The sequence below is a fragment of the Hyphomonadaceae bacterium ML37 genome (genome assembly GCA_027627685.1).
GTDB lineage: Bacteria > Pseudomonadota > Alphaproteobacteria > Caulobacterales > Maricaulaceae > Oceanicaulis.
In genome coordinates this window covers 2307843-2364346 of the sequence record CP091241.1, presented here as the reverse complement: position 1 = coordinate 2364346, position 56504 = coordinate 2307843, and the positions used below count along the sequence as shown (strand labels likewise).

At 66.9% G+C, this 56504-nt stretch carries 55 protein-coding genes, 1 tRNA gene, 1 other RNA gene and 1 pseudogene (1 of these 58 only partly in view); 43 read left to right on the top strand and 15 right to left on the bottom strand.

Translation table 11 applies throughout. The annotated features are described in order from the left end of the window. Positions 1-93 precede the first annotated feature (93 nt). The 9 genes from L2D01_11650 (at position 94) to L2D01_11610 (ending at position 7264) form a co-directional block, all read left to right on the top strand. Positions 94-168 (top strand) — tRNA-Gln (locus tag L2D01_11650). Positions 169-644: 476 nt separating this feature from the next. Further along, positions 645-1388: a DUF3450 domain-containing protein gene (locus tag L2D01_11645; GenBank protein ID WBQ09545.1), complete on the top strand. Its 744-nt coding sequence runs from the start codon at positions 645-647 to the stop codon at positions 1386-1388. Between the two features lie 27 nt (positions 1389-1415). Beyond that, entirely contained in the window at positions 1416-2813 is a 1398-nt protein-coding gene (locus L2D01_11640) for a MotA/TolQ/ExbB proton channel family protein (protein ID WBQ09544.1), read from the top strand. A 12-nt stretch (positions 2814-2825) separates the two neighbouring features. Further along, on the top strand, positions 2826-3347 hold the full coding sequence (locus tag L2D01_11635; protein ID WBQ09543.1) for a MotA/TolQ/ExbB proton channel family protein: 522 nt from the start codon (positions 2826-2828) through the stop codon (positions 3345-3347). 3 nt (positions 3348-3350) lie between these two features. Further along, a complete protein-coding gene (locus L2D01_11630) occupies positions 3351-3764 on the top strand; it encodes a biopolymer transporter ExbD (protein WBQ09542.1) in 414 nt (137 codons plus the stop codon). An 18-nt stretch (positions 3765-3782) separates the two neighbouring features. Next, positions 3783-4193 carry a biopolymer transporter ExbD gene (locus L2D01_11625; protein ID WBQ09541.1) on the top strand — a complete coding sequence of 137 codons (411 nt, stop codon included), beginning with the start codon at positions 3783-3785 and terminating at the stop codon, positions 4191-4193. A 5-nt stretch (positions 4194-4198) separates the two neighbouring features. Beyond that, a complete protein-coding gene (locus tag L2D01_11620) occupies positions 4199-4816 on the top strand; it encodes an energy transducer TonB (protein ID WBQ09540.1) in 618 nt (205 codons plus the stop codon). Positions 4817-4879: 63 nt separating this feature from the next. Continuing rightward, positions 4880-6421 (top strand): hypothetical protein, encoded by a 1542-nt coding sequence (locus L2D01_11615; protein ID WBQ09539.1) that lies wholly within the window; start codon positions 4880-4882, stop codon positions 6419-6421. A 201-nt stretch (positions 6422-6622) separates the two neighbouring features. After that, the gene (locus L2D01_11610) at positions 6623-7264 is read left to right on the top strand and encodes an energy transducer TonB (protein WBQ09538.1); all 642 of its coding nucleotides are present in this window, start codon (positions 6623-6625) and stop codon (positions 7262-7264) included. Between the two features lie 83 nt (positions 7265-7347). On the opposite strand, the gene L2D01_11605 is transcribed toward L2D01_11610, so the two are convergent. The 4 genes from L2D01_11605 to L2D01_11590 are packed head-to-tail and all read right to left on the bottom strand — an operon-like array spanning position 7348 to position 10734. Next, positions 7348-9663: a S9 family peptidase gene (locus L2D01_11605; GenBank protein WBQ09537.1), complete on the bottom strand. Its 2316-nt coding sequence runs from the start codon at positions 9661-9663 to the stop codon at positions 7348-7350. A gap of 52 nt (positions 9664-9715) precedes the next feature. Then, on the bottom strand, positions 9716-10120 hold the full coding sequence (gene msrB, locus L2D01_11600) for a peptide-methionine (R)-S-oxide reductase MsrB (GenBank protein ID WBQ09536.1): 405 nt from the start codon (positions 10118-10120) through the stop codon (positions 9716-9718). Positions 10121-10137: 17 nt separating this feature from the next. Next, positions 10138-10470 (bottom strand): Grx4 family monothiol glutaredoxin, encoded by a 333-nt coding sequence (grxD, locus tag L2D01_11595; protein WBQ09535.1) that lies wholly within the window; start codon positions 10468-10470, stop codon positions 10138-10140. A 33-nt stretch (positions 10471-10503) separates the two neighbouring features. After that, positions 10504-10734, bottom strand: a complete 231-nt coding sequence (locus tag L2D01_11590) for a BolA family transcriptional regulator (protein WBQ11641.1) — start codon at positions 10732-10734, stop codon at positions 10504-10506. A gap of 82 nt (positions 10735-10816) precedes the next feature. On the opposite strand from L2D01_11590, the gene L2D01_11585 reads away from it, so the two are divergent. Together L2D01_11585 and L2D01_11580 are read left to right on the top strand one after the other, a co-directional pair. Beyond that, positions 10817-11842: a M20/M25/M40 family metallo-hydrolase gene (locus L2D01_11585; GenBank protein WBQ09534.1), complete on the top strand. Its 1026-nt coding sequence runs from the start codon at positions 10817-10819 to the stop codon at positions 11840-11842. 204 nt (positions 11843-12046) lie between these two features. Continuing rightward, positions 12047-12517: a hypothetical protein gene (locus L2D01_11580; GenBank protein ID WBQ09533.1), complete on the top strand. Its 471-nt coding sequence runs from the start codon at positions 12047-12049 to the stop codon at positions 12515-12517. A 79-nt stretch (positions 12518-12596) separates the two neighbouring features. Here the strand turns inward: L2D01_11580 and purL are convergent, their stop codons facing one another. Continuing rightward, positions 12597-14834, bottom strand: a complete 2238-nt coding sequence (purL, locus tag L2D01_11575) for a phosphoribosylformylglycinamidine synthase subunit PurL (GenBank protein ID WBQ09532.1) — start codon at positions 14832-14834, stop codon at positions 12597-12599. 93 nt (positions 14835-14927) lie between these two features. Here purL and L2D01_11570 point away from each other — a divergent pair, with 93 nt between their 5' ends. Together L2D01_11570 and L2D01_11565 are read left to right on the top strand one after the other, a co-directional pair. Further along, positions 14928-15134, top strand: coding sequence for a hypothetical protein (locus L2D01_11570; protein WBQ09531.1), 207 nt, complete (start codon positions 14928-14930; stop codon positions 15132-15134). Between the two features lie 9 nt (positions 15135-15143). Then, positions 15144-15605, top strand: a complete 462-nt coding sequence (locus tag L2D01_11565; protein ID WBQ09530.1) for a type II toxin-antitoxin system HicB family antitoxin — start codon at positions 15144-15146, stop codon at positions 15603-15605. Between the two features lie 23 nt (positions 15606-15628). On the opposite strand, the gene purQ is transcribed toward L2D01_11565, so the two are convergent. The 6 genes from purQ to L2D01_11535 form a co-directional block, all read right to left on the bottom strand. After that, positions 15629-16291, bottom strand: coding sequence for a phosphoribosylformylglycinamidine synthase subunit PurQ (gene purQ / locus L2D01_11560; GenBank protein ID WBQ09529.1), 663 nt, complete (start codon positions 16289-16291; stop codon positions 15629-15631). Between the two features lie 57 nt (positions 16292-16348). Then, positions 16349-18037 (bottom strand): dihydroxy-acid dehydratase, encoded by a 1689-nt coding sequence (ilvD, locus tag L2D01_11555; GenBank protein WBQ09528.1) that lies wholly within the window; start codon positions 18035-18037, stop codon positions 16349-16351. Continuing rightward, positions 18034-19341: a threonine synthase gene (gene thrC / locus L2D01_11550; GenBank protein WBQ09527.1), complete on the bottom strand. Its 1308-nt coding sequence runs from the start codon at positions 19339-19341 to the stop codon at positions 18034-18036. Before thrC ends, ilvD begins: the two co-directional genes overlap by 4 nt. Next, on the bottom strand, positions 19338-20285 hold the full coding sequence (locus tag L2D01_11545) for a homoserine kinase (GenBank protein WBQ09526.1): 948 nt from the start codon (positions 20283-20285) through the stop codon (positions 19338-19340). The genes thrC and L2D01_11545 overlap by 4 nt, the downstream gene beginning before the upstream one ends. 13 nt (positions 20286-20298) lie before the next feature. Beyond that, positions 20299-22044 (bottom strand): homoserine dehydrogenase, encoded by a 1746-nt coding sequence (locus tag L2D01_11540; GenBank protein WBQ09525.1) that lies wholly within the window; start codon positions 22042-22044, stop codon positions 20299-20301. Between the two features lie 100 nt (positions 22045-22144). Further along, positions 22145-22297 (bottom strand): hypothetical protein, encoded by a 153-nt coding sequence (locus tag L2D01_11535; GenBank protein WBQ09524.1) that lies wholly within the window; start codon positions 22295-22297, stop codon positions 22145-22147. A 540-nt stretch (positions 22298-22837) separates the two neighbouring features. Between L2D01_11535 and ilvC the strand changes: the two genes are divergently transcribed. The 10 genes from ilvC (at position 22838) to L2D01_11485 (ending at position 32442) form a co-directional block, all read left to right on the top strand. Next, positions 22838-23845 carry a ketol-acid reductoisomerase gene (gene ilvC, locus L2D01_11530; GenBank protein ID WBQ11640.1) on the top strand — a complete coding sequence of 336 codons (1008 nt, stop codon included), beginning with the start codon at positions 22838-22840 and terminating at the stop codon, positions 23843-23845. Positions 23846-23849: 4 nt separating this feature from the next. Further along, positions 23850-25556, top strand: coding sequence for an acetolactate synthase 2 catalytic subunit (gene ilvG, locus L2D01_11525; GenBank protein ID WBQ09523.1), 1707 nt, complete (start codon positions 23850-23852; stop codon positions 25554-25556). Next, on the top strand, positions 25553-25828 hold the full coding sequence (locus L2D01_11520; protein ID WBQ09522.1) for a hypothetical protein: 276 nt from the start codon (positions 25553-25555) through the stop codon (positions 25826-25828). Before ilvG ends, L2D01_11520 begins: the two co-directional genes overlap by 4 nt. Continuing rightward, positions 25825-27402, top strand: a complete 1578-nt coding sequence (locus L2D01_11515; GenBank protein WBQ09521.1) for a 2-isopropylmalate synthase — start codon at positions 25825-25827, stop codon at positions 27400-27402. Before L2D01_11520 ends, L2D01_11515 begins: the two co-directional genes overlap by 4 nt. 13 nt (positions 27403-27415) lie before the next feature. Further along, a complete protein-coding gene (locus L2D01_11510; protein ID WBQ09520.1) occupies positions 27416-28384 on the top strand; it encodes a branched-chain amino acid transaminase in 969 nt (322 codons plus the stop codon). Beyond that, the gene (gene leuC, locus L2D01_11505) at positions 28368-29789 is read left to right on the top strand and encodes a 3-isopropylmalate dehydratase large subunit (GenBank protein WBQ09519.1); all 1422 of its coding nucleotides are present in this window, start codon (positions 28368-28370) and stop codon (positions 29787-29789) included. The genes L2D01_11510 and leuC overlap by 17 nt, the downstream gene beginning before the upstream one ends. Continuing rightward, entirely contained in the window at positions 29779-30357 is a 579-nt protein-coding gene (leuD, locus tag L2D01_11500) for a 3-isopropylmalate dehydratase small subunit (GenBank protein WBQ09518.1), read from the top strand. Before leuC ends, leuD begins: the two co-directional genes overlap by 11 nt. Then, positions 30354-31415 carry a 3-isopropylmalate dehydrogenase gene (gene leuB, locus L2D01_11495; GenBank protein ID WBQ09517.1) on the top strand — a complete coding sequence of 354 codons (1062 nt, stop codon included), beginning with the start codon at positions 30354-30356 and terminating at the stop codon, positions 31413-31415. The genes leuD and leuB overlap by 4 nt, the downstream gene beginning before the upstream one ends. A gap of 170 nt (positions 31416-31585) precedes the next feature. After that, a complete protein-coding gene (locus L2D01_11490; protein WBQ09516.1) occupies positions 31586-31972 on the top strand; it encodes a hypothetical protein in 387 nt (128 codons plus the stop codon). Between the two features lie 179 nt (positions 31973-32151). Continuing rightward, on the top strand, positions 32152-32442 hold the full coding sequence (locus tag L2D01_11485; GenBank protein ID WBQ09515.1) for a hypothetical protein: 291 nt from the start codon (positions 32152-32154) through the stop codon (positions 32440-32442). Between the two features lie 61 nt (positions 32443-32503). Here the strand turns inward: L2D01_11485 and L2D01_11480 are convergent, their stop codons facing one another. From L2D01_11480 to L2D01_11470, 3 genes and pseudogenes are all read right to left on the bottom strand, one after another. Further along, positions 32504-34135 carry a hypothetical protein gene (locus L2D01_11480; GenBank protein WBQ09514.1) on the bottom strand — a complete coding sequence of 544 codons (1632 nt, stop codon included), beginning with the start codon at positions 34133-34135 and terminating at the stop codon, positions 32504-32506. After that, on the bottom strand, positions 34110-35132 hold the full coding sequence (locus tag L2D01_11475; protein WBQ11639.1) for a hypothetical protein: 1023 nt from the start codon (positions 35130-35132) through the stop codon (positions 34110-34112). The genes L2D01_11480 and L2D01_11475 overlap by 26 nt, the downstream gene beginning before the upstream one ends. A gap of 237 nt (positions 35133-35369) precedes the next feature. Beyond that, positions 35370-36139: pseudogene (locus tag L2D01_11470) on the bottom strand (IS5 family transposase). Between the two features lie 511 nt (positions 36140-36650). Between L2D01_11470 and L2D01_11465 the strand changes: the two are divergent. From L2D01_11465 to L2D01_11370, 20 genes are all read left to right on the top strand, one after another. Beyond that, complete coding sequence (locus L2D01_11465; protein WBQ09513.1) at positions 36651-37562, top strand: EamA family transporter; 912 nt, start codon at positions 36651-36653, stop codon at positions 37560-37562. Next, the gene (locus L2D01_11460; protein ID WBQ09512.1) at positions 37559-38239 is read left to right on the top strand and encodes an N-acetylmuramoyl-L-alanine amidase; all 681 of its coding nucleotides are present in this window, start codon (positions 37559-37561) and stop codon (positions 38237-38239) included. The genes L2D01_11465 and L2D01_11460 overlap by 4 nt, the downstream gene beginning before the upstream one ends. Before the next feature lie 34 nt (positions 38240-38273). Then, positions 38274-38689, top strand: an RNA gene (gene rnpB, locus L2D01_11455) — RNase P RNA component class A. A gap of 232 nt (positions 38690-38921) precedes the next feature. After that, positions 38922-39380 carry a division/cell wall cluster transcriptional repressor MraZ gene (locus tag L2D01_11450; protein ID WBQ09511.1) on the top strand — a complete coding sequence of 153 codons (459 nt, stop codon included), beginning with the start codon at positions 38922-38924 and terminating at the stop codon, positions 39378-39380. Next, positions 39380-40384, top strand: a complete 1005-nt coding sequence (gene rsmH / locus L2D01_11445; GenBank protein WBQ09510.1) for a 16S rRNA (cytosine(1402)-N(4))-methyltransferase RsmH — start codon at positions 39380-39382, stop codon at positions 40382-40384. Before L2D01_11450 ends, rsmH begins: the two co-directional genes overlap by 1 nt. After that, positions 40381-40713: a hypothetical protein gene (locus L2D01_11440; protein WBQ09509.1), complete on the top strand. Its 333-nt coding sequence runs from the start codon at positions 40381-40383 to the stop codon at positions 40711-40713. The genes rsmH and L2D01_11440 overlap by 4 nt, the downstream gene beginning before the upstream one ends. Continuing rightward, positions 40714-42549 (top strand): penicillin-binding protein 2, encoded by a 1836-nt coding sequence (locus L2D01_11435; protein WBQ09508.1) that lies wholly within the window; start codon positions 40714-40716, stop codon positions 42547-42549. Further along, the gene (locus L2D01_11430; protein WBQ09507.1) at positions 42549-44006 is read left to right on the top strand and encodes a UDP-N-acetylmuramoyl-L-alanyl-D-glutamate--2,6-diaminopimelate ligase; all 1458 of its coding nucleotides are present in this window, start codon (positions 42549-42551) and stop codon (positions 44004-44006) included. Before L2D01_11435 ends, L2D01_11430 begins: the two co-directional genes overlap by 1 nt. Continuing rightward, positions 44003-45412, top strand: coding sequence for a UDP-N-acetylmuramoyl-tripeptide--D-alanyl-D-alanine ligase (locus tag L2D01_11425; protein WBQ09506.1), 1410 nt, complete (start codon positions 44003-44005; stop codon positions 45410-45412). Before L2D01_11430 ends, L2D01_11425 begins: the two co-directional genes overlap by 4 nt. A 7-nt stretch (positions 45413-45419) precedes the next feature. After that, positions 45420-46520 carry a phospho-N-acetylmuramoyl-pentapeptide-transferase gene (gene mraY, locus L2D01_11420; protein WBQ09505.1) on the top strand — a complete coding sequence of 367 codons (1101 nt, stop codon included), beginning with the start codon at positions 45420-45422 and terminating at the stop codon, positions 46518-46520. Positions 46521-46533: 13 nt separating this feature from the next. Beyond that, on the top strand, positions 46534-47883 hold the full coding sequence (locus L2D01_11415; GenBank protein ID WBQ09504.1) for a hypothetical protein: 1350 nt from the start codon (positions 46534-46536) through the stop codon (positions 47881-47883). Next, positions 47880-49007 (top strand): FtsW/RodA/SpoVE family cell cycle protein, encoded by a 1128-nt coding sequence (locus L2D01_11410; GenBank protein ID WBQ09503.1) that lies wholly within the window; start codon positions 47880-47882, stop codon positions 49005-49007. The genes L2D01_11415 and L2D01_11410 overlap by 4 nt, the downstream gene beginning before the upstream one ends. Beyond that, positions 49004-50092, top strand: a complete 1089-nt coding sequence (murG, locus tag L2D01_11405) for an undecaprenyldiphospho-muramoylpentapeptide beta-N-acetylglucosaminyltransferase (protein WBQ09502.1) — start codon at positions 49004-49006, stop codon at positions 50090-50092. Before L2D01_11410 ends, murG begins: the two co-directional genes overlap by 4 nt. 7 nt (positions 50093-50099) lie before the next feature. Beyond that, entirely contained in the window at positions 50100-51509 is a 1410-nt protein-coding gene (gene murC, locus L2D01_11400) for a UDP-N-acetylmuramate--L-alanine ligase (GenBank protein WBQ09501.1), read from the top strand. Continuing rightward, complete coding sequence (murB, locus tag L2D01_11395) at positions 51509-52423, top strand: UDP-N-acetylmuramate dehydrogenase (protein WBQ09500.1); 915 nt, start codon at positions 51509-51511, stop codon at positions 52421-52423. The genes murC and murB overlap by 1 nt, the downstream gene beginning before the upstream one ends. After that, the gene (locus L2D01_11390) at positions 52420-53334 is read left to right on the top strand and encodes a D-alanine--D-alanine ligase (protein ID WBQ09499.1); all 915 of its coding nucleotides are present in this window, start codon (positions 52420-52422) and stop codon (positions 53332-53334) included. Before murB ends, L2D01_11390 begins: the two co-directional genes overlap by 4 nt. 83 nt (positions 53335-53417) lie before the next feature. Beyond that, a complete protein-coding gene (locus L2D01_11385) occupies positions 53418-54236 on the top strand; it encodes an FtsQ-type POTRA domain-containing protein (GenBank protein WBQ09498.1) in 819 nt (272 codons plus the stop codon). Next, positions 54236-55561: a cell division protein FtsA gene (ftsA, locus tag L2D01_11380; protein ID WBQ09497.1), complete on the top strand. Its 1326-nt coding sequence runs from the start codon at positions 54236-54238 to the stop codon at positions 55559-55561. Before L2D01_11385 ends, ftsA begins: the two co-directional genes overlap by 1 nt. A gap of 110 nt (positions 55562-55671) precedes the next feature. Further along, entirely contained in the window at positions 55672-55920 is a 249-nt protein-coding gene (locus L2D01_11375; protein WBQ09496.1) for a type II toxin-antitoxin system RelE/ParE family toxin, read from the top strand. A 1-nt stretch (position 55921) separates the two neighbouring features. After that, positions 55922-56215 (top strand): putative addiction module antidote protein, encoded by a 294-nt coding sequence (locus L2D01_11370; protein ID WBQ09495.1) that lies wholly within the window; start codon positions 55922-55924, stop codon positions 56213-56215. 42 nt (positions 56216-56257) lie between these two features. Here L2D01_11370 and L2D01_11365 read toward each other — a convergent pair whose 3' ends face one another. Next, positions 56258-56504: the 3' portion of a M23 family metallopeptidase gene (locus tag L2D01_11365; protein WBQ09494.1), read on the bottom strand. Its footprint extends 833 nt past the window's final position; the window shows 247 of its 1080 coding nt (coding positions 834-1080); the start codon falls outside the window, past its right edge; its stop codon occupies positions 56258-56260.

The window sequence follows — 56504 nt, the reverse complement described above, 5'->3', positions numbered from 1 at the left end:
TTCGAATGCCATCGGCGTGTTGCAGCGCAGGACGTTGCATCGGCCTGAAAGGCGGGCTATCTAGCGCGGCCCGTCGCCGGATCGGCAGGGTATTGGGGCGTGGCCAAGTGGTAAGGCAGCGGTTTTTGGTACCGCCATTCCCAGGTTCGAATCCTGGCGCCCCAGCCAATTTCTTTCATCAGCAAGGCCGATGGCGCGTGTGCGCGCTGCACGGGCTGCATTCGCCACGTAGCGGGTTCCTGCATGCCCCGTGCTGTGCTAGCGTAGGATCAAGTCGGGCGCAGGTATGTCGTAAATCGGCAATGCTTGCGCCTTAAAACCCCTCGCACGGACTGCTCGGCGGCAAGATGATTGCTGTCAGACAGGTTGATTGATGCGCGCGGCCGGTGCTAGCGTCGCGTCACACGAGACAAGACAGCGGTCAACGCTGCCGGACTGAGGGGATGATGACGAGCATTATGTCCCCAAGATATTTTTGTGGCCGAAAGGCTGAATGAGCACGGTGCGCGCCGCATCGCGGGGGGAGCCATTTTCAAGATGGTCCGCCGGAGCGCACTGAAGCGAGGGAAACGGAAGCGCGCGGGCAACCGTTCGCGCCGGCTACTGTGAGGCGAGAAATGTCCAAGACTTTTAAGGCAATCCGCATGGGTATGATTGCGAGCGCAGCGGCGCTCGTCACGGCTGGCGGCGCGTACGCCCAGCTGGACGAGGCGCTTCGGGTCGCGCGTCAGTCCACCCAGGAAGGCGCGCAGGCCCAGGAGCAGATCACTCAGATCGCTGATGCGGCCGACAACGCCGAACGCCAGTATCTGGCGGCGCGCGAACAGATCGAATCGCAACGCATCTTCCTGGAGCAACAGCGGGTCTTCCTGCTGTCTCAGGAAAACGAGCTGAATGCGCTTCGCACCCAGCTTGAGCGGGTCGGTTCGATCGAGGTCGACCTCGCCCCCATGCTTCTGGACATGTATGTGGCTCTCGAAGAGTTCATCAACCAGGACCTGCCCTTCCAGATGTCCGACCGTCAGCTGCGCCTGGACAATATCCAGACCGCTCTGGGCGACTCGAACATTTCCGCCGCTGAGCGCTACCGCCTTCTGCTCAACGCGTACGAGATCGAGATGGGCTATGGCCGCTCGCTTCGCGCCTTCAGCGAAGAAGTGGAAGTCGACGGCGTCCCGCAAGAGGCCGCCGTTCTCCAGATCGGCCGCGTCGCGCTCATCCGCGAGATCGGCAACAATCTTGAGATCCTGACTCAGGACAATCGTGAATGGCGCCCGGTCCCCGGCAGCATGGCTGTCGACGTGGAGCGCGCCTTCCGCATTGCGCGCGAAGTGACCACGCCGGAGGTGTTCGTCGCGCCTCTGCCTGGCCCGACCGACGCGCGCTAACTGGAAAGAGACGGGAGACTTACCGCCATGAAAAAACTGATCAGCATGATCGCAGCCGTCTCGATCGGGGCCGGCGTGCTCGCCGCCCCGGCTTTGGCCGCACAGGAGCGCGAGCCTGTTCGCTCCATTCAGGAACTGCTTGACCGGGTGCGCGCCGACTCGCGTGACGCCGCGGCCGAGAACCAGCGCCGCTTGCAAGAGTTCCGCCAGCGCCGTGATGAGCAATCCGCGCTTCTGCGCCAGGCCCAGGGCACGCTGTCGGCCCTGCAGGCCCAGGCGGAGCAAGGCCGGGTCCAGTTCGAAGCCAACAGCGTCGCCATCGCGGAGCTGGATGCCGAGCTGCGCGCGGCTCAGGGTGAATACGGCGAACTGTTCGGCGCCGCGCGTCAGGCGGCCGGCGAAGTCGCCGCCCTCATCGAAGGGTCGCTGGTGTCGTCTCAATACCCCCGCCGGCACGAGCCGCTGACCGAGCTGGCCGAGTCGCGCACGCTTCCCGATCGCCGCGAACTTGACCAGATCTGGCAGGCCCAGCTCTCCGAGATGCGCGCCCAGGGCGAGGTTGTGACCTATAACGCCCGCGTTATCGGCCAGAATGACGGCCAACCGCTCCCGGTCACCCGCGTCGGTCCGTTCATCGCCATGGTGGACCGCGGCGGCGCCAAATTCGTTCAGTGGCAGGCCGAGCCGACCAGCCGCACCGCCGGCTACCGCCTGACCGAGCTCAGCACCCAGCCGCCGGGCCGCCTCATGGGCGCCGCCAGCGCGCTGATCAGCGCCGAGCCGGGCGAAATCGTCGGCGGTCCGGTGGATCCGTCCCGCGGCGGTCTGCTGCGCGTCTACCTGGAAGTGCCGTCGCTGACGCAGCGCTTCGAACAGGGCGGCCTGGTCGCCAAGATCATTCTGGCGCTGCTGGTCTTCTCAGCCGCATTCGGGATATTCCGCCTGTTCGTGCTGCTGGGCGTTAACTCTGCGATCAACGCGCAGAAGCGCCGCTCCACGGCCTCCTCGTCCAACCCGCTGGGCCGCATCATGCTGGCTTATGAAGAGGTCAAGGACCGGCCGGTCGGCACGATCGAGCTCAAGATCGACGAAGCGATCCTGCGCGAGACGCCGAAACTGGAGTTCGGCCTGAACTTCCTCAAGCTGTCAGCCGCCGTTGCGCCTCTGCTGGGCCTGCTGGGCACCGTGACCGGCATGATCCGCACGTTTACGCAGATCACCCTGTTCGGCACCGGCGATCCGAAGATCATGGCAGGCGGTATTTCCGAGGCGCTCGTGACCACGGTTATGGGTCTGATCGCGGCGATCCCGCTCCTGTTCATCCACTCCTTTGCGGCGAGCTTCGCTCGCGGTGCGCAGAGCACGCTGGAAGAGCAGGCGGCTGGCATCATCGCGCGCCACGCCGAAGAGAAGTCCGCGGGCTAGAGGAACAGACCCATGGATCCCATCACCGCCTTCAATAATCTCCAGATGTTTCTGGAACGGGGCGGACCGGTCCTGAACTGGATCATGGCCCTGACGTTCATCATGTGGGCGTTCATTCTGGAGCGGCTGGCCTATTTCAGCTTTGCTCACAAGGGCGTCCGCAACCGGGTGCTCCGTGAATGGGGCGCCCGCGCCGAGCACACGTCCTGGCAGGCCCTGGCGATCCGCGATCAGCTGATCAGCGAGGTCAAGCAAAAGGCCGACCAGAACGTGGAGCTCATCAAGACCCTGGTCGCGGTGGCTCCCCTGTTCGGCCTGCTGGGCACGGTGACCGGCATGGTGTCGGTGTTCGACGTCATGGCGATCCTGGGCTCCTCGGACGCCCGTGCGATGTCGTCGGGCGTGGCCCGGGCCACAATCCCGACCATGGCCGGCATGGTCGCCGCGCTGTCGGGTCTTATGTTCTCGAGTCAGATCGAGCGCATGGCCAAGCAGCGGGTGCACGAGCTGGCCGACGAGCTTGAGGTGGACTGACACATGCGACGCAGAAAAAACAGGAGCGCCGACAATTCCGACATCGATATGACACCGATGCTGGATATCGTGTTCATCCTGCTCATCTTTTTCATCGTGACCGCCACCTTCCTCCAGGAAGAAGGCGTGGACATGCGCCCGCCGCCGCCCAGTGATGAGCCTGCCTCGGACAATCCGGTGATCCTTGTTCAGCTGGACAATCAGAACCGTGTGTTCGTGAACCAGGAATCCACCAGTGAATTCCGCGTTCTGGCCGCCGTTTCGCGGCTTCGGGCCGAGCAGCCGCAGTCAGCCGTCCTGATCGAGGTCGCCGATGACGCCCGTCACGGGACCATGGTGATGATCTGGGACGAAATGCGGGCCAACAATATTCCGGTGTCGATCTCGCGTGCTGCGGGTTCGGACGCTGGCAACTGATCCGGCAGGAGGAAGAGTATGGCTCGCCGACAAAGCCGCGTCCGCCAGGATGACGAAGACGTCGAACTGAACATGACGCCGATGCTCGACGTGGTGTTCATCTTGTTGATCTTCTTCATCGTCACCGCCGTGTTCGTGAAAGAGCCGGGCATTGAGGTCGAGCGCCCGGAAACCACCACGCAGGATCGTGAACGGCCCACGATGCTGATCGCTGTCAATGCCGGGGGCGAAATCTGGATCAATCGGCGTGTCTATGAGCTCGCTGAAGTCCGTCCCCAGATCGAGCAGCTGCGCAGCGAGAATCCGCGCGCTGAAGCGATGATCCAGGGCGATCTGGGCGCGCCGGCGGGGACCGTGCTCGATTTGCAGCAATTGCTGATCGAGATGAGCATTCCCGTCACCGTGTCCACTGATGAGCAGGGGTTCTAAAAGCCATGGCAAGCTTGTTCAGGTTGTTGATTGGCGTTCCGGTCGCTGCGGTCATCACGTTTCTTTTGTTCACGTTGATGCAGATCCTTATTTTCCAGGACGAAACGCCGTTGGATGACGAGGCCGAAGAACTGCGGATCACCATTTCTGACGTGGCGGAGGACATTCAGGTGCGCCAGCGTGACCTGACCCTCGATGACGTGCAGCAGGCCGAACCGCCGCCTCCGCCGCCGCAGATTCCCCGCCAAGCCGCTGACGCGCCCAGCGAGGATATGCGCACAACGATGGGCGCTCTACCGGACTTTGATGCGCCCAATCTGACCGGCGACCAGGTTAATTTCGACGTCTCCGATCGTGACGCCCAACCGCTGGTGCGCATCGAACCGCAATACCCGCCGCGCGCCGCAGAGCGGGGCCTTGAAGGCCAGTGCACTGTTCAATTTGATGTGACGCCGGATGGCAATCCGACGAACATCAACATCCTTAACTGCACCAGCACTTTGTTCCAGAGCGCCACGGTCCGCGCTGTCGAGCGGTGGCGATATGAACCGAGGATCGAAGGTGGCAACGCGGTCTGGCGCCGGGGCGTGCAGACGACTTTGGTGTACAATATTGGCGAGTAGGCCGGAACGACGTTGGCGCGGCTCCGTTTCAGCCGCGACCTGCTCTATTCGAGGAGAACGACCATGATGCACGATGCCCGTTCCCTGCCGATGCAAGCGCTGTCGGCGTTCGGCATGTTTGCTGCGGCGGCTGTACTGGCCCTCGCCTCTGTCGCGCCAGCGGACGCGCAGCGCAACCGGAACCAGGAGCAGGGGGAGGAGGATCCGTCAGCCAACCGGCAGATGAGTTCCGAGATCGGCGAGCAGGTCATTCGCGCCCGTGAGGCGCTGGACGCGGAGCAACCGCGTCAAACCATCGAGATTCTGACGGCACTCATGTCGCGTGAAATGACGCCCTATGAGCGGTCCATCGTCCTGCGTATCCGGGGGTCGGCCTACTATCAGGTGGATGACGCCCGCCGCACGATCGATGACTTTCTTGCCGCCATCGCCACAGGCGCGCTTGTCCCTGACGAGATCGTGACGATCAGAACTCAGGTCGGTCAGATCATGATCGTCAATGAGCGCATCAATGAGGGCATTCAGCAGCTGGAGATGGCGATTTCCGGGGGAGCCGAACTTACGGTGCCGCTGGCCCGCCTTATGGCCCAAGCCTATGTGCAAGCGGAGCGTTTCCAGGACGGTCTGCGCTACGCTGAGTTCTTTTATACGAACAATCGAAGCAAGTCTGAAGCCGACTACAACCTGATGCAATACTATTACAATCAGCTTGATCGCACGTCAGACGAGCTGCGGGTCGTGCGAGAAATGCTGAATGCATTCCCTGGGTCGCGCCGCTCCTGGCAAAATTTGCGCGCGCTCTATGCCCGCCTCGACCAGGAAGAAAACTCGTTCGAAACGGCCCGCCTGATGTATCTGAACGGCTTGCTGGAAGAGGAAGGCGAGATCGTCGGGATGGTGGCGTACTATAGCCACTTCCGGAACCCGTATCGCGGGGCGGCCATCCTCGAACGTGAGATCAATGCCGGCCGGGTGCAGCCCACCGAGCGGCACCTCACGCTTCTGAGCAATATGTGGCGTCAGGCTGACGAATTCGAGCGGTCCATCGCGCCGCTGGAACAGCTCAACCGCGTGCGTCCGAGCGGTGAAACCGCCCTGAAGATCGCCGAGGCGCGCTTCCAGATGCGTCAATGGCCGCAGACCGAGCAGACGTTGTCCGCCGCGCTGGATGCGGGCGGACTGTCCAGCACCGAAACCGGCCGCGCCTGGGAGCTGCTGGGCAGCGTGCGCTACCAGCAGGAACGCATCCAGCCGGCCATCGCGGCCTATCGCGAAGCGGCCCGTTACCCCAGCAGCCGCCGCAACGCCGATGGCTGGATCCGGTTCATCAACAGCCAGATCGAAGGCGAGGCCAATCGGGCGCGCCAGCGCGAGCAAGTCGCCATCGACGAATGCCGGCTGACTCTGGACGCCGAACGCCGCTCGCTCGTGCTGACCGGCTCTGTGGGCGACGACGGACGCGTGCGCTTCTCCTCCATCCCGGAGCGTTGCCAACGCTACTTCAATATCTTCGGCGAACAGATCCGTGAGCCGGGCATGAACGACGAGGACGCTGCGGCTTTCCGCGAGGAAGTCGAAGCTCGCTCGGCTGCCGCCGCCGGCTAGAGCCGCCGCCAGACCAGGACTGTGACTGACATGACAGACCCCGCGGCCACGCCGCGGGGTCTTGTCGTTCCGGTGCTTGATTGTGCGGCGCAGCAATCGAGGCGGGTGGATTCGCCACGAATTCGCCCTGAACGCGTATAATTCTTCTGGCTGGTCGCGGGCGGGCGGCGGGCCTGCCCCCAAAGGCAAGGGAGAATGCTGATGACCACGCTATCGCCAGCCGCCGCCGGACACTCGACGTCTCCGGCAGGCCTGTTTCGCATTCTGGTTTCCGCTGCTCTGGCCGTGATCATCACGGCAGGCTTGTTCCTGTTGATGGTGGCGCTGATCCACGACGATGCGGCGCCAGCGCCGGACGCGACTCCGACGCCCCAGATCGATATCTCATTCGATATCGCCGACCGTGATCCCGTCCGCGATCCGCCGCAGGAGATCGCGCCTGTGGAGCCGCCGCCGCCGCATCCGTCCATCCGCCGGGACACCCAGACCGCCCCCGGCGTAGAGCCGATCACGCTGGGGCCGCCGCCCATCGAATACACGGCCGCAGTGATCACGGCGCCCGTGGTCACATTCACCATTCCGCAGCTGACCGACCGGGTCGAGCCGGTCTATCCGCAGCGGGAATTGTCGCGCGGCATCGAGGGGGCCTGCACGATCCAGTACGACATTCTCGCCTCCGGCCGCACCGCCAATCTTCAGGTGCTCGCCTGTGACAGTGACGGGTTTGCGCGCGCCAGCCTGGCGGCGGTTTCGCGCTGGACCCACGCCATGGAGGTCGGCCGCCCGGGCGGCGACATTGTGCGGCGCGGCGTTCAGACCCAGCTTGACTACCGTCTCGAATAGTCCGGCCTGATCCGGACGGCGCATACAAAACGGGCGGGTTCCGATGTGGAACCCGCCCGTCCTGTTCTTATGGCGAAGCGGGCTTAGCCGCCGGTATTGGCGTCGTCTTCGGCTGGCGCCGCGGCGCCCGCTTCCGCCGCCGCTTCCGCCGCCTCGGCGTCGGCCAGACCCACCACCATCAGCGCGAAGGCGAACTCCTCGGCGCGCTCCAGCAGGGAATCAAACCGGCCCGAAGCGCCGCCATGGCCCGCGCCCATATTGGTGCGCATGAGGGTCAGGCCGTCATCGGTGCGCGTGGCGCGCAGGCGCGCGATCCACTTGGCCGGCTCCCAGTAGGTGACGCGCGGATCGGTCAGCCCCGCCGTGGCCAGAACGTGCGGATAGGCCTGGGCGCTGACGCGGTCATAGGGGCTGTAGGACAGGATGTAGTCATAGGCCGCCTCGTCCTCGATGGGATTGCCCCATTCGGGCCATTCGGGCGGGGTCAACGGCAGGGACGGATCGCTCATCGTGTTGAGCACGTCCACGAACGGCACCGCCGCGATGCCGCCGGCGAACATCTCCGGCGCCTGGTTGATCGCCGCGCCCACCAGCAGGCCGCCGGCCGAACCGCCATAGGCGACGATGGAGCCGGCCCGGGTATAGCCCTCATCGATCAGCATCTGGCTGGCGTCGACGAAGTCGTTGAAGGTGTTTTCCTTCTTGTCCAGCTTGCCGTCGAGATACCACTGATACCCCTTGGCCATGCCGCCGCGGATATGGGCGATGGCGTAGATCATGCCGCGATCCACCAGCGACAGGCGCGAGGTGGAGAAGCTGGCCGGAATGGTGATCCCGTAGGAGCCATAACCGTACAGGAGCACCGGCGCCGTACCGTCCAGCGGCGTGCCTTCGCGATAAAGCAGGGTCACCGGGACCTGTTCGCCGTCGCGCGCCGTGGCCATCAGGCGGCGCACGACATAATCGTCGGCATTGTGGCCCGACGGGATTTCCTGACGCTTGATCAGGGTCCGCTCGCGGCTGGCCATGTCATAGTCATAGATTTCGGTGGGCGTAGACGGGCTCTCGTAGGAGAAGCGCAGCCGGTCGACCGCGTACTCGTAGCCGCCCCAGGCGCCCAGCGCATAGGCTTCCTCGTCAAACGCGATCTCGTGCTCGGCGTCATCGGCGAAACGGCGCACGACCAGGCGGGGCAGGGCGTCGGCGCGCTCCAGGCGCACCAGCCAGTCCTGATAGCCGATCAGGCTGGTGACCAGCACACCCGGGCGATGATCGATGAAGTCGCTCCAGTTCTCCCGGCGCGGGTCATCCAGCGGGGCGGACATGATCTTGAAGTCGACCGCGCCGTCCTGATTGGTCAGCACGAACATCCGCCCGCCGGCTTCGGTCAGCGAGTATTCCACGCCGGTCTCGCGCTGCGACACCAGAAGCGGCTCGGCGGCCGGATCATTGGCGTCAAACAGGCGCAGCTCGGACGTGGTGTGGTCATTGGCCGACAGGATGATCCAGGAATTGCCGTCGGTCTTGCCGACGCCCAGGAAATAGCCCGGATCGGATTCCTCGTAGATCAGCTCACGCGTCTCGCTGTCGATGGTCTGGCGATAGACGCGGCGCGGGCGGTTATTCTCGTCGCGCCAGACCCAGTACAGCGTGCGCGAGTCATTGGCCCATTCCAGCGAGCCATAGCTCTCATCAGTGAGGGTGGCGATGTCCTCGCCGGTCTCCAAATTGCGGATTCGCAGCTGGTAGAATTCCGATCCGGCGGTGTCCACTGCATAGGCAAGCCAGCGATGGTCCGGGGAGTGGTCCACCGCGCCCAGCTGGAAGTAGTCGATGCCTTCGGCTTCGGCGTCGCCGTCGAACACGATCTGCTCTTCGCCGGTCATTTCGCCATCAGGGCCGGCGGCGCGGCGCACATAGACCGGATACTGCCCGCCTTCGCGGTAACGGCTGTAGTAGAACCAGTCGCCATCACGCTCGGGCGAGGAGGAATCGTCTTCCTTGATGCGCCCGCGCATCTCGGCGTACAGGCGCTGCTGCAGCGCGGCGGTAGGGGCCATTACGTCGGAGTAATACGCGTTCTCTGCTTCCAGATGGGTGCGGATATCGGCCTGCAGCACCGACGGATCACGCATCACCTGCTGCCAGTTATCGTCGCGCATCCAGGCGTATTCATCCACGCGCGTGCGGCCCAGCTGTTCGATGGTGAACGGGCGCTGCTCGTCGTCGGGAGCGGACAGTTCAAGGGCGCGCGCCAGAAGGCTCGGCGCGGCGGTCTGGGATGCATCCATATCGGCTCGGGTCTCCGGTTCAGGCGCGTCAGGCGCATCCTGGCAGGCGGCAAGGATCATGGCGGCGCCGGCGAGTGGCGCGACCAGTCGGACAAATGATGTGAACATGAGCAATGCGCCCGGGCGGACCCGGCTCCCTCAAGGCAATGGCGAAGGCGTATTACTCCTCCGGCGCCGGTCGAAAGTCCAGCACCCGTCCGTTCGCGCACCAGCGCTGACCGGTGGGCGGCGGGCCGTCATTGAACACATGCCCGCCATGGGCGCCGCAATTGGCGCAATGGAACTCTGTGCGCGGCAGGATCAGCTTGAAGTCGCGCTTCGTGCCGACGGCCTCTGCCGATAGCGGCGCGAAGAAGCTGGGCCAGCCGCTGCCCGATTCGTATTTGGCGGCGCTGGAGAACAGCGCCTCGCCGCACACCGCGCAGTGATAGATTCCGTCGCGCTTTTCCGCGTTCAGCGGGCTGCAGCCCGGCGGTTCGGTGCCTTCATGGAAGGCGATCACGTCGACCTCCGGCGGCAGGTCAGCGCGCAGGCGGGCGATCTCGTCTTTGGACAGGCGGGCCATGGCGGTATCCTTCACGCTCAAGCGGCGATCAGGCCCTTCTCTTTCAGCAGAGCCTGCAGCTCGCCCGCCTCGAACATCTCCTTGATGATATCGCAGCCGCCGACGAACTCACCCTTCACATAGAGCTGCGGGATGGTGGGCCAGTCGGAATAGGCCTTGATGCCCTCGCGCACATTCATGTCTTCAAGCACGTTCACCGAGGCGTATTCGACCTTGAGATGGTCAAGCACGCGCGCCACCACGGAGGAGAAGCCGCACTGGGGAAACATGGGATCGCCCTTCATGAACAGGACGATGTCGTTGGACTGGACGGTCTGGCGGATGGAGTCGAGCGTGGCGGGGTCGGTCATGGATGATGTCCTTTATGGAGGCGGCAGGAAAATCTACGGCGCACGGGTTTCAAGGGCGAGAGCATGCAGCTCGCCGCCCATGCGCCCTTGCAGGGCTTTATAGACCAGCTGGTGCTGGCGTACGCGGGGCAGGCCGCGAAACGCCTCGGCCACGACCACCGCCTTGTAGTGATCGCCGTCGCCGGCCAGATCGATGATCTCCACCTGCGCGCCCGGCACGCCTTCGCGGATCAGATTGGCGATGTCATCGGCGGGCATGGGCATGGCGTGGCGCTCCGGCATGGCGTAAAGCTTGACCCCTAGTATATGAGCGCGCGGGCGCGCTTCGCCATGGGGTATGATGAAAATGCTGACCAATCGCCTGTTCTTCGCCGCTGCGTCTGCGGCGATGCTGCTCGCCGCCTGTTCACCGCAGGCCTCCCAAGACAATGCTGCGCCGGCCACAGCCGCAGCGCCCGGCGCTTGCGACGGCGTTGCAGCCCAGCCCTTGCGCGATGTGTGCATCCTGGCAGCTGACGACATGGAAGGCCGGATGGTCGGCTCTGAGGGCGGCGCGCGGGCGCGCGCCTATGTGCTGTCGCGCTTTGAGGCGATCGGGCTGGCGCCGGCCGAGGGCGGCTATGAGCAGGCCTTCGCCGTGGCGCGCCCGATGGACCTGCGCGAACGCGACAACCTGACCGCGGATATTCCCGGCATCAATCTGATCGGCGTGATCGAGGGCGAGGACCCGTCCATCGCCATGGTGGTCACCGCCCACTACGACCATATCGGCATGAATGAGCAGGGCGAGATTTTCAACGGCGCCGATGACAATGCGTCCGGCGTCGGCGGCCTGCTGGCGGTGGCAGAGCATTTCCTCGCCAATCCGCCGCGCCATAATGTGGTGATCGTCGCGCTCGACGCGGAAGAAGGCGGGCTGGACGGGGCGCGTCACTTCGTGGCCAACCGGCCGGACGGCATTGGCGAGATCGCCTTCAATCTCAATCTCGACATGCTGGGCTATAGCGATACCGGGCGCCTGTTTGCGGTCGGCTCCTACCACACGCCCGAACTGGTCGGGTTGATCGAGGCGGCGGCGTCGGAGTCTGCGGTAGAGCTGCTGGCCGGCTATGACAGGCCCACCGAGAACCGGCGCGATGACTGGACCATGCTGTCCGACCACGCCGCCTTCCACCTGCAGGGCATTCCCTTCCTGTATCTGGGGGTGGAGGACCATCCTTATTATCACACGGTCAATGACACGTTCGACATCATCATGCCGGACTTCTATCTGGGCGTGGTGGACACAGCGGTCGATGTCGCCGTCCGCGCTGACGCGATGCTGAGCGAACTGGCGGACATCCGGCGGGCGCGCGCCGAACCTGCCAAGTAGCCTGTCGCCTCATGGCTGAACGAAAACTGGCCGGGCGCGCAAGCGCCCGGCCAAGCCTTTGATGCGGCGCAATATTTCGCAGCATTACAGGAAATTCACACAAAAATGAACACTGTTCACTTTTCAAGCGGGGGTGAGCGTACTAATTTGCTTGGACAAATTGTCAGGGCCGGGATTGGCCCACATAAACCAGGAGACCTCCCCATGACCGCTCTCGTCCGTGTGCTGTTCGCTGGCGCCGCATTGAGCCTCACCGCGATCCCCGCCGTGCAGGCCCAGGATTGCTCGGCCGCGCCGGCCTTCGTCAGCGTATCCACCGCCAACGCCAATGTGCGCGCCTCGGCCAGCCGTATCGAGCGCAGCGACTGGGCGACCGCCGAGCACTTCGCCCGCTCCGCGATCAACTCCGGCACCACCAGCCGCAACAAGGCCGCCGCTGCGGTCAATCTGTGCGCGGCGCTGGCCAATCAGGGCAGCGAAGGCGCGGCGGATGCATGCAACGACGCCGCCGAGCGCACGGGCGGATCGTGGGAAGCCCACACCAATCGCGGCGCGGCCCTGTGGCTGGCCGGCGATCAGGCGGGCGCGCGCACGGACTTTGCCCGCGCCGGTGAACTGGCGGGCGGCGAGACCGCCGTGCAGGCCAATCTGGCCCTGGCCGCCTGCACCAACTAACGCCGGCTGAATACGATGAATTGAAAAGGCCGGAGCTTCGGGGCTCCGGCCTTTTTCGTTCTGGCGACGACCTGAGAGCCTATTCGGCGGCGATCGCCGTGGGCTCGCCGGCCATCAAGCGGGGCATCCAGTTTTCATGGGCCTGTTTGAGCGCGATGAGATCGATGCTGTGGGTTCCGTTGATCGACACATGGCGACCGCCCGCCAGACCCACCACGCTGACCGGCACGCCTGCGGTCAGAGCATTGGCGCGGATGGTTTCCGCCGTGGCGGCGTCGGCGGCGATGAGATAGCGCCCCTGATCCTCGCCGAACATCCAGGCGAAGGCGGGCAGGGCGCCTGAGTAAGCCAGCTTGATCCCCACGCCGGACGCCATCGCCATTTCCGCAGCGGCGCAGGCGAGGCCGCCGTCGGAAATGTCGTGGACGACCGTCGCGCGCCGGGCGCGAATTTCGGCGCGGACGAAATCGCCGTGGCGTTTTTCTGCGGCCAGGTCCACGCGCGGCGGGGCGCCGTCCTCGCGCTCCTCAATATGGCGCATATAGAGCGAGGCGCCGAGCGCGCCGTGGGTGTCGCCCACCAGCAGCACCACATCGCCATCCTTCATGCCGCCAAAGCCCGCGCGCACGGTCACGTCCGGCAGCAGCCCCACGCCGCCCACAGCCGGTGTGGGCGGGATCGCCTTGCCGTCGGTCTCGTTGTAGAGCGAGACATTGCCCGACACGACCGGGAAGGCGAGGACGCGGCAGGCTTCGGCCATGCCTTCCACGCAGCCCACGAACTGACCCATGATTTCAGGCCGCTCGGGATTGCCGAAATTCAGGCAGTCCGTGATGGCGATGGGATCGGCGCCCACGGCGGTGAGGTTGCGCCAGACTTCCGCCACGGCTTGCTTGCCGCCCTCAAACGGGTCGGCGGCGCAATAGCGCGGCGTGCAGTCCGTGGTGATGGCCAGCGCCTTGTTCGTACCGTGCACGCGCACGATGGCCGCGTCCGCCGGGTCTTCGGAGCTGGCTGCGGTGTCGGCCATCACGTGGCGGTCATACTGGCTCCAGATCCAGCGCTTGGACGCCATGTCCGGCGAGCCCATGAGCGCCAGCAGGGCCTCGCCCATATGTTCGGGCGCGCGCAGCGTCTTGGCGTCGATGCTGGCGCGCGCTTCGGCGGGGAACCAGGGGCGCTCATACTTGGGCGCCTTCTCACCGATCGGATCGAGCGGCAGGTCGCACACCACCTCGCCCTTATGGCGCAGCACCAGGCGTCCATGAGGCGCGATCACGCCGATCGTGGCTACGTCCAGATCCCATTTGCGGAAAATCGCCTCGGCCACATGCTCGCGGCCGGGTTTCACGATCATCAGCATGCGTTCCTGGGATTCCGACAGCATCATCTCATAGGCGGTCATGCCGGTTTCGCGCTGGGGCACGTGGTCGAGATCAAGCTCGATGCCAAGCCCGCCGCGCGAGGCCATCTCCACGCTGGAGGAGGTCAGGCCCGCCGCGCCCATGTCCTGGATCGAGCTGATCGCGTCCTCGGCCATCAGCTCCAGGCATGCCTCGATCAGCTTTTTCTCGGTGAAGGGATCACCGACCTGGACGGTGGGGCGTTTTTCTTCAGAACCCTCGCCGAACTCGGCGCTGGCCATTGTCGCGCCATGGATGCCGTCGCGTCCGGTCTTGGCGCCCACATAGAGCACGGGGAAGCCGGATTCGCGCGCGGCGGCGGTGAAAATCTTGTCCGTGTCGGCGATTCCCACCGCCATGGCGTTGACCAGGATATTGCCGTTATAGCCCTTGTCGAAATTGGTCTCGCCGCCGACCGTGGGCACGCCCACGCAATTGCCGTAGCCGCCAATACCCGCTGCGACACCGGCCACCAGCTGGCGGGTTTTGGGGTGTTTGGGGTCGCCAAAACGCAGGGCGTTCATCAGCGCCACCGGGCGTGCGCCCATGGTGAACACGTCGCGCAAGATCCCGCCTACGCCTGTGGCTGCGCCCTGATAGGGCTCGATAAAGCTGGGGTGGTTGTGGCTCTCCATCTTGAAGATGGCTGCCTGGCCGTCGCCGATATCGATCACGCCGGCGTTTTCGCCGGGGCCGAAGATCACCCGCTCGCCCTTGGTGGGGAATTTCGCCAGATGCACCCGGCTCGACTTGTACGAGCAGTGCTCCGACCACATCACCGAGAAAATCCCCAGCTCGACGAGGTTCGGCGCCCGTCCCAGCTCACGCAAGATGATCTCATACTCATCCGCCGTGACGTGATCGAGCGCGATCTCCGGCGTGATTCCGGGGGCGTAGCGGTTTGTGTCGGTCATGAGCTTTTACCCGGCTGCCTGAGTTGCGCACAGTTTTGTGCGCACACTATTGATCTTTTCGCGTCTGACGCTAAACTGTGCTTCAGTCGATGCATGAACGGAAAGGAATTCATCCGGCGTGCACGCACTTATGCCCGCGCTCACGGCTTGCCGTTCGAGGTGTCTCCGGAGCGGGGCAAGGGCGGCGACCAGCTGATCCGCGTCGGCGGACGGCCCACCACCGTGAAGTCGGGCGAGATCGGCGCCGGCCTGCTGCACAAGATGTTGCGCGATCTCGCCATCCCCAAAGACGGTTTCTAGGAGACCAGAATGACCGATCATCTCGTCTACGCCTACCCGGTCAGCCTTGAACCGGACGAGGACGGGCGCTTTCTGGTCACCAGCGCGGACTTTCCCGAACTGGCCACTGACGGCGCCGATGACGCCGAGGCGCTGGAGAACGCGGCCGACGCGCTGGACGTGGTGCTGCGCGAACGCCTGCGTGTGGGCGACGACATCCCGCCGCCCCGGGCGCGCCGGTCCGGCGAGCGCACAATTCCGGTTGAGCACGTCACGGCCTACCGCATGGTCCTGTCCCAGTGGGCTGGCGCCTACGGGCGCGGCGCCCAGATTGAGTTGGCGCGGCGTCTGGGCAAGGGTGAGACCCATGTCCGGCGACTGCTGGCTCCGGAAGGCGGCGCGCGTGTGGAGAGCCTGGTGGAGGCGCTGCGGGCCGTGGGATGGGCGCCGGCCCCGTCGGTCGGCCACGCTGCGGTGCGCGCAGCCGGATAGCGGGTGCGGACGCAAAGCGGCCATCACCCCTTCCCCAGAACGCTCTCGAACACGCCCAGCCCGTCGGTTCCGCCATGGATCGGGTCCACCGCGCGTTCGGGGTGGGGCATCATGCCCAGCACATTGCCCGCGCTATTGGTGATCCCGGCAATGTCGCGCGCCGAGCCATTGGGATTATTGCCATAGCGGAAGGCGACCTGGCCTTCGCCTTCCAGCCGGTCGAGCGTGGCGTCGTCGGCGAAGTAATTGCCGTCATGATGGGCAATGGGGATGACCAGCTCGCTTGATCCGGGATAGGCGCGGGTGAAGCGCATATTGGCGCTTTCCACATAGAGCGGCGTTTTCTCGCAGATGAAGCGCAGGCCGGCATTGCGCATCAGCGCGCCGGGCAGCAGTCCCGCCTCGATCAGGATCTGGAAGCCGTTGCAGACGCCCAGCACCGGCGTGCCGCCTTCGGCGCGGCGCACCAGATCGCCCATGATGGGCGAGCGCGCGGCGATGGCGCCCGAGCGAAGATAATCCCCGTAGGAAAACCCGCCCGGGATCATGATGAAATCCAGGCCCTCGGGCAGGCTGGATTCGCCATGCCAGACCATGGCCGGGGCCACGCCGGTGACGCGCTCGATCGCCACGGCCGCATCGCGGTCGCAGTTTGAACCGGGGAAGACGATGACAGCGGTTTTCATGAGCGCAGCGTTTAGCAGGCGAGTCGCGCCTTGGCGAGCGCTTCGCGCGCGCCGGGTTCAGCTTGGCGCGTCGAATGGAAAACTGGTCACAGCGCCCTGCGACGCCGAGCGCACCAGCGCGGCGTATTTGGCGTAGGCGCCGGTGGGATAGCGCGGCTTGGGCGCGATGAAGCCGCGCGCCATGCGGGCGGACAGATCAGCGTCAACATCAAGGCGCCGGCCATCCACATCAATGGTGATCACATCGCCATCGCGGATGAAGGCCAGCGGCCCGCCGCGCGCCGCTTCCGGCGCCACATGGCCGACCATGAAGCCGTAGGTCGCGCCGGAAAACCGCCCGTCCGTGATCAGCGCCACGTCGTCGCCTAGGCCTGCGCCCTGGATGGCGGCGGTCACCGCCAGCATTTCGCGCATGCCGGGCCCGCCCGCCGGTCCCTCATAGCGGATCACCACCACATCGCCTTTCTGGATGCGGCCCTGATTGACCGCCTCGAAACAGGCTTCCTCGCTGTCAAACACGCGGGCGGGACCGGACACGAAGAGCCGGTCATGGCCGGCGAGCTTCACGACGCAGCCTTCCGGCGCGAGATCGCCATAGAGCACGCCGAACCCGCCGCGCGCCTTCACCGGATCAGCGGCGCTGCGGATCACGTCCTGGCCGGGGGTTTCTTCAGCCAGGGCGGCTTCTTCAAACAATGTGCGTCCCGTGATGGTGCGCGCATCGGTGAGGTGGCCCGATTGCTCAAGGCGCTGGACCAAGAGCCGCGTGCCGCCCGCTGCGCTCATGTCCGGCGCCATGTATCGCCCGCCGGGTTTGAGATCGGCGATCACCGGCGTGGCGCGCGAGATGGCGTCAAAATCATCGATATTGAAGGCGTCTGTGGGCACGCCGGCCTCGCGCGCGATGGCCAGCAGATGCAGCACGGCATTGGTCGAACCTGCGGTGGCCGACACGGCGGTGGCGGCGTTCTTCAGCGAGGTTGGCGTGATCAGGCTGCGCGCATTCCGTCCGGCATTGAGCGCTTCGACCACCAGACGCCCCGCCGCCTCGGCGGCTTTGGGCTTGTCGGGGTGCACGGCGGGCAGGTCATTGAGCGCCATGTCGCTGAGGCCCAGCACGCTCAGCGCCAGCGCCATGGTGTTGGCAGTGAACTGGCCGCCGCAGGCGCCCGCGCCGGGGCAGGCGGCCTTCTCCACCTCGATCAGCTCGGCTTCGCTGATGCGCCCGGCGGCGCAGGCGCCGACGGCTTCGAATACGTCCTGAATGGTCAGGTTCTTGCCGCCCAGCTTTCCCTGCATGATCGAGCCGCCATAAAGGATGACGCTGGGCAGATCGAGGCGGGCCGCGGCCATGGCGGCGCCGGGCAATGTCTTGTCGCAGCCCACCATGAACAGCACTGCGTCGAGGCAATGGCCGCGCACGGCGAGCTCGGCCGAATCGGCCACGCAATCGCGGCTCATCAGGCTGGCGCGCATGCCTTCAGTACCCATGGCGATGCCGTCGGTGACCACGATGGTGTTGAAATCCACCGCCGTGCCGCCCGCCGCCTCGATCCCGGCGCGGGCATGATCGGCGAGACCCGCCAGATGCATGTTGCAGGGCGTGACGCTTGTCCAGGTGTTGACGATGGCGATCATCGGCTTGGCGAGCCGCTCATCATCGAAACCGGCAGCGCGCAGCATGGCGCGGGCCGGAGCGCGGGCCGGGCCCTGGATCAAGGTGTGGGAGGGGCGCTTTTCGGTCATGACAGGGCGGGCTCTTCCAGTGTTTCGAGATGGCGGGCGAGGGCGGCAAGCTCCGCCTTCGCCTGGGTCGCGCGTGACGGGCGCGACAGAACGGCCTCCAGCGCCGGGGGCGGGGCGATGGCGCGCCCGATGAGGGGCTCGACAATGTCGGCGAATTTGTAGGGATGGGCTGTGGCAGCGACGATCCACGGGCGGGCGTCGCGCGTTGCAGGGTCAAGGCGCGCAAAGGCTTCTGCGCCGGTGGCCGAGTGGGGGCACCAGACATAGCCTGAACGGACATACTCGCTGATGATGCGGGCGCGGATGGCGTCGTCGTCGACTTGCTCCACCCGTACATCGCCCGCCCCGGCGGGCAGAGCTTCCAGCCGCTCGAAATTGCTGGGCGCGCCCACATCCATGGCGTTGGCGAGCGTTGCGACGGACGCCCTCGGCTCAAACATCCCGCTGGCGGCCCAGTCGGCGAGCGTTCCATTGGCGTTGGTCGCCAATACGATCGGCCCGATGGGCGCGCCCATGGCGCGGGCGTAGAGCGCGGCGACGCCATGACCCAGATTGCCGGTGGGGATGATCAGGCCGGGCCATGTGCCTGTGCGCACCAATGCCTGCGCACAGGCGCGGGCGAGATAGGCGCCCTGGGGCAGGAGCCGGGCGAGATTGATCGAATTGGCGCTGGTCAGCCGGTGGCGCGCCGCCAGACCGGCATCGGCGAAGGCGGATTTCACCAGCGCCTGACAGGCGTCGAAATCGCCTTCGACCTCCAGCGCGCTCACCGGCGCATCCCAGCAGGTCAGCTGGTGGCGCTGGAAGTCGGAGACGCGGCCCTTTGGGAACACGATCACGGCGCGCACGCCGGCGCGCCCCTCTGCGGCGCATCCCACCGCCCCGCCGGTATCGCCCGAGGTGGCGGCCAGCACGGTGCGCGGATGCTGAGCGTCGGACAGGCGGCTGAGGCAGGCCATCAGGAAGCGCGCGCCGAAATCCTTGAAGGCGCCCGTGGGGCCGTGAAACAGTTCCAGCGCCATCAGGCCGGGCTGGGCCGGGTCCGGCATCACCTGAGGCGCGTCAAAGTCGAAGGCCTCGGCGCACATCATGCTCAGCGAAGAGGCGAGCCTGCCGCCAGCCACGAAGGGTTCCAGCAACAAGTGCGCGGTTTCCGCGACGCTTTCCGCGCCGGTAAGCTCATTCAGGACGCTTTCGGGCAGGGACTCGGGCCTGAACAGACCGCCATCGCCCGCCGTTCCGGCGAGGATGGCGTCTTCAAACCGGACCGGCGAACCGCCCCCGCGTGTCGAGACGAAGTTCACGCCGCCGCCTCCGCGACCTGCTCGATGCGAACACCGGCGCTATCCAGCGGCGCGCGATAGGCCTGCGCCTGTCGCCCGGCGCGTTTGAACGCGGCGGCCATGGACGCTTCCACCATGTCCGCGTCGCCGGAGAGCGCCCAGGCGAAGACCGACGGGCCGGACCCGGAGAAGGAACAGCCCAGCGCGCCGGCGTCCATCGCCGCTTTCTTCACCGCAGGCAGTTCGGGCAGGAGGTATTTGCGCTGGGGCTCGATCAGGATGTCCTCAAACCCTGCGCGCACCAGATCGAGATCATTGATGGCGCAGCCCAGCGTGAAGGCGCTGATGCGCCGGGCGTGCTCCACGGCGGTGTGAAGCGGTACTGACGGTTTGAGAATGCCGCGCGCGGCGCGGGTCTCGATCCGGGCGTCGGGATGCAGCAGGATCGCCACCAATCCCTTGGGGGCTGGCAGGCGCCGGATCAGCGCCGGGTCGAGGCGCGCCGCGATCACCAGCCCGCCATGCAGGCTCGCCATGACATTGTCCCAGGGTGGCGGGTCAGCCGACACCGCCTCGCCTTTCAGGGCGAAGGGCAGCAGGTCGTCCACCGCGAACGGCGTGTCGAGCAGGGCGTTCACGGCGGCGGCGGCGGCGACCGCAGAGGCGGCGGACCCGCCCATCCCGGCGCTGAGCGGCACGCCCTTGTGGATGGAGACGCGCACGCCGAACTTGGCGTGCGCCTCAGACAGGACGGCGCCGGCGGCCGTCAGGGCGGTATTGGCTTCCACGCGATCGGGAAGAAAATCCACGAGCCCGCTAACCGAGCCCAGGGTCACGCCGGACCCCCGGACGCGTTCGGCGGTAACGGTGTCGCGCACGGCGTCAAAGGCCTGGCCCAATACGTCGAACCCGACCGAGACATTGCCGATGCTGGCGGGCGCGCTGGCGGCAGCGGACTGGATCATGGGTCAAACTCCTTCAGGCGCTGGCGGCGAGCGCTGCGCGTTCGGGCGCATCACACGCGCAAGCGCGCGCAATGTCCATGACATCTGCAAACACCGACGCCGCCGTGGGCCAGCGCCCGGCGCCCTTGCCGTAAAGGGCGTGCACCGAACCGTCGGCCAGCGTGACCACAAACCGGTTCTCTTCATTCACCGCACCGGCCAGCGGATGGGACGCGGGTACGCTCATCACGCGCACGCTGGCCTCCACTGATCCGTCGGCGTTGAGGGCGCAGCGCCCGATCTGTTTGAACACGTCGCCCTTGGCCGCCGCTTCGGCGAGGCGCTCCGGCGTGGCGGCGCGCAGGGACTCTTTGGCGATCGCCTCCGGCGCCACATCGCGCCCGAAGGCTTCGCGGATCAGAAGAGAGAGTTTGTCGGCGGCGTCATGCCCGTCCACATCGGCGCTGGGGTCGGCTTCGGCGAAACCGAGGCGCTGGGCTTCGGCCACGGCGTCATCGAAGGCGGCCCCGGCGCGCAGGCGGCTGAGAATGAAATTGCCGGTGCCGTTCATGACGCCTTCGACGCTCACCACGCCGCGGGGTTTAAGCCGCTCCAGCGCTTCGAGAATCACCACCCCGCCGCCGACGCTGGCGGCGTATTGCAGGCGGCGTCCGGCTTTGCGGGCGCCGGCCTGAAGCGCGTCATAGCGCGCCGCCAGGGCGGCCTTGTTGGCGGTGACGACGTGGGCGCCGCCCGCCAGCGCCCGCAGCATCAGATCGGCGGGCTGGTCGATGCCGCCCATGGCCTCGATCACCAGATCCGGATTGTCCGCCAGCGCGGCGTCCGCGTCAGCGGTGAAGGCGGCGCGCGCATCTCCGGCGCGGCGCTCGGGGCGGCGCACCAGGACCGGGTTGACCGCAAACAGGTCGGGCCGCGCCAGCATATGGTCCAGCACGCCCGATCCTACCGCGCCACAGCCCAGCAGCGCCACGCGCAGGGGCCGGGTGCGCACGGGCGCGCCGATCACGGCAGGGCCCGGCGCGATGCGGGTGGCGTGGCCGGCGCCCATGGCGGCGATCTCGATCTCCAGACCGGCGGCGCGGGCCGCCTCGATCGCCTTGGGCTGGATCAGGCCGCGGCTGGCTTTGAGCGCGGCGTCATAGTCCAGCCGGTCATAGCGCCGCGCCCCCGGATCTCGCGCCGGATCATCGGTATAGACCCCGTCCACATCCTTGATCAGGCGTACCCGGCGCGCCCCGGCCTGCGTGGCGAAGAACACCGCGGTCAGATCAGTCCCGCCCCGGCCCAGCGTCACGGCGCCGTGGCGTTCATGACCAGCGGTAAAGCCGGGCAGGACCACCGCCTCCACATCGCCAAGCGCGGCGTGGAGGCGGGCGCGGTCGAGACGTACGAGGTCCGCATCCAGCGGGTCGCCTTCGGCTTCCAGTGCGATTTCGTGGGGATCGAGGACGCGGGCGCGCACGCCCAGCCTTGCGAGCTCCAGCCCCATCAGAGCCGCCGAGCGATACTCGCCCAGCCGCACCAGCCGCGCCGTCATGGCCGGGCAGGCGTTTGCACCGCCGGCTTCAGCCTCGGCGAACAGGGCGTCGGTCTCGCCGTGGAGGGCGGACACGATGATGATCACGGTCTCGCCGGCGCGCACATGGCGGTAGGCTTCAGCGCCCGCCGCGGCGTAGTCAGCCTTGGCGGTCAGCACCGAGCCGCCGAATTTCAGCACGCAGAGCGGGCGGGCGGCGGGTTGGTCGAGGGCGGCGTCCATGATCGTCAGGTCCTTGTTCGATAAGCCGGAATTCAGCCAAGAAAAAACCCGCTGCCGGGGCCGGGAGCGGGTCGGGTCGGTCAGGTGTGAGTGTTGATCCTCAGCCCGCGCCGCACCGCCCGCCCATAATCGTGGTGGTGGAGGTGGTCGCAGTTGTGGAGCGGATAAGGAGGCCGGACGACATGACGCCAAGACCGGCCAGCGCTACGGCGCTCGCCAGATCAAGACCACGAAGGACGGCGGCCTGAGCCATGTCGAACTCCAACGAATTGCGCTGCACGTGCTCAGCGCTTGGCCCTACGATGGGCGGCATTTCTGCAGCGCGTCAACCGGCCTTATGTTGCCCGAAAGCCACAATTTCGGGGGCGGTCTGCGAAAATCAGGCAGCAACACATTGATATAAATTACGAAATATTTTTTCCCAAGGTCCGTACATTTTCCCGGTTGCCAAGGAGGCGCTATCGCCCTTAGCCTTTCCAACAGATCGGCGAGGCCGCACATGCAGCATCGCCGGGTCAGCCGCGTTCAGGATCGTCCTGGACGCCCAAGCAATCGAGACGGCCCGCCATGCGCGACGCGAAGGCCATTGCGAAGACTGCAGACGCCCGGTTCAAAGCCGTGGCGCTGTCTTCGTTCGTCCTTCTCGTCGTCGTGCTTATTACCTCCCTTCGCGGAGCGGTGGCGCCTGTCTGACGGAAGCTGAAATTTCCCCAAGACGCCAAGGACCCCCGCTCCCCGAGCGGGGGTTTTTTCTTGTCCTGACTTTCACACCGGAGACTGACAATTGACCCGCATCTACACCGAAGACGACGCCAAGGCCGAGGCGATCCAGCCCGGCCCCATCGCCATCATTGGCTATGGCAGCCAGGGCCGCGCCCATGCCCGCAATCTGCGGGACAGCGGCCATACGGTCATTGTCGGCGCCCGCCCCGGCGGCAAGGCGGCCACGCGGGCTGCGGCGGACGGGTTTGAGGTGTTCACCCCCGCAGATGCAGCCAAGCGCGCCACTTTCATCGCCATGCTGACCCCGGACATGACCCACAAGTCGGTCTACGAGACCGATATCGCCCCCAACATGACGCCGGGCGAGACGCTGATGGTCGCCCACGGGTTTTCCATCCATTACGGCCAGGTGCGCCCGCGCGCCGATATCGACGTCGTTCTGGTGGCCCCCAAGGGACCGGGCGATCTGGTGCGCCGGGAGTTCGAGATCGGGCGCGGCGTGCCCAGCCTGTTCGCGGTCTGGCAGGACGCGTCGGGTGAGGCGCGCGAGCGGGCGCTGGCCTATTGCAAAGGCAATGGCGGCACGACGGGCGGCGCAATCGAGACGACCTTCGCCGAAGAGACCGAGACCGATCTGTTCGGCGAGCAGGCGGTGTTGTGCGGCGGCGCCAGCGAGCTGGTGGCCGCGGGATACGAGACCTTGGTGGAGGCGGGCTACCAGCCGGAAATCGCCTATTTCGAATGCCTGCACGAGCTCAAGCTGATCGTTGATCTGATGTATGAGGGCGGATTGGCCCGCATGCATGACTTCATCTCGGAGACCGCTAAATACGGCGATCTGGTCTCGGGTCCGCGCGTCATCAATGCCGAGACCCGGGCGCGGATGCGCGAGGTGCTGACCGACATTCAGTCTGGCGCCTTCGCCCGCGACTGGATCCTGGAAAATCAGGCCGGCAAGCCGCGCTATGACGCCCTGCTGCGCCAGGACCTGGAGCAGGACATCGAAAAGACGGGTGCGCGTCTGCGCGCCCGCATGGCCTGGCTGCAGCCCGGCGCCAATGCCGGTCAGGCGGAGTAGGGCCATGCTGACCGCCGCCGCCCCGCCGCCGCACGACACGGCCCCGAAACCCTCCGCCCGCACCGGCGCCCATCTGGTTGTCGAGGCGCTGGAGCGCGAGGGCGTCGATTATGTGTTCGGCTATCCCGGCGGGGCGATCATGCCGGTCTATGACGCGTTGCCGGGCTCGCGCCTGAAGCACGTGCTGGTGCGCCATGAGCAGGCGGCGGCGCTGGCGGCCGACGCCTATGGCCGGGTGTCGGGCGAGCCGGGCGTGTGCCTGGCCACGTCCGGGCCGGGGGCCACCAATCTGATCACCGGGATCGCCAACGCGTTCATGGATTCAGTGCCCTTGGTGGCGATCACCGGTCAGGTGGGCACATCCCTGATGGGCACCGACGCCTTCCAGGAGATTGACGTGTTCGGCGTCACCCTGCCGATCGTGAAGCATTCTTTCATTGCGCGCAGCGCAGCCGACATCCCCCAGATCTTCGCCGAAGCGTTTGCTCTGGCGAAGGGCGGGCGGCCGGGGCCGGTCCTGATCGACCTGCCCAAGGACGTCACCCAAGCCCTCGGGCCGTTCCCCCCAGCGGGACCGGCGCCGGCGCCCGCCGCTTATGCATCGGCCGATCCGGCGTCCATGCGCGCTGCCGAGGCCATGATCCGCGCCGCGCGCCGCCCGGTCCTGTATTTCGGCGGCGGCATCGCCATCGCCCGCGCCGAAGCGTCCTTGCGTGATTTCCACGACCGCACCCGCATCCCGGCGGTGGCGACGCTGAAAGGTCTGGGCGGCCTGCCCACAGAGCGCGAAGATTTCCTGGGCATGCTGGGCATGCACGGCACGCGCGCGGCCAACACGGCGGTGATGGAAAGCGATCTGTTGATCTGTGTGGGCGCGCGCTTTGATGACCGCGCCACGGGCAAGCTCGACACGTTCGCGCCGGGCGCGCAGGTCATCCATATCGATGGCGACGCGTCGGAGATTTCCAAGCTGCGCCGCGCCAATGTGGCGCTGCCCGGCGATATCGCGGCGATCCTCGCGGCGCTGGATCCGGGGCGTCTCGACATTGCCGCCTGGCGTGCGCGTTGCGCCCAGAACGCCGCCGACTGGGCTTTCCGCTATGACGCGCCGGGCGCGGGCGTCTACGCCCCGGCCTTGCTGAACGAGTTGTCGCGTCAGGCCGGCGACCGTTTCATCGCCACCTGCGATGTGGGCCAGCACCAGATGTGGGTGGCCCAGCATTGCCGCTTCTCACGGCCCCAGGCCCACCTGACCAGCGCCGGCCTGGGCGCCATGGGCTATGGCATTCCGGCGGGTATCGGCGCGCTGTTCGCTGAGCCGGACGCCACGGTGGTGACGGTGACCGGCGACGGTTCGATCATGATGAATATCCAGGAGCTGGCCACGCTGCGCCGCTACGGCCTGCCGCTCAAGATCGTGCTCTTGGACAATTCCCAGCTGGGCATGGTGCGCCAGTGGCAGGAGCTGTTCTACGAGCATAATTTCTCCGAGGTCGACCTCTACGACAATCCCGATTTCGCCGAAGTCGCCCGCGCCTTCGGGATCGAGGCGTTCACCGTGGACCGGCGCGTGGACGTGCCCGGCGCGATCGACCGCCTGCTCAACACCCGCGGGCCGATCCTGGCCCATGTGCGCATCGACCCGGCCGAAAATGTCTGGCCGCTGGTGCCGCCGGGCAAATCCAATTTTGACATGATGGAGGCCTCATGACCTGCCGCATCGATATTGATTTTCGCCCCGGCGAGGGCGCGGTGCTGCGCCTCATCGGCCTGGTGGAGCGGCGCGGCTTTGTGGTGCGCGCCCTGACCCTGCCCGAGACGCGGGCTGGCGCCTCCGCGCGCCTGACCCTTCACCTGGCGCCGCGCGATGCGGGCCGCCGGGTGGAGACGGTCTGCGCCCAGCTGACCAAGATGTACGAGGTCGAGGCGGTGGCGTCGGCTGAGCCCCAGCTCCAACCCCAGCCGCTGGAGGCGGCGTCATGAGTGACCGGGTCATTATTTTCGACACCACGCTGCGCGATGGTGAACAGGCGCCCGGCTTCTCCATGAGCGAGGCCGGCAAGCTGAAAATGGCCAAAGCGCTGGCGGCGCTGAAAGTTGACGTCATCGAGGCAGGCTTCGCCATCGCGTCGCCCGGTGACTTCCGCGCGGTCGAGCGCATTGCGGGTGAGGTGGACGGCCCCGTCATCTGCTCGCTGGCGCGGGCGGCCAAAGGCGATATCGAGGCGGCGGGCAAGGCGCTGAAACCGGCGGCGAAGAAGCGCATCCATGTGTTTCTGGGCACCAGCCCCCTGCACCGCGAATTCAAGCTGAAAATGAGCCGGGCGGAGATCCTGACCCGGATCGCGGAGATGGTCGCCTATGCCCGTGAGTTCGCCGATGACGTGGAGTTTTCCGCCGAGGACGCCATCCGCACCGAGCGCGAGTTCCTGGTGGAGGCCCTGTCCGTGGCCGCCGGCGCCGGGGCGGGTACGCTGAATGTCCCCGACACGGTCGGCTACGCCACGCCCGAAGAGATGGCCGAGCTGTTCACCCATCTGGGGCGGGCGGTGGAGCGGCCCGAGGGCGTGATCTTCTCGGCCCATTGCCATGACGATCTGGGTATGGCGGTGGCCAATTCGCTGGCCGCCGTGCGCGGCGGGGCGCGCCAGATCGAGTGCGCGCTGACCGGCATTGGCGAGCGGGCGGGCAATTGCGCGCTGGAGGATGCGGTGATGGCGCTGCGCACCCGCAAGGACCAGTTCGGCCTGACCACCGGGATCGATACCCGCCAGATCATGGCCGCGACGCGCACCCTGTCCCAGGTCACCAACACCCATCCGCCGCGCAACAAGGCCATCGTGGGCGCCAATGCCTTCGCCCACGAATCCGGCATCCACCAGCACGGCGTGCTGATGAACCGGGAGACCTATGAGATCATGAAGCCTGAAGATGTGGGTCTGGCGTCCAACGCGCTGGTGCTGGGCAAGCATTCGGGCAAGCACGCCCTGGCCGCCCGCGCCGCGGAGCTGGGCTGGACGTTGGAGGGCGAGGCGCTGGCGCGCGCCTTCACCGCATTCAAGGCGGTGGCTGACGAGGTCGGCACCGTGGATTCAGCCCGGCTGGCGGCGGTTCTGGCGCGGCTGGATGGTGATGCCAGCGACCAGATGTGGACGCTGTCGCGGCTGGAAATCCGCGCCCCGATTTCACGCAAGGACCAGCCGGTGGCGCGCATCGAGCTGGACCATCCGACGCGGGGCCGGGTCAGCGATCTCGCCCGCGCGCCCGGCGCGCTGGACGCCGCCTATCAGGCGGTCAGCCAGATCATGGACGCGCCTGCGCGCGTGGCCGGGATCGACATGCAATACATCGCCGCCGATCCGGACGAGACCGGCGCGGACGGCCAGGGCGCAGACGTTCTGGTCGAGCTGGAAGCGGAGGTGGACGGGGAGCGCTTCCCTGGCCGCGCCCGCGCCCGCGACATCCTGCCCGCCTGCGTCGGGGCCTATATCGACGCGCTCAACAACGCCCTTGCCGTGCGCCGCCGCCGAGAGGCCCGCGCCGACGCCGCCGCCTGAAGGACATTCACACATGGCTATCACGACAACCGACTATATCTGGCGCAATGGCGCCTATATCCGCTGGGCCGACGCCCAGGTGCACGTGCTCAGCCACGGCCTGCACTACGGCACCTCCATGTTCGAGGGCATCCGCGTCTATGACACGCCCTCGGGCCCGGCGGGTTTCCGCGTGCGCGATCATATCCAGCGCCTCATTGATTCAGCGCGCATCTACTCGGTCGACATCCCTTTCTCCGAGGACGAGATCGTCACCGCCTGCAAGGAACTGGTAGCCAGAAACGGGCTCAGCTCGGCCTATATCCGGCCCATCGCCTTTATCGGCTATGGCTCCATCGGGGTCGTGCCCGCGAAAGACACCCCCATCGAGATGTTCATCGCCGCCTTTCCGTGGGGGGCCTATCTGGGCGAGGAAGCGCGCACGCGCGGGGTGGACGTGATGGTCTCGTCCTGGAATCGCCTCGCGCCCAATACCGCGCCCACCGGCGCCAAGGCGGGGGGCAATTACCTCTCCAGCTATCTCATTTCGCGCGAGGCCAAGTCGCGCGGCTATGCCGAAGGCATCGGGCTCGACGTGGACGGGCGATTGTCCGAAGGCGCAGGCGAAAACCTGTTCCTGGTCAAGAACGGCAAGCTGATGACCCCGCCGGCGGCCAGCTCCATCCTGCAGGGCATCACGCGCGACACGGTGATCACGCTGGCGCGTAAAGAGGGCATTGAGGTGGTCGAACAGGCCCTGCCGCGCGAGATGCTTTACCTGTGCGACGAGGCCTTCTTCACCGGCACCGCCGCCGAAGTCACGCCGATCCGTTCAGTCGATGACAAGACCACCCGCGCCGCGGGCGCAGGGCCGGTCACGCGCCTGATCCAGGAGCGTTTCTTCGGCCTGTTTGACGGAACCACCAAAGATGAATGGGGCTGGCTGGAGCCGGTCCGTTCGGTCAACGCCGACAAGGAGGCCAGCCATGCCGTCGCCATCTAGAACCCTGTTCGACAAGGTCTGGGACGCCCATGTCGTCACGCCCGAGCGCGATGATGCGCCCGCCCTGATCTATGTGGACCTGCATCTCATCCACGAAGTGACGAGCCCCCAGGCCTTCGCCGAGCTGGACGCAAGGGGCTTCAGCGTGCGCCGGCCCGATCTGACCTACGCCACGCTGGATCATTCCACCCCCACCACGCCGCGTGCGCCGGGGGCCCGGCCCATCTATGCCAGCGCGGCGGCGCGCCATCAGGTGGAGACGATGGAGGCCAATTGCCGCCGCCACGCCATCCGCCTGGCCGGGTGGGACAGCGCCGACCGGGGCATTGTTCACGTGATCGGGCCGGAGCTGGGCCTGACCCAGCCCGGCCAGACCATTGTCTGCGGCGACAGCCACACCTCCACCCATGGCGCCTTCGGCGCGCTGGCTTTCGGGATCGGCACCACCGAGGTGGGCCATGTGCTGGCCAGCCAGTGCCTGTTGCAGCGCAAGCCCAGGACCATGCGCGTCCATGTGGACGGCGAGCTGCGCGTGGGCGTGGGCGCCAAGGATCTGATCCTGGCCATCATCGCCGAGCTGGGCGCGGGCGGCGCGGCGGGCCATGTGATTGAATATGCAGGCCCCGCCATCGAGGCGCTGTCCATGGAAGAGCGCATGACGGTGTGCAACATGTCCATCGAGGCGGGCGCGCGCGCCGGCATGATTGCTCCCGACGAAACCACTTTCCGCTATCTGCAGGGCCGCGCCCACGCACCCAAAGGCGCAGCGTTCGAAGCGGCCAAGGCGCGCTGGGCGCAGCTGCGCAGCGATGCGGGCGCGGTGTTCGACGCTGAAGTCCGCTTGGACGCTTCGCGCCTGGCGCCCATGATCACCTGGGGCGACAGCCCCGACATGGCCGCGCCGGTGGATTCCAGCCCGCCTGCGCCGTCCAGCGCCAGAATGACCGAAGCGCTGGCCTATATGGGATTCAAGCCGGGCGAGGCGCTGCTGGGCGAGAAGATCGACGCGGTGTTCATCGGCTCGTGCACCAATGCGCGCCTGTCCGATCTGCGCGAGGCGGCGTCGGTCATGGCCGGACGCTGCGTCAAGCCGGGCGTGCGCATGCTGGTCGTGCCGGGCTCAGAAGCGGTCAAGCGCGCCGCCGAAGCTGAAGGGCTGGATGCGATCTTCCGCACCGCCGGGGCCGAATGGCGCGAGCCCGGCTGCTCCATGTGCATCGCCATGAACGGCGATAGCGGGCGGCCGGGCGAGCTGATCGTGTCCACCTCCAACCGCAATTTCGCTGGGCGGCAGGGTCAGGGCGTGCGCACCGTGCTGGCGAGCCCGGCCACGGCCGCCGCCTCGGCGGTCGCCGGCGCCATCGCCGATCCGCGCCGCATTCTGGAGGCCTCCCATGCGCAATGAGCCGATCCTCACAATCACCGCCCCGGCCTTCACCCTGCCGGACGCCAATGTGGACACTGACCAGATCATCCCGGCGCGCTTCCTGACCACGACCACACGCGGCGCGCTGGGCGAGGCGTGTTTTCATGACTGGCGCTTCCATTCCGATGGCTCGAGGAAAGCGCACCGGCTCAATGAAATACCGGCTGGCGAGGCGCGCATTCTGGTGGCGGGGCATAATTTCGGCTGCGGCTCCTCGCGCGAGCATGCGCCCTGGGCGCTGAAGGATTTCGGGTTTCGCGCCGTGGTGACCACGCGCGCCGCCGACATTTTCCGCTCCAACGCGTTCAAGAACGGCCTGGTGATCTGCGAGATCGACGAGGCGTCCCACGCCGCCCTGATGGACCGCGACGGGCTGGAAATGAGCATTGATGTCGCGGCGGGACAAATCATCGCCGGGAACATCACCGCCCGCTTCGTGCTGGAGCCGTTCGCCCGCACCTGCCTGATCGAGGGCGTGGACCCCATGGGCTATATCCTGGCGCAAAGCGAGGCCATCGCCCGCTTTGAAACGGACCGCGCCGCATGAGCGCGCGCATTCTGCTGCTGCCTGGAGACGGCATCGGGCCTGAGGTGACGCGCGCGGCGCAGGCGTGCCTGGAGGCGTCAGGTGAGGCGTGTGGCCTGAAGCTGTCGTTTGAAGAAGCCCATTTCGGCGGCGCCGGGATAGACGCCTGCGGCGACCCGCTCCCGCCGGACACCCTCGCCAAGGCCAAGGCCAGCGATGCGGTGTTTCTGGGCGCGGTGGGCGGCCCGGCCTGGGATGGCGGTCCGGTGCGGCCCGAGGCGGGGCTGCTGGGCTTGCGCAAGGCGCTGGGCCTGTTCGCCAATCTGCGGCCTGTGAGAGTGATGCCCGGGCTGGAGGATTTCTCGCCCCTGCGGCCCGAACGGGTGCGCGGCGCGGATCTGCTGATTGTGCGCGAGCTGACGGGCGGATTGTATTTCGGCGCGCGCGAGGAGGGGCGTGAGCGCGCCAGCGACACCTGCATCTACACCGCTGAGGAAGTCAGCCGCATCGCGCGCGTGGCCTTCGTGGCGGCGCGCGGGCGCTCTGGCCGGGTCACCAGCGTGGACAAGGCCAATGTGCTGGCGACCTCCCGGCTCTGGCGCGCGGTGGTGGAGGATGTGGCCAAAGACTTTCCCGACGTGGCGCTGGACCATCAGCTGGTGGATTCGTGCGCCATGGCGCTGGTCACCCATCCGGCGCGCTTTGACGTCATCCTCACTGAAAACCTGTTCGGCGACATCTTGTCGGACGAGGCCGCCGTGATCGCCGGCTCCATCGGCCTCCTTGGCTCGGCGAGCCTGGGCGCGGGCGGGCCGGGCCTGTTCGAGCCCATCCATGGCAGCGCCCCGGACATCGCCGGCCAGGACAAGGCCAACCCGTCGGGCGCCATCGCCAGCGCGGCTCTGCTGCTGCGCCACGGGCTGGGTGAGGCGAGGGCGGCTGAAGCCATCGAGGCGGCGCTGGAGGCGGAGCTTCGCGCCGGTCCGCTGACGGCGGATCTCGGCGGAACGGCGGGATGCGCGGCCTTTGCAGATCGTGTTGCGGCGCGGATCAGGCGGGAGGCGGCGCGGGCGGCGTGAGTGCCGCCGCGATCGCCGCAAGCGATCCCTGCAAGCGGTGAAGCATAAGTCGCGCCCCTCATCGCCCTGCCCTGAACAGGGGGTATGCCCATCTAGGGCGCACCTTCAATACTGCGCGCTGACCGGGGCGGCGCTCTGCCTGCCCGGCTTAGTCGCAAAGGGGCAGGACCATGGTGTCGACGCTGACCAAGACCTTGAAGGTGATGTTGATCGCCGCGGCCGTCACTCTGGTGGCGGGGTGTGAGAGCATGATCACGGGCGGCCCGCTGATCCGTCCGGGCGAGCCGACCGGCGTGATCGAGGTGGTGAACAATTCCGGGCGCACCATCAACGCCGTGGCGATCTCCAGCTGCTCGGCCAGCACGTATGGGCTCAACCGCTTGCCGTCAGGCGTGTCGATTCCCCATGGGCGCAGCTACGCCTTCACGGTCTCTGCGGGTTGCTGGGATGTTTTGGCGGGCATTTACAACGCTGATTTCAGCCATGCCGACACGCGCCGGCGGATCACGGTGGCGCCGAACATGCGCTTCCGTTTCAATGTGAACGACGGGCGCTAGCGCGCGCTGACCGGGCTTAAAAAAACCCGCTGCGGAGCGTTCGCGACGGGGTTTTCTGCCCATCATGGCGCTTTTGTAAGGCTCTGGCCATTGACGCGGGGCATGGAAACCCCAACCTTGTGTCAGTCGCGTGTTCGCGCGCGCAGCATGCGTTCCGTTTCCGGCGCAGGAGCCCGCCCATGACCCAGACCCAGGCGTTTCAGTCCCACGGCCTCATGGCCGCAATGAGAGCCATTCTTGCGGCGCTGATCGCGGGCGCGGTGATCGCCATGGGCGTGCTCCTCGCGGCCTTCCTCACCATGGCCGCCCTGGCCGTGGCGGCGCTGTCGATTGCGGGCGCGGGCGCCTGGTGGCTGTACGCCAAGGTGCGCGGCCGCCGTCCGGCCCGGCGCGATCCCAACGTGCTCGAGGCCCATCGCGGCCCCCATGGCTGGACCGTCGACGGCGACCAGCCCGAAGAGCGCCAGTAGGCCGGGTTCGATTTTCGCTGGCCGCGTCCTGTGAATCGACGCACAGCGTCGCCCTGACCCGTCAGTCGCACAATCCGGCGCCCATACGGACATTCCCCGCCTGATCCGCGCTGTCGGCTTCCCGGTCCGGCACGCCATACAATTCAAACGTCCCAGTCCAGTGGCGATTGCGATACCCAAGCCCCGCTGTTCCTTGGCGTCTGCTCTCGTATGCCGTTTCGAACTCGGCAACGAAAAAGCGGTTCATATAAAGCGTCAGTTTTGAGCCAATCACAATGAAATCGAAAGCAGTGCGCTGGCTGGTATCGACGTCAACATTGATTATTTCGGTTCCGATCTGGAACCGGTATCCGCTTGAAGACTGATAGACAGCCAGATCACCCATCCGCAGCGGCATGGGGGGCGTTGTATCCGTCACAGTAGTCGAGGCGGCCACCGGCGCGTTGGCGAGGGAAATGGAAACAGCAAAGTCGCCGGTCGCCGGCACGCATATGGGACGGGACTCTGTCCCGTCGAATTGCCAAGACACCGGTTCAATGCCGGTCCTATTCACCGGCGACAATACCCCGTCGCCAATGTCCGATGCCGCGCCGCAGGGCGAAGCGCCGCCTGTATAGGAAAATAAAGAGTCACCTGTTTGATTGCATAGAATTAGATCATATAGAATCTGTGCGCCTTGATGGAAGTGTACAGAGTCACTAAAAGTAAACATACTGTAGTGCCCATCAAAAGAAAGTCCATCGTAAATCGTGAATTCCTCTAGTCCAGAGGACAAAACCGGGATGAATGAGCCCAGCTGGGCCAGGGCGCTCTGCTCGATAAAGGGGTGCATCGGAGGCACGAACAGCAAGACTTCCGCCCCGCGCGCCTGCGCCCGCGTTGCAAACGGCAAAATGGACTGCGACGCGTTGCGCTGTATCTCCTGATATGAGCCACGCGACAGGCGCCGTGCATAAGCCTGTGCTTCTGCAATCCGCTCCGGGCGCAGATCATCAAAGGAGTTGAGCGTAACGGCCGCTTCACGCGGCGGCCGGGCTGCGGCCAGCGGCAATGGCATCGGCTCTGAAACCGGCCGCAGGGCGGGCCTTAAACTCACAGGCGGCCTTTCAGACAGCCCCGACAGAAACTGCCGCACCGTTCTGATTGAAAAGTAATATTTCCAGGGTTGTTCCAGATAGGATAACGCCACCGCAATCGACCGGTCATCTCGGGGAATGGAGATATCGTCGAGGGCGGTTTGAAAGATGATGAGACGCGGAGGCGGCATGCGGTCGAGCAGCGCATCCGCCATTTCGATCGCTTCACCCAGCGACGCGCCTCCAAATGCTGCGTTCAGGACAACCGTCCCGTCATCGAGCCTGACCAGCCGCGTCGCGCCGTCCTGCCAGCCGCCGGTCAGAGAGCGTCCGCGCGAGTCGCCGACAATCAGCACATCGATCGGAGACGAGGTTGATCGCAGGGCGCTCCCGATCTCGCCTACCGTCCACAGCGCGGTGTTCTGCCCGCGAAAGAGCGCGACTCTGTCGATATCCAGCGCCGGCGCGAACCGGTTGTGCTGAAACGGATCCAGAAGGGCGTTCAGGGCCGCCAACGCCGCCAGCAAGAAGACCAGCAGCGCGCTTACAGCAATGGCCGTCGCGCGGTAGCCGATATCGGGCAATCGATGGCTAGAACTGGAAGTAGATGAACGCACGCTGTTCCTCCCCAAGGGTCAGGATCAAGAACGCCGCCAATGCCAGCATCAACACCCGGATGGGCGCTGACAGCCGGACAAAACAGTCCTCGATGGTCGAATGGCGCAGAGCAGCATGATAACCGAGCATGGCCACGGTGACCGCAATCACGCTCCAAGCTCCGGAGGGCATCGCTCCGAGATCAAAGGGGTTCACCATGGCCCGCACCAGCGCCATGGCGTCCGAAAACGACTCCGCCCTGAAGAACACCCATGTGAAGCAGATGCAGACATAGGTGATCAGTATGCCGAAGGCCGTGGCGATAAAGCGCGGCGCCAGGCTTGTGATGGCGTTGATGACAGGCTGCGCCAGCCGCTCGGCGATCAGCAGAGCGCCGTGAAGGGCGCCCCACACGACAAAGGTCCAGGCCGCCCCGTGCCACAGGCCGCCGAGCAGCATTGTCAGCGTCAGGTTTCTGTACGTGGCCAGCACGCCGTGCCGGTTCCCGCCCAGAGAAATGTACAGATAGTCTCTGAGCCAGGTCGACAGTGAAATGTGCCAGCGGCGCCAAAAATCAGAAAAGCCGGTTGCGGCGTAGGGAAATCGAAAATTGTCCGGAAGTGAGTAACCCAAACATAAAGCGACCCCGATCGCCGATAGCGAATAACCCGAAAAATCGAAGAATATTTGAGCGGAGAATGCCAAAACACCCGACCAGGCCGCAATAAATCCGGCTGATTGCGCATCGCTGAACACAATGTCACTTACCGGGGCCACGATGTTGTCGGCGATAACAACCTTGCCGAACAGCCCCATGATGAGCAGAGACAGGCCCCAGATGTAGCTTTTGTGGTCGAAATTGACTTTGGCGGATCCCAGTGCCTGCGGCAGGAAGTCGGCGGCTCTGACGATGGGGCCGGCGACAAGCTGGGGAAAGAAGGCAACGAAAAACGAAAAGTCCAGAAGGCTGCGGCTCGGCTCAATTTTGCGGCGATAAATATCAATTGAGTAAGACATGGTTTGAAATGTGTAATAAGAAATGCCTACTGGTAAGATGATGGTGTTGAAGAACGCGTTAACTTCAGCAGGGAATGCAGGTATGACCGAATTTAACTGCTGGGAGAAAAATGCTGAATATTTGAAATATGCAAGCATGCCCAGATTGAAGAGCATGCTTGAGAAAAGCCAAATGCCCCGAGCCCTTCCCTCTGAGCTGGCGATCTTTTTTCCGACGACGTAGGTGCTGTTGACAAAGTACCGGAACCACAGGCGGATTGAAGCGAGATGGATGAAGCCGAGATAGCTGTCGGCGGTCTTGTCGTAGCGTGTGGCGAGGCGGCGTGAGCAGCGCAGCTTGTTGAAGCACCGCTCGATGCGGTTTCTCAGCCCATAGACGAAGTCGTCGATCTGGACGGGGTTCTTGCGGTTTCGGCGCGCCGGGATCATCGGCACGGCGCCGGCGGCTTCCAGCGATGTTCGGATATTGTCGCTGTCATAGCCTTTGTCGGCCAGCAGGACGCGCGGGACTGGGCCATGCGCGGCCATCACCGCCTCATAACCTTTGTAGTCGGAGACTTCACCGCCGGTGATCTCAGCGGCTATGGGCAGCCCTTCAGCGTTGGTGCGAAGGTGTATTTTGGTCGTGAAGCCACCTTTTGAGCGCCCAAAACCCTGTTTTTGAGTCCCCCTTTAGCGCCCGCAGCCTGATGGTGCGCGCGAACGATAGTGGAATCGACCATTTGAAGACTGTCGGGTACGGCCCCGCTCTCGCCCAGCGCTTCCAACATCACCTCCCACACGCCTGACAGCGTCCAGCGGCGGAACTGGCGGTAGACCCGCGTCCACGGACCGAAATAGTCGTGAAGATCACGCCAGGGCGCGCCGGTGCGCGCGATCCAGAACACGCCGTCCAGCACGCGGCGATGATCAGAAGGCGGGCGGCCCCGCTTGCCTCCGGTCGCCACCACGAAAGGCGCAAAGAACGCCCACTCCTCGTCCGTCATCAAACCGCGAACCAAGACCACCTCCCAAAAGCCAGTCTTGAATCACGCTTCGGGCGGGTTGGGAATCCACTTCGTCAACAGGTCCTAGTCAAAAACCGTAGAAAAAGCCAGAATCAGAACATAAGGCAGATGGAACCAGCCATAGAACAGATAGCTCCCGGCGGTGAGTATGGCTTTTTGAACGATTTTATTCGGGGATAAAAAGTAAAGTATAGATATAATTGCAAAAAAGGGAACGAAAACAAGACTGTTGAAAACCATTCCCCGCCCCCCGGGCCAAGCCGCCGGCGCCCATCGCCCTGACCGGCGGTCAGAGTCCCCATTAACGCATCGGGCGCCAGAGGGCCTGTGCAGTCCGGGACGTTTGTACGGGAGATAATTAGCGTGTCAATCAACGGCCCCCGGACCTGAAGGGTCCATGCTGGCGGCGGTTCACGGCGCGCGTCTCATGGCCCGGTCCCTTCTCACATTCACGTGACGCAGCCGCCTGTGCCGCCTTGAAGCCGGGCGTGCGCTTCGATAGAGCCACGTCATGAGCCTGCGCCATTTCGCCCTTCTGTTCGTCATCTGCCTGATCTGGGGCGTCAATTTCGTGGTGGCGAAATGGTCGCTGTCCGGCACGCCGGTGATTGTGGAGGGGTTTGACGGCGCGCCGCCGCTGTTCTTCGCCTTCCTGCGCTTTGCGCTGCTCTATGCGATGCTGGCGCCCTGGCTGCTGCCCATACCGCGGCCCTTCGGGCCGGTGATCGGCGCGGCGCTGACCATGGGCGCGGTGCAGTTTGCGTTGCTGTTCATCGGCCTGCGGTATGCGACGCCCTCAGCCATCGCCATCGTCGTGCAGCTGTCTGTGCCCTTCACCACCTTCCTGTCGGTGCTGTTCCTGTCCGAACGCGTGGGCTGGATCCGCGCCTCGGGCATGGCGATTGCGTTCGCCGGGGCGGCGCTGGTGGTGTTCAAGCCGGCCGAGTTCTCCTTCACCATCGGGCTGTGGGCCGGGGTGGGCGCGGCCATGGCGGCGGCGGCCGGCGCCATCTTCATCAAGCGCACGCCCGCCCCGGCGCTGAAACTTCAGGCCTGGATCGGGCTGATTTCCTTTCCGCCGCTCGCGCTGTTGTCGCTGCTGACCGAGCGCGACCAGATCAGTTCCTCGCTGGCGGGCGGCTGGCCGTTCTTCGCCACGCTGGTGTTCACCGTGGTGCTGGTCAATGTGTTCGGCCATGGCGCGTTCTACTGGCTCTTGCGCCGTTACGACGCCTCGCTGATCGCGCCGCTGACCCTGATGGCCCCTCTGGTCGGGGTAATCAGCGGTGTGGCGCTGCTGGGCGATGAAATCACCTGGCAACTGGTGACCGGCGGCTTGATGGCGCTGGCTGGTGTTGGCATTGTCGCGGCGCGGCGCTCGCGCACGGCGCCGGTGGAGACGGTGCTCAGGAAGCCGCGATGACCCTCACGCTGATCGACGCGCCCTCGCCAAACTTCAACGCGCGCACTCAGCCGGTCTCCATTCTGGTGCTGCACTATACCGGGATGGAGAGCGGGCAGGCGGCGCTGGACCGGCTGCGCGACCCCGAAGCCAAAGTCAGCGCGCATTATGTGGTCGAAGAGGACGGGCGCGTCTTCGCCCTGGTGGCCGAAGACCAGCGCGCCTGGCATGCGGGCCGGGGCTCGTGGCGCGGGCGCGGGGATGTGAATTCGGCCTCCATCGGGATCGAGATCGTCAATGGCGGCCATGATTTCGGCCTGCCGGATTTCCCGGACGTTCAGATCGAAGCGGTGATCGCGCTGTCCCGGGACATTCTCGCCCGCCACGCCATCGCGCCTTGCAACATCATCGGCCATTCTGACATGGCCCCGTCACGCAAAAGCGATCCGGGCGAGAAATTTCCGTGGCGCCGGCTGGCGCCGGCGGGGGTGGGGCTGTGGCCGGAGCAGCCCGCCCCGCCGATCGCGGCTGCCGACGCGCTCTGGGGTCTGGCCACGATCGGTTACCCGGTGCAGGACGATGCGCTGGACGATGTGGTGCGCGCCTTCCAGCGCCGCTACCGGCCGGGCCGCGTTGACGGGCGGCTGGATAACGAGACGCTGGGCCTGATCGCGGCGGTCAAGGCGCTATGCGCTTGACGCGAAGGGTGCAAACCCCGACTTAAGGCTTGTGTCAGGCGGCCGGGCGGTCGCTTCCGTCCAATGGCGAAAGCCGGGCGGGAGAGGAAAGTCCGGGCTCCATGGAGGCAAGGCGCCGGGGAAAGCCCGGCGGGCCGGGCGACCGGTTCAGGGACAGCGCCGCAGAAATCAGACCGCCAGACCCGGCTTCGGCCCCGTCTGGCAAGGGTGAAACGGTGGGGTAAGAGCCCACCGCCCCGACCGCAAGGAAGGGGGCACGGCAAGCCCCGCCTGGAGCAAGACCGAATAGGGACGGGCGTTCCGGTTCGCCGGAACAGGCGCGCCTCCGCGCTGCCGTCCGGGTAGGTCGCTTGAGGCGGCGCGCAAGCGCCGTCCCAGAGGAATGGCCGCCGCGTTCTTTCCATTGCGGAAAGAGCGGCACAGAACCCGGCTTACAGGCCGCCTGACACGCTTCTTCCAGCCCCGCGACGACCTCTCCCGCGCTCACATGAGCAGCGGGGCGTTAACCTGTTCTTTCTCTGTTCTTGGAATGGGCGTCTTCGCCTGTACTGCTTGACTGTTGCGTACAAGCAAAACCCGCCGTTCGAAGGGGTTTACGCATTGTGTCCCACGCCGTCCCATGTTATCCCATAGTTAACCACGCAAATAGGGGGCGTGGGCTAGCGGGGACTCCAGACCGGCGATGTTCGTCTCGACCACCACGAACGCGATTGACGCGAAGGGACGGGTCTCCGTCCCCGCCGATTTCCGCGCGAGTGTGGCCGCCCAGGGTTTCAATGGCGTTTACGTCTGGCGCTCGTTCAACGGCCCCTTCCTGGAAGGCGGCGGCCAGCGCCTGCTCGAAGACTATGCCGAGGCCATCGAGGAGATGGACCCCTATGACGATGCGCGCACCGCGTTCGAGCGGGTGATTTTCGGCGGCGCGCGGGCTCTCGCATTTGAATCCACGGGCCGGGTGTCGCTGCCGCGCGATCTGATCGAGCATGCCGGGCTCAGCTCCAGCGCCGTGTTCGTCGGCATGGGCCGCCGGTTCGAAATCTGGAGCGCTGAGGCCCACGCCGAGCAGGCGGGCAAGGATCTGAGCTATGCGCGCGAGCACAAGGCGGCCCTGCGCCGTCCGCGCCGGCGCGAGGAGGCGTGATGACCAACGCGCCCCACACCCCTGTCATGCTGGACGAAGTGCTGCACGCCCTGATGCCGCACGATGGCGGGCTGTATGTTGACGGCACGTTCGGGGCTGGCGGCTACACCCGCGCCATTCTGGGCGAGGCGGACTGCCGGGTGCTGGGCATCGACCGCGATCCTACCGTGCGCGACAACGCCCAAATCATGCAGGCCGCTTTCAAGGGGCGCTTCGCCTTCGCCTTCGGGCCATTCTCCCTGATGGAGGATGTCATCGAGGCCGCCGGGTCGTCCGGCGCTGACGGCGTGGTGCTCGATCTCGGCGTATCCTCCATGCAGATTGACGAGGCCGAGCGTGGCTTCTCCTTCCAGCAGGACGGGCCGCTGGACATGCGCATGGCGCGCTCCGGCCCCAGCGCCGCCGATGCGGTCAACCAGCTGGAGGCTGACGAGCTGGCCGCGATTTTCCGCTTCTATGGCGAGGAACGCCATGCCGGGCGAATCGCGCGCGCCATCGTCGCCGCGCGCGAGACCTCCCCGATCACCCGCACGCTGGCGCTGGCCGAGCTGGTGGCGCGGGTCATGCCGGGCAAGCCCATGCGCATCCATCCGGCGACGCGCGTGTTTCAGGCCTTGCGCATTTTTATCAATGACGAGCTGGGGGAGCTGACGCGCGGGCTGGAAGCGGCCGAGCGCATCTTGCGCCCCGCGGGCCGTCTGGTGGTGGTCAGCTTCCACTCGCTGGAAGACCGCATTGTGAAGACCTTCCTGCGCGCACGCTGCGGGATGGAGGGCGCCGGCTCGCGCCATCAGCCCGAACAATTCCCGGCCCACGAGCCGAGCTTCTCACTGCTCACCCGCAAGGCGCTCACAGCCAGCGAGGCGGAGGCGCAAGACAATCCGCGCGCCCGCTCGGCCAAGCTGCGCGCCGCGGTGCGCACCCCCGCTCCCGCCTGGCCGCGCGATGCGGCGGGCGCATCCCGTCTGCCTGATCTGTCCCGTCTTATGGAGGCCCGCTCATGATCCGCCTGGTCAATTTTGTTGCTTTCCTGGTCGCGGTCGCCCTGCTCGCGGCGCTCTTTGTGGCCAAGACCGGCGCCGCCAGCGACCAGCAGAGGCTGGCCGAGCTGCAGGCCGACCTGGCGCGCGAGCGCGGGCGGATCAGCGCGCTGGAGGCCGAGATCGCACTGCAGGAAGATCATGAAAACCTGCGCCGCCTGGCGCGCATCTACCTGGGCTTCGAGCCGGTGCGCCATGATCAGGAAATCATCTTCAGCGAGCTGCCGCGCGTGGCGCCCTCCGTCCCCGGCGAGCCGGTGCAGACGGCCTATCGGGAGGCGATCCGGCGGTAAATGGGCTCCTGGCGCAGGAAAATCCGGGCGATCACAGTCCGCACCCAGCCGCGCCGCACGGCGCCCGGCGAGCGCGCCCCTGCGGGCATGTCGCGTCAGGTCCATGTGGCGGGCGGACGGGCCGGGCAGGATGCGCGCCAGCGCGGCCGTCTGCGCATCGCCGGGATGGTCCTGGCTGCGGGCTTCGTGATCGCGGCGGCGCGCGCAGTCGAGGTGTCGCTTCTGTCCGGCGCGTCCAATGCGGCGGAGCTGCAAGCGGCAGGCGACGTCACGGTGCGCCGCGCCGCGCTGACCGACCGTCATGGCCAGGTGCTGGCCTCCACCCTCGATTTCCATGCCGCCTATGCTGACGGCCAGCACATCCCGCGCGAGCTGGTCGACGAGACTGTGGCGCGCCTGCAGAGCGTCCTGCCGGATATCGACGCGGAGCGGATGGCCTCGCGCATGCGGGCGCGCCACCGCTTCATCCCCATCGCGGATGGTCTGACGCCGCGCGCGCGCCAGTCCATCCACCATCTCGGACTGCCCGGCGTGTATTTCGAGACCCAGCCCGGCCGCATCTATCCGCGCCAGAGCGCGGCGGCTCATGTCATCGGCTATGCCGGACGCGAAATGCGCGGGCTGTCCGGCGCCGAGCTGGCGTTCGACGCCGAACTGAATGATCCGTCGGGCCGTCCCGTCGCCCTCTCCATCGACCTCACCGCCCAGCACCGGATCGAGAGCGTGCTGGCCGAGCACATGGCGCGCCATCAGGCCCAGGGCGCGGCCGCGATCCTGATGCGCGTGGGCACCGGCGAGATCATCGCCATGGCCTCGCTGCCTGATTATGACGTGAACCGTTACACCGAGGTGCGAGCCTCCGCCGCCGATGGCGTCGATCCGCGCTTCAACCGCGCCAGCGTGGGCGTGTACGAGCTGGGCTCGGTGTTCAAGCCGCTGGCGCTGGCCGCCGGGCTGGAAAGCGGGCTGGTGTCGCTGGATGACACGTTTGACGTGCGCAGCCCTCTGCGGCTTGCGGGCGGTCACACCATCGACGATTTCAGGGGCCAGCGGCGCGTGCTGACCGCGCGCGAGGTGATCATCCACTCGTCCAATATCGGCTCGGCCCTGATGGCCCGGCAGATGGGCGCCGAGACACTGCGCCCCTTCTATGAAAGCCTGCGCCTGCACGAGCGCCCGCCGCTGGAATTGTCCGAAAGCGCCCGCCCGCGCATGCCGCGCAACTGGGGCCCCAGCGAGACCATGACCGCGGCCTTCGGCCACGGTCTGGCGGTGACGCCGCTGTCGCTGACCGCCGCCTATGCGGCGCTGGCCAATGGCGGCGTCTACGTGCCGCCGACCCTGCGCCCCGTGGCGCCGGGCGAGATCATTGCGGGCGATCCGGTGATGAGCGCGCGCACCGCCGCCCAGGTGCTGGCCGTGATGCGCGAGACGGTCGCCCGTTCTCAGGCTGGCGGCCCCGACGTGGAGGGTCTGGCTGTGGCCGGCAAGACCGGCACGGCGCTGCAGGCCGGTCCCGGCGGCTATGACCGCGATCACCGGGTAACGACGTTTGTGGCGGTGTTCCCCTTCGACGATCCGCAATATGTGCTGACCGTGACGTTTGACCGTCCGCGCCCCAGCCGCGCGACCCATGGCTTTGCCACGGCCGGCTGGAACGCGGCGCCCGCCGCCGGGGACATTCTGCGCCAGCTGGCAGGGGTGCTGGAGCTGCGCCGCCGTGACGCCGATCCGTCCGCCCGCGCCGAGCAGGTAGCCGCCCTGTTCGCGCCGCGCGCCCGCCCGGTCGTGCCGGCCGAAGAACCGGTTGTCCTCACGTCCGGGGAGCCGCAATGATGACCCGCGCGCTCGCCGATCTCCTGCCCGAAGGCCTCGCCGCGCCGCACGGCGCGCAGGATCTGAGGATCAGCGGCCTCGCCTTGGACAGCCGCAGGGTGTCGTCCGGCGATCTGTTCGCGGCGCTGCCCGGCGTGCGCGTTGACGGGCGCCAGTTCATCAACGCTGCTGTCGAGAACGGCGCCGCCTGTGTGCTCGCGCCGCGCGGAACATCCGCGCCGGTCCCGGTGATCGAGACCGATGATCCCGCAGGGGCGCTGGCGGCGATCGCGGCGAACTTCTATCCGCGCCAGCCTGAACACATCTCTGCCGTGACCGGCACCAATGGCAAAAGCTCCACGGTGGAGTTTCTGCGGCAGATCTGGGCGTCGGCGGGCATCAGCGCGGCGGCGCTGGGCACGCTGGGCGTGACGCGCGAGGCCGGGCGCACGGAGGTGGGCTACACCACGCCTGACGCCATCGCGCTGCACGCCGCGCTGGACGCGCTGGCGGGCGAGGGGGTGACGCATCTGGCCATGGAGGCGTCGTCGCACGGGCTCAAGCAGCGGCGCATGGATGGCGTACGGGTATCGGTCAGCGCGTTTACGAACCTGACCCAGGACCATCTCGATTATCACCCGGACTTTGAAGACTATTTCGCCGCCAAGATGCGGCTCTTCACTGCGCTGACGCCGTCTGGCGGGCAGGCGGTGATTAACATGGATTCAGACTGGTCGGCGCGGGTCGAACAGACGGCGCTGGCCGCCGGGCTGGAGGTCATGACGCTGGGCTGGCGCGGCCGGGATCTGGCGGTGCGTGAAATCACGCCGCGCCCGGCCAGCCAGCTCGTGCGCTTTGCCTGGCTGGGCGAGGAGGACGTAATCGAGTTGCCGCTGATCGGCGAGTTCCAGACCGCCAATGCGCTGGGCGCAGCGGTGATGGCGATTGCATCCGGGGTGGACGCCGGCGCAGCCTTCGCCGCGCTGGAGAACCTGTCCGGTGTGGCCGGGCGGCTGCAACAGGCGGGCGCCACCCGAGACGGCGCGCCGATCCTGCTCGATTACGCCCACACGCCCGACGGCCTCGACAAGCTCTTGCGCGCGGCGCGGCCGCATACGCGCGGGCGCATCATTCTGGTGTTTGGCGCAGGCGGCGACCGCGATCCCTCCAAGCGCGCCAAGATGGGCGCCGTGGCGGCGCAGCAGGCCGATGTGTGCATCGTCACCGACGATAATCCGCGCAGCGAAGAGCCGGCGGCGATCCGCGCGGCGATCCTGTCGGCCTGTCCGGGCGCGCAGGAGATCGGCGACCGTGAGAGCGCGATCCGCGCCGGGATCGCCATGCTGGAGGCTGGCGACACGCTGCTGATCGCGGGCAAGGGGCACGAGACTGGACAGATTGTCGGCGGCCGCATCATTCCGTTTGACGAGCCGGCCATCGTCACGCGCCTGCTGCAAGAGCTGGAGAGCCCCTCATGACCGCGCCGCTGTGGACCGCTGCTGACGCCGCCCTGGCCACAGGCGGGCGCCTGAGCGATGGGGGCTGGACCGCCACCGGCGTGTCCATCGACACCCGCACGCTGGCGCCCGGCGATCTGTTCGTGGCGCTGCAAGACGCCCGCGACGGGCATGAGTTTGCGCAAGGCGCCCTGGACAAGGGCGCCAGTGCGGTCCTCGTCTCGCGCGCCGATTGCTGTGACGGTCCGCGCCTGGTGGTCGATGACACGCTGGCGGCTCTGCAGGCGCTGGGTCAGGGCGCGCGCCTGCGCTCGGGCGCGTTGCGCATCGGGGTCACAGGCTCGGTGGGCAAGACCAGTGTGAAAGAGGCGCTGGCCGCCGTGCTGCGCGCCGCCGGTCCGGCCCACTGGAGCGTGGCGAGCTATAATAATCACTGGGGCGTGCCGCTGACCCTGGCGCGCATGCCGCAGGCCACGCAGGCCGCCGTTTTCGAGATGGGCATGAACCATGCCGGCGAGATTGCGGCGCTGTCGGCGCAGGTGCGCCCCTATGTGGCGCTGATCACCGCCATTGCGCCGGCGCATCTGGAAAATCTCGGCTCGATGGACGCGATTGCTGACGCGAAGGCGGAGATCTTCACCGGGCTGGAAGTTGAAGGCGTGACGGTGATCCCGGCTGACGGCGAGCATGCCGCCCGGCTGGCGGCAGCGGCGCGCACATCCCGCGCCGCCTTCCTGCTCGATTTCGGCATGGCGCGCGGCGCGGCGGTGCGGGTGGTCCATTACACGCCCGACGGCGAGGGCGGATCGGGCGAGATGGACGTGGCGGGCAAGGTCCTGCCCTTCCGCCTCAACCAGCCCGGCGCCCATCAGGCGGTGAATGCGGCGGGCGTGGCGGCCGCGGCGTTCGCGGTCGGCATCGCCCCGGAGTTCACGCTGGATGTGCTGGCGCAGCTGACGCCGCAGGCGGGCCGGGGCGCGCGCTTTGACGTCAAGCTCGCCGACGGGCGCGCCCTGACGCTGATTGATGACAGCTATAACGCCAACCCCGCCTCCATGCGCGCGGCGTTCGCCAGCCTGTCTTCGCGCACCCCGTCCGCGGGTGCGCGCCGCATCGCGGTGCTGGGCGAAATGCTCGAATTGGGCCCGGATGCGCCTGCGCTGCATGCCGCGCTCGCCGAACCACTGGCCGAGGCGGGCGTCAGCACCGTGATCGGCGTCGGCAAAGGCATGGGCGCGCTTTTGGAGGCGTTGCCCTCTCGGGTCGAAGCGGTTCACGCTGCTGACTGGAGCGCTGGCATTGAACAGCTGGACGCACTGGCGCGCGAGGGGGATGTCGTGCTGATCAAAGGCTCCAATGCCTCCGGCGTTCACAGGATCGCCGCCGCCCTGAAAACCGCGCGCGCCGGCGCCCCAACACAGGCCTGAACGCCCCATGCTGTACCTGTTGCTGTCCCCGCTCGCCGAACAATTCACCCTGTTCAACGTCCTCAACTACCTCACCTTCCGCACCGGCGCGGCGCTGATGACGGCCTTCGTCGTGGCGCTGGTGGTGGGCATGCCCTTCATCGGCTGGCTGAGAAAGCAGGGCTCCCAGCCCATCCGCGATGACGGCCCTGAAAGCCATGTGCTGACCAAGGCCGGCACGCCCACCATGGGCGGGTTCATCATCCTGACCGGCATCGTGACGGGCACGCTGCTCTGGGGCGATCTGTCCAACGCCTATCTGTGGGTGGTGATGTTCGTGACCGCCGGCTATGGCGCGATCGGCTTTCTTGATGACTGGCGCAAGGTGACCAAGCGCTCCCATCACGGCCTTTCGGGCAAGGGCAAGCTGGCGCTTCAGGGCGTGGTGGCGCTGATCGCAGTGTTCTGGATGGTGCAATTGCTCGATGGCGCGCCCAACACGCCGGACGATTTCTCCACCTCGGTGGCCGTACCCTTCTTCAAGGACGTGCTGATCCCGCTGGGGGTGGTGTTCTTCGCCTTCGGCGTGGTGGTGATTGTCGGCGCCTCCAATGCGGTCAACCTCACCGACGGTCTCGACGGGCTGGCCATCGTGCCGGTGATGATCGCAGCGGGCGCGTTCGGCGTGATCGCCTACATGGTCGGGTCCTCGGTCTATTCCAACTATCTGTTCCTGAACTTCACCCCCGGCACGGGCGAGCTCGCCGTGATCTGCGGGGCCATGATCGGCGCCGGGCTGGGCTTTCTCTGGTACAACGCGCCCCCGGCCATGGTGTTCATGGGCGACACCGGATCGCTATCGCTGGGCGGCGCGATCGGGGCCATCGCCGTGGCGGTCAAGCACGAGATCGTGCTCGTCATTATTGGCGGCCTGTTCGTGCTGGAAGCCGTGTCGGTGATGGTGCAGGTGGCCAGCTTCAAGCTGACCGGCAAGCGCGTCTTCCGCATGGCGCCCATCCACCACCATTTTGAAAAGCTGGGCTGGGCGGAGTCCACCATCGTGGTGCGGTTCTGGATCATCGCCTTCGTCCTGGCCCTGATCGGTCTGTCCACGCTGAAGTTGCGCTAGCCAAGGAGGCGTCATGATCCCCGTTCGCGCCAGCGCCGAGGGCCGGGCCGCCGTGATCGGCCTGGGCTTGCGCGGGCGCGCCATGGCGCGCGCGCTCGCATCCGGCGGTATGGCGGTCTCGGGCTGGGATGATGACGCGGACGTGCGCGCGGCGGCTGGCGGCGCCGGGGTGGTGATCGAGGATCCGTCCACACGCGACTGGGGCGATCTGGCCGCGCTGGTGATCGATGATGTCAGCCGCCTCGATGGCCCGGACAAGGGTCCCGTGGCGCTGGCCCGGGTCACCGGCACGCCGGTCCTCACCGAATTGGGATTGTTCGGCTGCGCCCTGAAAAGCGCCAGGGGCGCCCGCGCCGCGCTGGTCCTGGGCGGCGATGAGGCGGCCGCAGCGGCGGAGCTGGCTGAAGCCTGCCTGGCCCGATGCGGGCTGGATGTGCGCCGGGGCGGGGCAGGGACCGCGCTGTTCGACGCGCCGCCGCTGCGCGCCGGGTCCATCACCCTCATCGCCGCCAGCGCCGCCGAGTGCGCCGCCGCGCCAGACCTCCGCGCTCACGCCTTGCTGGTGAAGGCGGGCGCGACGATCAGCGCCGCCGAACTCGAAGCCCTCGCCCAGCGCGTCTCCGGCCCGGTCCTGCTGGACATGGACGCGCCTGACGCAGGCGCGCGTCTGGCCGCCCTGCGCCGGGGCGGAGTGGATCGCGCGCGGCTGATCGCGTGTTCAGGCCGGATGGTGCTGGGCGACGGTGTCTATCTGTTGGGCGGGCGCCTGCATGATGCGCGGCCCGGCGCGCCGCGCCGCCCGCTTCAGGCGGCGGGGCCGGGTCTGGCCGATCTGGCGCCAGGACTGATCGCAGGCGCGGGGGCCCTCGCGCTGGCGCTCGGCGGCGAGCCCGATGCGCTGGAAGCAGCGATGGCCTTCTTTCCCGGCGCGCAGGGCTGGCGCATCGCGGCGACGAGCCTGGGCCGCGTGCGGGTGTTTGATTATGGCGCTGCACAAGACCCCAAGACGGCGCTGACCGGCTTCACCGGCGCCGCGCCGATATGGTGGATCGCCCACGCGGGCCTGGACGCGGCCGACCTGCCCGAAACCTTGCCCCACGCCTTGAAGGGCGTGATCCTGTCCGGCCCCGATGCGCGCGCGGCGCGGCGTCTGGCGCCGCGGATCGCCTGCCGTCAGGCGGACAGTCTGGATGATGCGCTGGCGCGCGCGCTGCACGCCGCTGCGCTCACCGGCGCCGACGCGCGCATCCTATACGCTCCGTCAACCCGGTGCGGTCCAGAGGAGAGACTGGCGCGCAGCCAGACCTTCAGGGCTGCGCTGGACACACTGACGCGATTGATCGCGAAGGGGCGCGCGGCATGAGCCTGACACGGCAGTATTCACGGGTCCTGCGCGAGATCGACAAGCCGCTTCTGGGGGTGATCCTGTGCCTTCTGGGCATGGGGTTCATGCTCGCCTTCGCCGCCAGCCCGGCGGTGTCCAGCGCCGCTGATCCCTTCTTCTATCTGCGCCGTCAGGTCATGTTTATGGCCGCGGGCGTGGTCATCATGATGACCGCCGCGGCCTTCTCGCTGACCGGCGTGCGGCGGATGTCGGGTCTGGCGCTGCTGGGATCGCTGGTTTTGCTGGTCCTGGTCCTCGCGGTAGGCCAGACCATCAACGGCTCCACACGCTGGCTGCATCTGCCGGGCTTCTCGCTGCAGCCCAGCGAGGTCTTCAAGCCGGCCTTCATCGTGTTCATCGCCTGGCTGTTCACCGAGGAAGATCGCGGGGCGCCTGCACCCGGGCGGCTGCTGGCGCTGGGGATTTACGGCGTGGCGGCCGTGCTTTTGAGACTGCAGCCGGATATTGGCCAGACCGCGCTGATCACGCTGATTTTCGCTGCCATGCTGTGGATTGGCGGATTGTCCTGGCGCTGGACCATCGGGCTGGGCGCAGGGATGGCGGCGGGTGCGGCGGCGGCGGTGAATTTCGTGCCGTATATCCAGACCCGCGTCGCGACATTCCTGTCCGGCGGCGGCCAGCGTAACCAGACCGACATCGCCCTGGACGCTATCGGCAGTGGCGGGCTGTGGGGCGTCGGGCCTGGCGAGGGGCGCATCAAGCACGTGCTGCCAGAAGCCCATAATGACTATATTTTCGCAGTGGCGGGCGAGGAGTTCGGCGCGCTGGCCATGTTGCTGATTATCGCCCTTTACGCGCTCCTGTTCCTGCGCGCCTGGACCCTGGCCATGCAGCTCAATGATCCGTTCGGCCGGCTGGCGACGGCGGGGCTGGCCCTGCTGTTCGCGCTGCAGGCGCTGGTCAATATCGCGGTCAATCTCGATCTGGCGCCCTCCACCGGCATGACCTTGCCTTTCCTGTCCTATGGCGGCTCGTCCATGCTGGCGCTGGCCTTCTCGGCCGGGCTGATGCTGGCGCTGACGCGCCACCGGCCCGGCGCCTATCAGCCCACGCGCCAGCGCCTGGTGGGCGCGCCGGCATGACCGGCAAGCGCCTCATCATGGCCGCGGGCGGCACGGGCGGGCACATCTTCCCGGCGCGGGCGGCAGCAGAGACCCTGATCGCGCGGGGCTGGCGGGTGCGCCTGGTCACAGACGCGCGCGGCGCGCGCCACACCGAAGGCTTTCCCGGCGAGGGGGTGAGCGTGATCCGCGCCGCCAGCCCGTTCCAGTCCAATCCGCGCCGCCTGCCCGGCGCGCTGGCGGACCTGGCGGCGGGTCTTCGCGCCACGCGGGCGATCGTGAAAGCGTTCGGGCCGGATGTGGCCGCCGGATTTGGCGGTTATCCGGCTTTCGCCTTGCTGGCCTCGGCGCGCATCTCTGCGCTGCCTTTCGTGATCCATGAGCAGAACGCGGTGCTGGGGCGGGTGAACCGGCTGTTCGCTGGATCCGCCCACACAGTCGCATCGGGCTTTGACCGCCTCGACCGCCTGCCGCGCAAGGCGCGCCACGCGGTCACCGGCAATCCGGTGCGCGCCGCCGTGCTGGTCGCGCGCGACACGCCCTATGCACCGCCTTCAGACAATGGCGAGATCCGGCTTCTGGTGCTGGGCGGCAGTCTGGGTGCGCGCATCCTGTCCGAGACGGTGCCCGCCGCCATCGCGCGTCTGCCGGCGGCGCTTCGCGCCCGGCTGGTGGTGGTGCAGCAGACCCGCGACGAAAGCCTGGACGCGGCGCGTTCGGTTTATGAAACAGCGGGCGTACGCGCCGAGCTCTCTCCCTTCTTTGACGATATGGGTGCGCGCTATGCGGCGGCCCACCTGGTGATTTCGCGGGCGGGCGCGTCTTCGGTGTCAGAGCTTGCCGCCATCGGGCGCCCCTCCATTCTGGTCCCGCTGGCCATCGCCATGGACGATCACCAGAGGGCGAACGCTGAAGGCCTGGTGCGCGCCGGCGCCGCCGACGCCATGGCCGAAGCGGACTTCACGGCAGACAGCCTGTCACAGCGGCTTGAATCGCTGCTGGCGGACGGCGAAGCTCTCGCCGCGCGCGCCGCTGCGGCCCGCGCCGCCGGCCGGCCCCAGGCGCATGAGGCGCTGGCCGATCTCATCGAACGCGCCGCGGAGTAAGCCCAGCATGCCCCCCAGAGACCTCGCCGCCGCCGCGTCGCCTGTCCATTTTGTCGGGATTGGCGGGATCGGGATGAGCGGCATCGCCGAGGTGATGCTCAATCTGGGCTATCAGGTCACCGGGTCGGACATTTCAGACAGCGCCAATGTGCAGCGCCTGCGCAAGAAGGGCGCGGTCATTCATATCGGCCACGATGGCGAGAACGTCGCCGGCGCCGGGGCGCTGGTGGTGTCCAGCGCCGTGCGCCGGGACAATCCCGAGTTGGTCGCGGCCCGCGCCGGGCGCATCCCGGTGGTGCGCCGCGCCGAAATGCTCGCCGAGCTGATGCGCCTCAAACAATGCGTCGCCGTGGCCGGCACCCATGGCAAGACCACCACCACCTCGCTGGTGGCGGCGCTGATGGATGCGGCCGGGTTTGATCCCACCGTGATCAATGGCGGCATAATCTCGGCCTATGGCTCCAACGCCAAGATGGGCGAAGGCGAGTGGATGGTGGTGGAGGCTGACGAGAGCGACGGCTCCTTCCTGAAACTGCGCGGCACGGTGGGGATCATCACCAATATCGATCCCGAACACATGGAGCATTACGGCGATTTCGACGCCCTGCGCGAAGCCTTCCATCAATTCGTCGAGAACCTGCCCTTCTACGGTTTCGCGGTGCTGTGCGTGGATCATCCCGAGGTGCAGGCCCTGGCCGCGCGTATCGAGGACCGGCGCGTCATCACCTATGGATTTTCGCCCCAGGCCGATGTGCGCATTGTCAATCATTCAGGCGACGCCGCCGGCGCCCGCTTTGATCTGCGCTTCCAGGCGCGCGGCGCCGAGCCGTCGGTCTGGGCGGGCCTCAGCCTGCCCATGATGGGCGAACACAATGTGCTCAACGCCGCCGCCGCTCTCGCCGTGGTGCAGGCGCTGGGCGGGCAGGAGGACGAGGCGCGTCAGGGTCTGGCCGGGTTTGCCGGCGTGAAGCGGCGCTTCACCCTGGTGGGCGAGGCCGGCGGCGTGGCGGTGATCGATGATTACGGCCACCACCCGGTGGAGATCGCCGCCGTCCTCAAAGCCGCGCGCCAGCGCGCCGGGGAGGGCCGCGTGATCGCCGTGGTCCAGCCCCACCGCTATACCCGCCTCAATGATCTGTTTGAGGACTTCTGCACCTGCTTCAACGACGCCGACGCCGTGCTGGTGACGCCGGTCTACACCGCCGGTGAAACCCCCATCGAGGGCGCCGATCAGGACAGCCTGGTGGCCGGCCTGCAACGCCACTCCCACCGCGACGCGTCGGCCACGACCCGCGAGACGCTGGCCGCCGATCTCAAACCCCGTATCGCGCCGGGCGATGTGGTGGTGTGCCTGGGCGCCGGCGATATCACCGCCTGGGCGGCGGAGCTGCCTGAACGGTTGGGGGCGGAGGGGTGATGGCGCAGCTCCTCTCCCGCCTCCCGCCCGTGCGCGGCAAGCTGATCGAAGGCGCGCCGCTGGCCGATATCACCTGGCTGCGCGTGGGCGGACCGGCGGAGGTATTGTTCCTGCCTGCTGACGAGGCGGATCTCGCCCGCTTCCTGGCCGAGACGCCGCGCGACATTCCCGTCCAGGTGCTGGGCGCCGGGTCCAACACGCTGGTGCGTGATGGCGGCTTGCCGGGCGTCACGGTGCGCCTGACTCCGGCCTTCGGGCAGATCACAGCCGACGGGCTGCGCCTGCGCGCCGGGGCGGCGGCGCTGGACAAGTCGGTGGCGAAAGCGGCGGCCAAGGCGGGCATTGCGGGGCTGGAATTTTTCGTCGGCGTGCCCGGCACGATTGGCGGCGCGCTGCGCATGAATGCCGGATGCTATGAGCGCGAGACCCGCGATGTGCTGGTGGAGGCGGTGGCGCTGGACCGGCGCGGACGCCGCCTGATCGCGCCGCATGACGAGCTGGGCTACGCCTATCGCCACAGCGACGCGCCGGATGAGTGGATATTCGTCGAAGCCGTGTTTGAAGGCCGCGCCGATGATCCCGCCGCGATTACGCAGCGCATGGACGCCATCACGGCCCGGCGCGAGAGCACGCAGCCGATCCGGGAAAAAACCTCCGGCTCCACGTTCAAGAATCCCGACCCGGCCCAGTCGGGCGGACGCTCGGCCTGGCAACTCATCGATGCAGCGGGCTGGCGCGGGCGGCGTCTTGGCGGAGCGATGTTTTCGCCGCAGCACTGCAATTTCCTGATCAATGAGGACGCGGCCACGGCTGGCGATCTCGAAACGCTGGGCGAGACCGTGCGGGCCGAGGTGAAGGCGCAGTTCGGCGTGGAGCTCGAATGGGAGGTCCGGCGCGTGGGGGAGACATCATGAGCAAGCGCATCGCCGTCCTGTCCGGCGGGCTGAGCCCGGAACGCGATGTGTCGAAAGTGTCCGGCGCCCAGGTGGCCAAAGCGCTGCGCGCGCGCGGTCATGAGGTGATGGAGATCGACCCGGCTGAACCCTTCTGGCCGGAAAAGCTGAAAGAATTCGCACCGGATCTCGCGTTCAACGCGCTCCATGGCGAGTGGGGCGAGGACGGGCGCATTCAGGGCGTGCTGGAATATATGCGCCTGCCCTATACCCATTCCGGCGTGCTCGCTTCGGCGCTGGCCATGGACAAGCAGCGCGCCAAGGCGGTGCTGCGCACGGCGGGGCTGAACTGCCCGGCCGGCCTGATCGCCAACCGGTTCGAGGCTGCGCGCGATCATGTGATGAAGCCGCCTTATGTGGCCAAGCCCAATGCGCAAGGCTCGTCCGTGGGTGTGGTGATCGTGCCGGAAGGCGCCAACCGGCCGCCGGCGGTGCTGGCGTCGGCTGACTGGCCCTATGGCGACGAGGTGCTGATCGAGCGCTTCATTCCGGGCCGCGAGCTGACCGTGGCGGTGCTGGGCGACCGGGCGCTGACCGTCACCGAGATCGTGCCGAAGACCGCATTTTACGATTACGAGGCCAAATACGCCGATGGCGGGTCGGTGCACCAGCTGCCCGCCGACATCCCGCAGGCCGTGGCCGAGGAGGCGATGGCGGCGGCGCTGATGGCGCACAAGACGCTGGGATGCCGGGGGCTGACGCGCTCTGACTTCCGGTATGATCCGGCTGTAAACGGGCTGTGGTTACTGGAAATTAACACCCAACCGGGCATGACTCCGACATCACTCGCGCCGGAACAAGCGGCGTATTGCGGGATCGAATTTGCTGATCTCGTGGAGTGGATGGCGGAGGATGCGTCGTGCCCAAGGTAACGCGCGTCAGGGCCAGCGACTCCGCTCAAGGCCGGCGCCGGGCTCCCAAGCGCGCACCGGTCCGGACGTCGCCAGCCGGGCGTATGAAGCTGTCGCACTGGCTGGCTGCGCGCGCACGCGCGGCGCGGCGCCGGGCGAGCTATGCGTTGCGCCTCGCTGTCATGACCGCCGCCATCATCGCCTGCGGCGCACTCTCCCTGATGGCCGCCACCGGACGCCTCGGCGCCGCCGGGGAGGCGCTTGATGGCTGGATTGAAGCGCGTTTGAACGACGCCGGCTATGTGGTCGCCTGGGTGGATGTGGCCGGCGCCCGCCGCGTCGACGCCAGCGAGGTGGCCGACCTGATTGGCGCTGCGCCGGGGGCGGGTCTGGCCGGGATTGATCCACAGGAGGCGCGCGCGCGTCTGGAAGCGCTGAGCTGGGTGGAGCACGCCCAGGTGCTGCGCCTGTGGCCGGACAGGGTGGGGGTGATCCTCACCGAGCGCGAACCTTTCGCCCTGTGGCAGAGCAATCAGATTCATCACGTCATCGACCGGTCCGGCGTCGTCATCGAAGCCGCCGACCCGGCCGAATTTGCCGAGCTGCCCATCGTGATCGGAGAGGGCGCCCCGCAAGAGACGGCGTCCCTGATGGCGATCCTGGACCTTCATCCCGAGATCGCCTCGCGCACCACGCACCGGGTGCGGGTGGGCGACCGCCGCTGGTCGCTGCGCCTCGCCAGCGGTGGCGAGGTGCTGCTGCCCGAAGGCGATCCGGGCGGGGCGCTGGCGCAATTGTCCGCCATGCATGCCGAACGTGGCGTACTCGATTACGAAGCCCAGATCATCGATCTGCGCGTGGATGGCGAGATGGTGCTGCGGCCCTGGCCGGACCGCACTGCAGAGCCGGGCCGGGGAGCGTGATGAGCGTGATTGATCTGTTTCGCACGCAGCCGGGAGAGGCCGCCGCCGCGCGCAAACCGGCGATCTATGCCGCCCTGGATCTCGGCGCGGCCAAGACTGTTTGCTTCATCGCGCGCACCGAGCCGACCCTGGCGGGCCTGCGCCCGCGGGTCATCGGGGTGGGGCATGTGTCGACCAAGGGCGTGCGCGCGGGCGCTGTGGTGGATATGGAGGCGGCCGCCGCCTCGATCCGCGCTGCGGTTGACAATGCGGAACGGATGGCCGGCCAGACGGTGAGCGAGCTGCATATCTCGTCTGCTTGCGGCGGGCTCTCGAGCACGCGCATCGCGGTGGACATGGATCTCGATCAGCGCGAGGTGCGCGACCGCGATTTGCGCCGCATCATTCACGAGGCTGCCGGCGTGTTTGACGAGCCGGGCCGCACCATCCTGCACGCGCTGGCCCTGTCGTGGCGCGTGGACGGCCATCGCGGCGTGCGCGACCCACGCGCCATGGTGGGCGAGGTGCTGGGCGTGGATCTGCATCTGGTCAGCTGCGCGGCCGACCCGCTTCATAACCTGGCGGCGTGCGTGGAGAAGGCGGGCTATTCTGTGGCCGGCGTGGCGGCGACGCCGTATGTATCGGGTCTGGCGGCGCTGACGCGCGATGAGCTGGAGCTGGGCGTCATGGTGCTCGATCTGGGCGCCCAGATGACCTCGCTGGCGGTGTTCGCCGAGGGCGTGCTGCAGCATGTGGACGCCATGCCCGTGGGCGGCGCCCATGTCACCAGCGATATCGCGCGCGGCCTATCCACGCCCATGTCCGCGGCCGAGCGCATCAAGGCGCTCAATGGCAGCGCGCTGGACAGTCCCGAAGACGATCAGGTGATGATTGAAGCGCCGCCTTTGTCCGGCGGGCCGTCCTCGACCATGACCCAGCATCCGCGTGCGCTCCTGAACGCGATCGTGCGCCCGCGCCTGGAAGAGATTTTCGAAATGGCCCGCGACCGGGTCAAATTGGCCGACGCCGCCAGCGCCGCCGGGCGCGGCCTGGTGCTGACGGGGGGCGCGGCGCAGATGCCCGGCATCGCCCAGCTGGCCGGCCGGGTGATGAGCAAGCAGGTGCGCCTGGGGCGCCCCGAAACCCTGAACGGCCTGGGCGACGCCGTCAGCGGCCCGGCCTTCAGCGCCTGCGCCGGCCTGATCCAGCGCGCGGTCCATGGCCCGGGCGAGGCGCTGGCCGGCCTGCCGCGCATGCTCACCCCCGCCGACCGCCAGCGCCGCGCCCACACGCCCGGCGAACGTGGTCCCGCGGCGGTCTGGCGCTGGTTCGCGGAGAGTTTTTGAGGCGGGGTCAGGCTGGCTGATCTCGATTGTCTGACTGTCGGGTTTAAGCTACACTCGCGTTGATGCTAACGCTTCGGCAGACGCCGCAGTTTCAAAAATGGCGTGAAGGCTTGAAGGACAATCGGGCAAGGGCGCTGATCGCATCGCGCCTCGACCGGCTGGCTTTCGGCCATGCCGGGGATGTGCGCCCTGTCGGGCAGGGCATCAGCGAATTGCGGATCCACTATGGTCCGGGATACCGCGTCTACTTCCAGCGGCGGGGCGACGCGATCATCATCCTACTCTGTGGCGGGGATAAGGATTCGCAGTCGCGCGATATCGAAACAGCCCGGCAGCTTGCCGGGCAATGGAGGGAGTGACATGGCCGAAACGCTTACCCCGTATGATCCGGCGGACGATCTGGCCGACGCGGAGGCTGTCGCGGTCTTTGTCGCCGAAGCGTTCGAGAGCGGGGACGCGCGATACATCGCGCACGCGCTGGGCGTGGCGGCCCGCTCTCAAGGCATGACGGATGTCGCCCAGAAGACCGGCCTGTCGCGCGAGCACCTTTACCGGTCGCTCAGCGAGAAGGGCAATCCGACGCTCAAAACCACGCTTGCAGTGATGCAGGCGCTGGGACTGGAGCTTGGCGCCCGGCCCGAAACGGTCCGCTGACGGACAGCTCAGACGCCCGTTGAGAGCAATCCAAACGAGCCCTCAGAACTCCGCTTCCTCCCAGTCGGGAATGTCATCTTCGGCGGCGCCAATATAGCGCAGATAGGACATCACCAGCGAGGAATAGGGCGGCACGGGGATCGAGCTGGCGGTGAAGCTGCCGTCGGGATCGATGGTGTCGCGGATCTCGAAATGGAGATGGTCGGTGGTCATGGAGCGCTGGCACGACCCGCCGCGCCAACCAATGCCGAACCAGTTTGACACCAGGCCGATGGGATCACCGGCGCTG

Coding starts and splice junctions, on each gene's coding strand:
- L2D01_11645 (WBQ09545.1), top strand. CDS start 645: ATGGGTATGATTGCGAGCGCAGCGGCGCTCGTCACGGCTGGCGGCGCG.
- L2D01_11640 (WBQ09544.1), top strand. CDS start 1,416: ATGAAAAAACTGATCAGCATGATCGCAGCCGTCTCGATCGGGGCCGGC.
- L2D01_11635 (WBQ09543.1), top strand. CDS start 2,826: ATGGATCCCATCACCGCCTTCAATAATCTCCAGATGTTTCTGGAACGG.
- L2D01_11630 (WBQ09542.1), top strand. CDS start 3,351: ATGCGACGCAGAAAAAACAGGAGCGCCGACAATTCCGACATCGATATG.
- L2D01_11625 (WBQ09541.1), top strand. CDS start 3,783: ATGGCTCGCCGACAAAGCCGCGTCCGCCAGGATGACGAAGACGTCGAA.
- L2D01_11620 (WBQ09540.1), top strand. CDS start 4,199: ATGGCAAGCTTGTTCAGGTTGTTGATTGGCGTTCCGGTCGCTGCGGTC.
- L2D01_11615 (WBQ09539.1), top strand. CDS start 4,880: ATGATGCACGATGCCCGTTCCCTGCCGATGCAAGCGCTGTCGGCGTTC.
- L2D01_11610 (WBQ09538.1), top strand. CDS start 6,623: ATGACCACGCTATCGCCAGCCGCCGCCGGACACTCGACGTCTCCGGCA.
- L2D01_11605 (WBQ09537.1), bottom strand. CDS start 9,663: ATGTTCACATCATTTGTCCGACTGGTCGCGCCACTCGCCGGCGCCGCC.
- msrB (WBQ09536.1), bottom strand. CDS start 10,120: ATGGCCCGCCTGTCCAAAGACGAGATCGCCCGCCTGCGCGCTGACCTG.
- grxD (WBQ09535.1), bottom strand. CDS start 10,470: ATGACCGACCCCGCCACGCTCGACTCCATCCGCCAGACCGTCCAGTCC.
- L2D01_11590 (WBQ11641.1), bottom strand. CDS start 10,734: ATGCCCATGCCCGCCGATGACATCGCCAATCTGATCCGCGAAGGCGTG.
- L2D01_11585 (WBQ09534.1), top strand. CDS start 10,817: ATGCTGACCAATCGCCTGTTCTTCGCCGCTGCGTCTGCGGCGATGCTG.
- L2D01_11580 (WBQ09533.1), top strand. CDS start 12,047: ATGACCGCTCTCGTCCGTGTGCTGTTCGCTGGCGCCGCATTGAGCCTC.
- purL (WBQ09532.1), bottom strand. CDS start 14,834: ATGACCGACACAAACCGCTACGCCCCCGGAATCACGCCGGAGATCGCG.
- L2D01_11570 (WBQ09531.1), top strand. CDS start 14,928: ATGAACGGAAAGGAATTCATCCGGCGTGCACGCACTTATGCCCGCGCT.
- L2D01_11565 (WBQ09530.1), top strand. CDS start 15,144: ATGACCGATCATCTCGTCTACGCCTACCCGGTCAGCCTTGAACCGGAC.
- purQ (WBQ09529.1), bottom strand. CDS start 16,291: ATGAAAACCGCTGTCATCGTCTTCCCCGGTTCAAACTGCGACCGCGAT.
- ilvD (WBQ09528.1), bottom strand. CDS start 18,037: ATGACCGAAAAGCGCCCCTCCCACACCTTGATCCAGGGCCCGGCCCGC.
- L2D01_11545 (WBQ09526.1), bottom strand. CDS start 20,285: ATGATCCAGTCCGCTGCCGCCAGCGCGCCCGCCAGCATCGGCAATGTC.
- L2D01_11540 (WBQ09525.1), bottom strand. CDS start 22,044: ATGGACGCCGCCCTCGACCAACCCGCCGCCCGCCCGCTCTGCGTGCTG.
- L2D01_11535 (WBQ09524.1), bottom strand. CDS start 22,297: ATGGCTCAGGCCGCCGTCCTTCGTGGTCTTGATCTGGCGAGCGCCGTA.
- ilvG (WBQ09523.1), top strand. CDS start 23,850: ATGCTGACCGCCGCCGCCCCGCCGCCGCACGACACGGCCCCGAAACCC.
- L2D01_11520 (WBQ09522.1), top strand. CDS start 25,553: ATGACCTGCCGCATCGATATTGATTTTCGCCCCGGCGAGGGCGCGGTG.
- L2D01_11515 (WBQ09521.1), top strand. CDS start 25,825: ATGAGTGACCGGGTCATTATTTTCGACACCACGCTGCGCGATGGTGAA.
- L2D01_11510 (WBQ09520.1), top strand. CDS start 27,416: ATGGCTATCACGACAACCGACTATATCTGGCGCAATGGCGCCTATATC.
- leuC (WBQ09519.1), top strand. CDS start 28,368: ATGCCGTCGCCATCTAGAACCCTGTTCGACAAGGTCTGGGACGCCCAT.
- leuD (WBQ09518.1), top strand. CDS start 29,779: ATGCGCAATGAGCCGATCCTCACAATCACCGCCCCGGCCTTCACCCTG.
- leuB (WBQ09517.1), top strand. CDS start 30,354: ATGAGCGCGCGCATTCTGCTGCTGCCTGGAGACGGCATCGGGCCTGAG.
- L2D01_11490 (WBQ09516.1), top strand. CDS start 31,586: ATGGTGTCGACGCTGACCAAGACCTTGAAGGTGATGTTGATCGCCGCG.
- L2D01_11485 (WBQ09515.1), top strand. CDS start 32,152: ATGACCCAGACCCAGGCGTTTCAGTCCCACGGCCTCATGGCCGCAATG.
- L2D01_11475 (WBQ11639.1), bottom strand. CDS start 35,132: ATGTCTTACTCAATTGATATTTATCGCCGCAAAATTGAGCCGAGCCGC.
- L2D01_11465 (WBQ09513.1), top strand. CDS start 36,651: ATGAGCCTGCGCCATTTCGCCCTTCTGTTCGTCATCTGCCTGATCTGG.
- L2D01_11460 (WBQ09512.1), top strand. CDS start 37,559: ATGACCCTCACGCTGATCGACGCGCCCTCGCCAAACTTCAACGCGCGC.
- L2D01_11450 (WBQ09511.1), top strand. CDS start 38,922: ATGTTCGTCTCGACCACCACGAACGCGATTGACGCGAAGGGACGGGTC.
- rsmH (WBQ09510.1), top strand. CDS start 39,380: ATGACCAACGCGCCCCACACCCCTGTCATGCTGGACGAAGTGCTGCAC.
- L2D01_11440 (WBQ09509.1), top strand. CDS start 40,381: ATGATCCGCCTGGTCAATTTTGTTGCTTTCCTGGTCGCGGTCGCCCTG.
- L2D01_11435 (WBQ09508.1), top strand. CDS start 40,714: ATGGGCTCCTGGCGCAGGAAAATCCGGGCGATCACAGTCCGCACCCAG.
- L2D01_11430 (WBQ09507.1), top strand. CDS start 42,549: ATGACCCGCGCGCTCGCCGATCTCCTGCCCGAAGGCCTCGCCGCGCCG.
- L2D01_11425 (WBQ09506.1), top strand. CDS start 44,003: ATGACCGCGCCGCTGTGGACCGCTGCTGACGCCGCCCTGGCCACAGGC.
- mraY (WBQ09505.1), top strand. CDS start 45,420: ATGCTGTACCTGTTGCTGTCCCCGCTCGCCGAACAATTCACCCTGTTC.
- L2D01_11415 (WBQ09504.1), top strand. CDS start 46,534: ATGATCCCCGTTCGCGCCAGCGCCGAGGGCCGGGCCGCCGTGATCGGC.
- L2D01_11410 (WBQ09503.1), top strand. CDS start 47,880: ATGAGCCTGACACGGCAGTATTCACGGGTCCTGCGCGAGATCGACAAG.
- murG (WBQ09502.1), top strand. CDS start 49,004: ATGACCGGCAAGCGCCTCATCATGGCCGCGGGCGGCACGGGCGGGCAC.
- murC (WBQ09501.1), top strand. CDS start 50,100: ATGCCCCCCAGAGACCTCGCCGCCGCCGCGTCGCCTGTCCATTTTGTC.
- murB (WBQ09500.1), top strand. CDS start 51,509: ATGGCGCAGCTCCTCTCCCGCCTCCCGCCCGTGCGCGGCAAGCTGATC.
- L2D01_11390 (WBQ09499.1), top strand. CDS start 52,420: ATGAGCAAGCGCATCGCCGTCCTGTCCGGCGGGCTGAGCCCGGAACGC.
- L2D01_11385 (WBQ09498.1), top strand. CDS start 53,418: ATGAAGCTGTCGCACTGGCTGGCTGCGCGCGCACGCGCGGCGCGGCGC.
- ftsA (WBQ09497.1), top strand. CDS start 54,236: ATGAGCGTGATTGATCTGTTTCGCACGCAGCCGGGAGAGGCCGCCGCC.
- L2D01_11370 (WBQ09495.1), top strand. CDS start 55,922: ATGGCCGAAACGCTTACCCCGTATGATCCGGCGGACGATCTGGCCGAC.